Source organism: Catellatospora methionotrophica, from assembly GCF_011297335.1.
Lineage (GTDB): Bacteria > Actinomycetota > Actinomycetes > Mycobacteriales > Micromonosporaceae > Catellatospora > Catellatospora methionotrophica.
Genome location: NZ_JAAOTJ010000001.1, coordinates 628,855 through 684,700, shown reverse-complemented (window position 1 = coordinate 684,700; position 55,846 = coordinate 628,855). Strand labels below are relative to the sequence as shown.

Sequence of the window (55,846 nt, the reverse complement as noted above, 5' to 3'; positions counted from 1 at the left end):
GACCTGGTCCCGGCCGCCGGGCATCGCCGCGGCATACGCGAGGAAGGCCGGCATCCGCTCCTGGCAGGGCACGCAGCCGGGGGAGAAGAAGGACACCAGCGTACGGCCGGACAGCTCGTCGCGCGCCACCGCCGTGCCGTCGGTCGCGACGGCCCGGAACTGCCCCGCGGTGGCACCGGCCCGCAGCATGATCTGGTCACCGCCGTGCTCGCGCAGCTCGGTCAGCTCCGCGGTGTGCTCCCGCAGCCGCTTGACCACCCCGAACGTGAACACGAGATTGAGCATCCCGATGACGCCGACCAGAATGACGGCGGTTGTCAGGTAGACCATGGCAGAACTCCTATTCGCAGAACGGATGCCGGGTGCCCTAGGCGAACAGGTCCGCCAGGTCGTCGAAGCGGATCAGCAGCAGCGCGGCCACCCCGGCGGCGGCCACCGCGAGCAGGACACCGGCCGGTGCGACCGCGCCACCGGAACCCGTGACCGCCACGCCCACCGCCGTCAGTGCCAGCAGCAGCCCGTTGCGCGCCAGGTGACGGCGGCCCAGCGGACTGCCGGCGGCACCGAAGCAGCGGCAGACCACCGTGCGCCGGTGCCGTAGCACGGCCGCGATCGCGACGCAGAACACCGCCAGCAGCAACCCCGCCAGCACGTATCCGAGCAGCACCGTCGGCGGCCACGCCAGCAGCACCGGCACGGCCAGCTCCACGGCCGGCACCGTCACCGCGATCGGGGTCACGGCCCAGCGGGCGAGCAGGCCGACGGCGTACACCGAGTCGGCGAACTCGCGCCGCCGTTCGCGGCTGCGCAGCTTGCCGGCTGCGGCGGCCAGGAACACGACCCCCAGCAGGCACCGCACGGCGATGTCGACGTGCTCCATCGGGCCAGCTTAGGAACGGCGGATACACGGTTCATACACGTGCACGCCAGGCACGGCGGAGATCAGTTAGATCTTTGACAGTTAGAGCTCTAACCATTAGAGTTCTAACCATGGACGCTCCCAGGCTCACCACCATCCTCGATCTGGTCCGCTGGATCGGATGGGCGCAGCGCAAGGCGGGGGAGGACTGGATCCGGTCCCGCGAGATCACCATGGAACAGGGCTTCGCGCTGGGCTACCTGGTCCAGAACCCCGGCGCGATTCAGCGCGACCTCGCCGAGATCACCCGCACCAGCCCTGCCAGCGTCTCCAGCCTCCTGCAGGGCCTGGAACGCCGCGGCCTCGTCGAACGCCGCGCCGACAGCGCCGACGTACGCAGCAAACGCGCCTACGCCACGCCGACCGGCGCCGAACTCATCGCCGGCTTCGAAGCCGCGATGACCGCCGTCGACGACACCATCCTCGCCCCGCTGGACCAGACCGAACGGGCCACCCTGCACGCGCTGCTCACGAAGGTCACCGCCGAGCTGCCGCAGCCCACCCGGTAACCACCCGCGCGGCCCGCCCGCGCCACCCCACCCACCTGCCGCGCCCGGCCCTCGCCCGGCGTGCGCTCCACCGTGCCCGAAAAAGGAACCGCCATGACCACCACGCACCCCGCGACGGCCGACGCCGTCGGCACCAACCGCTGGTACCTGTCCGCCGCCCCGATCTTCCGCGCCCTCGTCCACCTGTGCGTCCCGATGGCCGCCGCCATGGTCGTCGGTGCCGTCTACAACGTCGTCAACGCCGGGTTCATCGGCTCGCTGCACGACACCTCCCTGCTCGCCGCCATCACCTTCGGCACCCCACTGCTCGGCCTGGTCATGGCCGTCGGCGGCGTGTTCGGCGTCGGCGGCGGCGCGCTCATCTCGCGGCTGCTCGGCGCGGCCGAGCACGAACCCGCCAAAGCCGGTCAGATCAAGCACGTCTCCTCGTTCGCGCTCTGGGGCGCGGTCGCCGCCGGTGCCGTGTTCGGCGGCGCTGGACTGCTCCTGCTGCGCCCGCTCGTGTCCGTACTCGGTGCGGACGCCGCCGCCGTGCCCGCCACCACGGCGTACGTCGGCGTGATGCTCGCCTTCGTGCCCGTGCTCGCCGCGGCCTTCTGCCTCGAACAGCTCCTGCGGGCCGAGGGCGCGGCCCGCCAGGTGATGATCGGGCTCATCGTGTCCACCGTCGCCAACGTGGCCTTCGACGTCGTGTTCATCCTCGTCATGCACTGGGGCGTCGCCGGCGCGGCCCTGGCCATGGGCCTGTCCAACCTGGTCGTCGTCGGCTATTTCGCCACCTGGCTGGCCCGGCACAGCGAGTACGTACGCCTCGCGCCGCGCTGGTTCACGCTCTCGCCCGCCGTGCTCAAGCCCGTCTTCGGCGTCGGCGTCGGCGAGCTGCTCCAGTCCGCCTTCCTGATCGTCACCACGCTGGTGCTCAACCATCTGGCGGTCGCCTACGGCGACGGCGCGCTCGCGGCGATGGGCGTCGCGGTCCGCATCGCGCAGGTGCCCGAGTTCCTGGTGATGGGCGTGACGATCGGTGTCCTGCCGCTGCTGGCGTACTCCTACGGCAAGGGCGACCGCGAACGTCTCACCGCGGCGCTGCGCGGTTCCGCCGTCGCCGTCGGCGGCATCGTGCTGGTCTTCTCGACGACCGTGTTCGTGTTCCGTGAGCAGGTGTTCGCCGCGTTCTCCGCGGACCGCTCGGTCCTGGCGACCGGTGTCACGATCCTCACCGCGCAGCTCGTCGCGATGGTCGCCAACGGCTTCGCGGGCCTGCTCACCTCGCTGTTCCAGGCAGCCGGCCGGTCGGTGCCCGCGATCGTCATGTCGGTCGGCCACGGGGTGCTGTTCGTCCCGATCGCGCTGCTCGGCAACCTCTGGTTCGGGCTGCCCGGCATCATCTGGGCGCTGACCGCCACCGAGATCGCGGTGTTCGCGGGCGGTGTCGCGATGTGGCTGGCATCCCGGCAGGCGATCGACCGCGGCCTGGCCGAAGGCAGTCCGGAACGCGCCGAGCAGACGTCAGGCCTGACCGAGGAGAAGTACCACGACGCCCGGGTAGCGGACCCGAGTGCGATCACCACGTTCGGATGAGATTGCGGCCCGGACGGACGCGAGCACGCGCTCACCCGGCCGATAGTGACCTCCATCGCGATTGGCGCGGCCGCGATCGGGTAGGGGAGCTGCACACGGACAGCAGGGGAAGGATCTGTAGACATGGTAGCCAGGACCAATGACTTTCAGGCCGCGGCGAAGGATGCCGCCACCCGCGTCGGCGATGCGGGCGCGACGATCGCCGAGAAGGCGGTGGAGGTCAAGCAGACCTTGGCCGCCACCGGTCAGGACCTCGTCGGCAGGGCGGGTTCCGCCAAGGACGCGACGGTCGAGGCCGCCGGTGCCGTCGCCGGGCGGGCCGGTGCGCTCGCCCACGACGTGGCCGAGCAGCTGCCGCGCACGTCCCAGGAGTGGGAGGCGCTGGGCACGAGCGTGCGGGACCGGATCCGAGCCAACCCGGCACCGTGGGCCATCGGCGCGGGGCTGGTCGTCGCCGTGTGGCTGCTCGGTCGCCGCTCCTCCCGCTGACGCTGCCCTGATCCTCGAGCCACACCGTCCCGGTGCGACAGGTGCCGTGGAGCCGATTCGGCTCCACGGCACCTGTCGCACTTGCGGCGGGGCGCTTCAGCCGGAGACCGCGGTCACCGGCGGGGTGGCGCCGGCAGCCCGGCTGGCCGCACGCTCGCCGAACGCGGCGGCAGCCAGGCTGACGAGCAGCACGACGTCGACGGCCACGGCCAGCCAGGCGATGTTGGCGATCCGGGAGACGGGGAACACCACCGACGCCAGGACCAGCCCTGCCGCGTACGCCCGCGGCACCGACCCGGTGCGCAGCAGGCCCACGCCGAGCAGCAGCAACCCCAGCGGCCAGCACAGCCCCAGCGGCTTGATGATGACCGCCGCACCGGTGGCGTCGACGAGGTCGATGCCGCCGAGCGCGACCTCGATGGTGTTGAAGCCGTAACCGACGACGCCTGCCGAGCCGACGACGCCGACGGCCAGCGCGACAGTGGCCAGGAGCGGGGCACCGTCCAGGTACGTCGCCACGCGCAGGATCATTAGTGGGCCCAGGGCCGCGCCGAGGATGTGCAGCACCGCCCCGGTGCTGTCGTTCCAGCCGCTCAGCGCGTAGCACACCGAGGAGACGGCGGTCAGCGCCAGCGACAGCAGCAGCGAGACGGTCAGCAGCCGGTCCAGCGGCGACCCGATCACAGGTTTCATGCCGCTGAAACTAGGCAGCCGCGACAGGGTCCGGAACGGGGCCGGCCACCCGATCGGCTGCGGCCCGCCACAGTGTCCGGTGCGGTTTTCCACACCCGCCGCGGGCAGCGGCCGCATCGCTTCGGCCGCCGGTGCCGTGCCACCATGACGTGGTGAACGCCCGTGCCGTACGGCTGCTGCTGACCTGCTGGGGTGCGCTCGCCGCGACGGCACTCGCCGCCGGGCTGGTCAGGGCCGACGCCATGGGCAGCGTCGGACCGCAATGGAGTGTGTCGTTCCTGGCGACCTACCTCGTCGGGGTATGGGCGCTGCACCGCGAGCCCGGCAACCACGCCGCGCTGCGGCTGCTGGTGTTCGGCTGCGTCGCGTTGACGTTCCTGGCGGTGTCGGTCGAGCTGCTCGTCGCCGTACGCGGCGGCATCGGCGGCACCGCGTTCGTGTCGGCCAACCTCGTGGCGCAGACGGTCAGCATGCTGTTCGTGTGCTCGCAGGTGGCGACCCTGGTCCGCTACCCGGACGGGGTGCCGCTGCTCAAGGCCGAACGCCTGCTCGTCGGCGGCCTGGCCGTGGTCGCGCTCACCCTGCCCCTGCTGCTGCTGATCACCCTGCCGGACGTCGTGCCCGCCTGGATCGTCCAGTTCAGCGGAGAGTCCGACGGCCTGGCCGTGCCGACGGTGGCCAGCCCATGGCACGTGCCGGAGCTGGGCGCGCTCGGCCCGGCGGCCCGGTTCGTCAACGACGGACTGCTGGCGGTCGGGCCCCTGCTGGGCGTCGCGGTGACCGCGCTGCGCTACCGCCGCCTCGACGCCGTACAGCGCCACCGGATGGCCTGGCCCCTGCAGGCGGCGCTGCTGCTGGTCCTCGGGATCGCGTTCAACGCCGTCGCCGAGGCGGGTGCGGCGCCGCGGCTGCTCGGCGACGCGGTGTCGGTCGCCTGCTACGTCCTGCTTCCGGTCGCGATGGGCATCGGCATCGCCGCGCCGAACATCTTCGACGCCCTGGGCACCGTACGCCGGACCCTGTCGTTCGCCGTGCTCTGCCTGCTGATCATCGGCGGGTACGTCGCCGTCGCGGGCCTGCTCGGCATCACCGTCGGCGGCCAGGACCTCCGGGTCGCCGTCATCGTCGCCGTGCTGGCCGCGCTCGGTCTCGAACCGCTGCGCCGCACCCTGGTCCGGCGCGCCGGACGCATCGCCTTCGGCCACGACGTGCCCCGCGACGAACTGCTCCGGCGGCTCGGCGACGCACTGGAGAACACCATGGACCGCCGCGCGCTCACCGAGTCGATCGCGCGTACGGTGCTGGAGGGCCTGAACGCGCAGTGGGTGCTGCTCCAGCTGACCGCAGCCGACCCGGTGCACGTCGGCCGGGCGGTGCGCCCGGGGGAGAAGCCGGTCCTCACCTCACGGCTGCAGCACGGTCCAGACGACCTCGGCGTCATCTGCTGCGGGCCGTCCGCCGGCGGCGGGGTCACCGCGCGGTCCCGGCTCCAGCTCGACACCCTCGCCCGGCAGATCGGCCTGGCCCTGACCAACGCGCGGCTGGCCGACGAACTCAACGAGCAGCTCACCGCCGTCGACGCCTCCCGCCAGCGGCTGGTGACAGCCGAGGAGACCGCCCGCCGCCGACTCGAACGCGACCTGCACGACGGCGCCCAGCAGGACCTGGCCGCGCTGCTGACCCGCATCGCGCTGGCCCGCAACCAGCTCGGCCGGTCCGACATGGCCAAACTCGACGAGACGCTGACCACGCTGCAGTCCGACGCCGGGCAGACCCTGAAGAACCTGCGCGAACTGGTGTCCGGCATCCACGAGTCGGCACTGGCCGACCAGGGCCTGGTCGCGGCCGTGGAGGGCCGCGTCGCGAAATCGCCGATCCCGGTGGTGGTGACCTGCGGGACGGGCGTGCGCGACGGCCGCCTCGCGGCCACGGTCGAGAGCGCCGCCTACTTCACGGTCTGCGAAGCCCTGGCCAACACCCTCAAACACGGCTCCGCCCAGCAGATCCTCATCGACCTCGCCCTCGACGACGGCTGGCTGCGGGTCCGGATCACCGACGACGGCCGCGGCTTCGACCCCGGCCGGGTAGGCGCGGCCAGCGGCCTGACCGGCCTGCGCGACCGGATCGCCGCCGTCGGCGGGACACTGCAGGTGACCTCGGCACCCGGTGCCGGTGCGACCCTCACCGCCCTGGTCCCGGCGCGGCCATGACGACCGCACCACTGCGCGTCGTGCTCGCCGACGACCACTACCTGCTGCGCGAAGGGCTGCGCGCGCTGCTCGTCGACGGCGGCGAGGTCGACGTCTGCGCGGTCGTGGCGACCGCGCCGGAACTGGTCGAGGCCGTCGACCGGCTGCGCCCCGACGCGGTCATCACCGACATCCGGATGCCGCACGCCACCGAAGGCATCGAGGCCGCGCACCTGATCCGCGCCCGCCATCCCGGCGTCGGCGTGGTGGTCCTGTCGCAGCACGCCGACGGTTCCTACGCCCAGGCCCTGCTCGCCAACGGCACCGAGGGCCTGGCCTACCTGCTCAAAGAGCGGGTAGGCGACGTCGGCGAGCTCATGCGCGCGCTACGCGAGGTGTGCGCCGGACGCACCGCCCTGGACACCCGCATCGTCGACGCGCTGATCTCCCGCCGCCGCAGCACCCGGCCCAGCGGCCTGGACGCGCTGTCCGAACGGGAGCGGCAGGTGCTGCACGAGATGGCACGGGGACTGGCCAACAGCGGCATCGCGCGCACCCTGATGCTGTCGGAATCCGCGATCGAGAAGCACGTCAGCGCGATCTTCGCCAAGCTCGGCCATGACGAACAGCCCAACACCCACCGCCGGGTCGCCGCCGTGCTCGCCTACCTCGGCTCCCCGGGCAGCTGAACAGCAGGCCGGGAACGCGGGCGAGGCGGCCGGCCCCGAATCGCGCGATCGATGCGGGGCCGTCCTTGCCGTGAGCCGCACTGCCAGCCGGCCCGCCTGCGGCGCAGGCGGGCCGGCTCGTCACCGCAGGACGAGCTTGTCCAGTAACGAGAGCACCTTGTGCCCGGCCGCGCAATGCGGTTCGAGGGTCTCGACCAGGCGCTGCCGGCGGGCGTTGTCGGGCTCGGCCAGCGTCCGGTCGGCCAGGGTCGTCTGGCGCAGCAGCTCGGTCAGCCGCCCGTCGAGGATCTCCAGCGCTCGGGCGATGACGTCGTTGGCCCGCGCCGACGCGGCGGCCACGTACATGGCGCGGTACTCCGTGGCCACGTCGTCGAGTTGTCTGATCCGCTGATCACGCAGGATGTCCAGGGTCGTCGCCCGGGCATTGGTGCGGCGGATCGCGCCGTACGCGACCGCTGCACCGAGGGTGAGCACCGCGGGCAGGGCCAGCACGGGGCCGGTGACCAGGCCCGCCGCGACGGCGATGCCCGACACCACCGGCGTGGCCAGCCCGACGACCTTGGACACCTGCTCCAGCACGTCCTGCGCCGACGAGCGGTAGCGCTCCGACGGGGCGACCCTGAGCTGGGTGAGGTTGACCCGGGTCGCCGTCGGATGGAACTGCTCCGACGGATTCGTGTCACCCAGGATCACCCGCACCCGGTCGAGGACCTCGGCCGTGAACAGCTCGGCCTCCTCGGTCCAGACCTCCTCCGGCCCGTGCTGCCTGGCCCACTGCGCCAGCAGCTGCGCGACCTCGCTGTCGATGGTGTGCTGGCCCTTCTCCTTCGTCAGATCGGTCTCCCGGATCCGATCGTCGAGGTGCTCGTGCAGGTAGTTGTCGAGTCCGCGGAACTGCCGCTCCAGCCTGCGGGTGTGCGGCATGAGCGAGGTCTGCAACTGCTCGCGCAGCGTGGACATGGCATCCTGCAGCTGGCGTCGTCGCCGATCCAGGCTGTCGCGCTCGGCGGCGAGCCGCTCCAGCGGCGTGCGGGCCGTGTTGAGCAGTTCGGCGAGCAGCGTGTGCCGGACCGCGACCAGTGAGCGGGCCTCGCGGCTGATCCCGGAGACGTGCTTACGGCCCGTACCGCTGTTGATCAGATCGACGACGGTCTCCCGCAGCCGCCACATCCGGCTCGCGGCGACCATCTTGGCGCCGGACTTCTCCTCACCCTCGGCCTTGCGCCAGTTGCCCTGCGCCTCCCAGGCGGGGGACACGGCGATGAAGCCGTCGGGGCCGAAGAAGGTGTCCAGCTGACCCTGCGACGCCTTGAAGTTGTCCCGCAGGTACCGGTTGTTGTTCTCGACCGTCTCCTGCCAGGCCACCTTGTTGTCGGTCAGGCGGGCGACGTTGGCGCGGTCGATGCCGGTCACCACCCAGATGATGCGCTTGCCCGTGTTGAGGTGGTGCTCGTAGAGCCGGCTGATCACCTCGTGTTCGGCCAGGCCGATGGTCTGGGTGGCCTGCGTGGTGAAGACGAAGCAGTCGGCGTCGGCCCAGGCCCGTGCCGAGATCTGATCGTGCTCGGGCTCCAGCGAACCGTGTCCGGGCAGGTCGTACAGCTTCGCGGGCAGGTCCGCGTCGGCCAGCAGGATCTCCACTTCGGCGACCTTGCGCGAGCGGTGCTGCGCGCTCAGGCGGTTGATGGTGTAGTCGGGGATCTGCGTGGTGTACGCCGCGACCACGGCCGGCGGCGGCGAGTGGCCCACGTCCTCCCATGCGTCGGAGTCGGTGAAACGCACGCGCAGGAAACCACGCTCGGAGCCGTCGAATCCGCTGTCCGCGCCGATGGGAGCCACGGTCGCCGGGCAGGCCGTGGTCTGCTGCGGTGCCGAGAACAGCAGGCCCAGGTACTGGTCGGCGGTGATGTCCTGGGAATCGTCGACGACCTGTTCGTACTCCAGGCGGTTCTGCAGGGCGCCGATCAGGAAGCTCTTGCCGGACGAGAATCCGCCCACGAAGGCTATGTTGATCATTGTGGAGGAGGCGCGGGTCTGGAGCTGACGCAGGGTCAGCAGCGTGTCCCGGGCCCACTTCTCGTCCAGCACATCGTCGTCGACGTCGAGGTTCGAGTCGTCGAACGCCCAGCGGCGCGCGGCCTCGAGCGCGCCCGACAGCTCCCGGCGCAGATCAGCTATCTCGTTCACGCTCCGATATGTACACCAGAACCGGCGCGCGATCGATAGGGTCACCGGATCGAGTCACGTCGCCGTCCCGCTTCCTCGGCCGGCGATCGGCCGCCGGGCGTTGCGCAAAGGATTGTCGGGTCGCGGCCCGGGGACGTGAGATGAACGCCGAACCGCGACGGTCGACGACGTGTGGTCTCGGCCGTCGGGAGCCTTGACTGTGCTCGCCGAGGCGCGATCTCCGCCACGCCCTACGGGCCGACGACGTCGCTGTCGCCGTCGGCGCGGGCCGGGCCGGGCGGCGACGGCTGCGCGCCGGTCATCGCGGAGCCGAGCGGGGTGCGCCAGTAGAGCACCTCGCGACCGGATCGCCGTTTGGCGACCGCACCCGCGTCGAGCAGCACGCGCAGATGGTCGCCGACCGAGCCGATGGACAGACCGGTCAATGCGGCCAGGTGTGACGTGCTCACCGGCGTGGCCAGCCGGCGCAGGATCGCCGCCCGGTTCGGGCCGATCATCCGGTCCAGCCCGTCCGGCACCGGCGAGGTGGTGTCGGCCAGGACGCCCCGGACGGGATAGACCATGCCGAAACGGGTCGGCTGGTCCCAGAGGACCCAGCCGCGCACGGTGTGCGCAGGAACGAAGACCAGCTGCTCGGCGCGGTCGAGCGGCAGCGGAGGCTCGTGCAGGTCGTCGACGAGCAGCCGGCCCTCGCCGAGCCATCGCATCGTGCCGGCCAGGTCGGGCAGGACCCCGGCCCAGCCCTCGGCGCTGAGCACGGCGGTACGCGCCACGACGTCGGCCCGCAGCCGCTGCTCCCGGGCGGGCCACTCGGGACCGACGGTGTGCGTCCAGACCCAGTCGAGCAGGAACACGAGCTCGTCGGTCAGCCCGCCGGCGGCGAGCACGTCGTCGAGCGGCCCCGGCCGGGTCGCCCGCAGATCGGCGCGGATCTGCTCGTCGGGGCGTGCGGCGAGCGCCGCGAGTTCCTCGGCGAACGTCGGAGCCGCCGTCGCGGGCGCCATGGAGAAGAAGTCGGCCATCCAGTGGCGTCCGAAACTCGCCGCCAGCAGAGCCCGCAGCAGTGGACGCCGGGACAGCATCTGCTGGTACGCGGCCAGATGCGGCCGCCGCCAGCTGTGCTGCCACAGGCCGCGCGGACGGTGCAGCGCCCGCCACGCGGCGACCGTGTCGGTCATCGGCGAGAGGGCGAACCGGCTCCGGGCGAGCAGGTCCACCGGCACGTGCCAGACCGACATCGTTTCGCCTCCAGCCGTAACTCTACCGAGCCCGCGACGCGGCACCCGAGCATCATGGACGTGAGAACCTATTCGGAACTGTTCGCCGTCCGCGAGTTCCGCAGCCTGTTCCTGGCCAACTGCGCGGGCATCGCCGCGCACACCACCTCCGCCCTCGCGCTGGGTTCGCTGACCTACGCCGTGACCGGTTCGGCGGCGCTCACCGCGCTGAGCATGTTCGGCGCGCCGCTGGCAGGCGTGGTCGGCAGCCTGACCCTGCTGTCCGCCGCCGACAGCCTGCCGCCGCGCCGGGCACTGACCCTCGCCGCGCTGGTCGCGGCTGCCGGAACAGCGGTGCAGGCCGTGCCGGGGTTGCCGATCTGGCTGCGGTTCGCCGTGATCGCGCTGGTCGCGTACGTCGGCTCGATCACCGGCGGCGCCCGGTGGTCGCTGCTCAACGACATCCTCCCTGCCGGCGGCTACGTGCTGGCCCGGTCGACGATGAACGCGAGCGTCGGCGTGATGCAGATCGCGGGCTTCGGGACCGGCGGGCTCCTGCTCGTATGGTTCGCCCCGGACCAGGTGTTCCTGATCGCGACCGTGCTGCGGGCGCTGGCTGCGGCGATGACGTGGTTCGGCCTGCGGGAGCGCCCCGCCCGGACCGGCGAGCGGGCCACCATGGCGCGGACCATGCGGGTCAACCGGCAGCTGTGGGCCGACCCGCGATGCCGTGGGCTGTACCTCAACCTGTGGCTGCCCAGCGGGATCGTCGTCGGCTGCGAGGCGCTGTTCCTGCCGTACGCCGGAGATCGGGCCGGTTTCCTGTTCGCCGCGGGCGCCGCGGGCATGCTCGCCGGTGACGTGGTGGTGGGCAGGTTCCTGTCACCGGAAACCCGTCGACGCAGCGTGCTCGCACTACGGCTGCTGCTGCCCCTGCCGTACCTGGCCTTCCTGCTGAACCCGGGTCTCGGCCCTGCGATGCTGCTCGCGCTGGCCGCCTCGGTCGGGTTCGCGGCCTCGCTGCCGCTGCAGGAGTGGCTGGTCGAACGCTGCCCGCCGGACGCGCGCGGCCAGGCGCTCGGACTGCAGCAGAACGGGATGATGACCGGGCAGGCGGTCTTCGCCGCGCTCGCGGGGCTGCTCGCCGACGTACTGCCCACCCACTGGGCGGTCGCGCTGCTGGCACTGCTGTCGCTGGTCGTGACGCTGCTGCTCACCAGCAGTCTCCGGCATGCCCGGCCGGTGCCGCCGCCCGCGGCCGTGATCCCGGTGCAGCCGGTCAGCCGATGAGCCGGTCGAGCAGTGGGAAGGTGTCGTACGGCTGGTCGTAGTCCCCGAAGTGCCCGTCGTCGCGGATGATCTGCGTGCCGCCGAGACGTTCGAACATGGCGCGGCCCTGCGCGGCGTCGCACCCGTACGGATCGTGGGTGGCGTTGACGAAGTAGATGTCGCGGACATGCGCCCTGATCGCGGCCCAGTCGTACGTCTCCTGCAGCACCGGCTCGTCGGAGTCGTTGGGCCTGGTCGCGTACCCCGCCACGAGGATCGCCTGCGCGACGGTGACGTCGAGGTTCTCCAGCAGCGCCAGCAGGAACGCGGCGCCGCCGGAGTGGCCGACGAGCACGGTCTGCTCGTCGAAGCGGTGGGCGGCCAGCACCTTCGGCAACAACGTCGCCACCGGCTCGGCGTTCATGCCGGGGTAGTGGGGAATGTCGACGGCGTACCCGCGCTCGCGCAGGCGCGTGCCGAGCCACGGAAACCAGAGGATCTCCGGCGACCCGCCCGTGCCGTGGAAGATGATCGCGTTCTGCTGCATGGGGCAGCACGATACCGCCTGGCCCCGACCAGGGCGGGGCGACAGCCGTCCGGGTTCCGGCGCATGCGTGTGGCGGGCGTTTGCCGGGCGGATTCTGCGGTAGAAGGATGGCATGGACGACATCACCGCGCTGATCCTCGACGACCATGCCGCCTTCCGGCGGGGCTTCGCGCGCCTCGACGACGCCTCGGACACCGGGCAGATGCGTGCCGTGTGGGAGCCGCTGGCGCTGCACCTGGAGATCCACGCCGAGGCCGAGGAGGTCATCCTCTATCCCCATCTGCTGCGGCGCGGCGGCGAGGACGCCGAGGAGGAGAGCCTCGACGCCATCCGTGACCACAACAAGATCCGCGATGCCATCGCCGAGTCGCGCAGGCACGAGGTCGGCAGCGATCCGTGGTGGGCCGCGGTCTGGCAGGCCCGCCGGGAGAACACCGAGCACCTCGGCGAGGAGGAGGACGAGGGGCTGCCCGACTTCCGCCGCCATGCCAGCGTCGAACTGCGGGCCAAGCTCGGTGAGCAGTGGCTGGCCTTCTACGGCGAGCACCCCGACGGCCGGGGGCTGGTCTTCCGCGACAAGGACCCGGAGCGGTACGTGGCCTCCGCCCAGCCGCAGGACCCCCAGGCCCAGCAGTAGCGCCGGCCGGGCCCGGGCCGAGCACGCCGACGTGCGGGCGGAGGCCGTGTTCAGGCTGCTGTTCGCCGGGGGGATCCTGCTGCTGCCCACGGGCGGGGCACTGGCCCCCCGGCGCGATGCTGGGAACTGGGTCAGCACGGTGGCAGCGGCCGGTTTGCAGCTGATCGCGCTGATCATCCCGTACGCGTGGTGACCGCGGGCCGCCCGCGTGATCGGGTGTTCGCCGACAGCGGGACGGAGCCGGTGCCTATACTCGAACTTTGATCGCTTTTGTTGGCCTACGTCTCGGCCCAGGCGTGTTCGTGATGGTTTGTGCATGCCCGGCGTGGGCGTAGAGCCACCATCTCACCGGAAGGCGCGAACCTCATGGCGAAAATTCTGATGGTGCTGAGCGGCGCCCAATACTGGACCATGAAAGACGGTCACCGCCATCCCACGGGGTACTGGGCCGAGGAGTTCGTGGCCCCCTACACCGCGTTCACCGAAGCCGGTTACGAGGTCACCGTCGCCACGCCGGGCGGCGTGATCCCCACCGTCGACGTGATGAGCCTGCGGCCCAGCATGGCGGGCGGCGAGCAGGCCGCACTGCAGGAGGAAGCGGTCATCGAGGCGGCCGAGCAGCTCCGCTACCCGATCGCCGTCAAGGACGCGCGTTTCTCCGACTACGCGACCGTGTTCTACCCGGGCGGCCACGGACCCATGGAGGACCTCGCCTACGACGCCGACTCGGCCAGGCTGCTGCGGGAGGCGCTCGCGTCGGGCAAGCACTTCGGCATCGTCTGCCACGCGCCGTCGGCGATTCTGGCCACCCGTGACGAACACGGCGACACGCCGTTCGCCAACTACAGCCTCACCGGCTTCACCAACGACGAGGAGGCCGGGGTCGGCCTCGCCGACAAGGCCAAGTGGCTGCTGGAGGACGAGCTGAAGAACCTGCCGACCAACTACTCGCGCGGCCCGATGTGGGAGCCGTACCTGGTCACCGACCGTACCCTGCACACCGGCCAGAACCCGGCGTCGGCCGGGCCGCTGGCCAAGGAACTCCTCGCCGTGATCTGACCACCCGCGCTCTGCCGGTAGCGAACGAGGCTGTCCGGCCGGGTCCGGCCGGGTTATAAACGATCCATGCTGAATCCGGCGGAGCGGGCACACGCCCAGGCGCCAGCGCGCCGCGTGCTGTTGCGTACGGCGCTGGGCGAGGCACTGCGCCGCCTGCGCCTCGACCAGGGACGGACGCTGGCCGAGGTGGCGCTGGTGGCGCGGATCTCGATGCCCTACCTGTCCGAGGTCGAGCGCGGTCTCAAGGAGATCTCGTCGGAGGTGCTCGCGGCGTTGTGCGCCGCGCTGGGCATCGAGCTGGCGGACCTGCTCGTCGCCGTCGCCTTCCACATCTCGTCGGCCGACGGGGTGGTCACCGTGGTGCCGGTCCGCCGGACGCCCGTCGGGCGGTACGACGTGGCGTCGCCGACCCGGCGAGCCGGCGACGCCTACGCCCTGGCCGCCTAGTCTCTGGGCGGCACCTTCACGGTGGTGATGACCTGGTCGGCGAGGCCGTACGCGACGGCTTCGCCAGCGCTGAACGTCTTGTGCCGGTCGAGGTCCTGCCGGATCGTCGCCGCGGAGTGGCCGGTGTGGCGGCTGAGGATGTCGTCCATCTCGGCCCGCACCCGTGACACGTCGCGCGCCCGGACCGCGAGATCCGGCAGGGTGCCCTGGGCCACGTCGAAGGAGCCCTCCTCGGTGGACGGCTGGTGCAGCACCACCTTGGCGTGGCGCAGCACCGCCCGCTTACCGGCCGTGCCCGCCGCCAGCAGCACGGCCGCCGCCGAGGACGCCTGCCCGACGCACAGGGTCGCCACGTCCGGGCGGACGTACTGCATCGTGTCGTAGATCGCGGTCAGCGCGCTGTAGGAGCCGCCCCGTGAGTTGATGTAGAACCAGATGTCGAGGTCGGGGCTCTCGGACTGCAGGTGCAGCAACTGCGCGATGATCACGTTGGCGACGTCGTCGGTGATCTCCGTGCCGAGGAAGATGATCCGCTCCGACAGCAGCCGGGAGTAGATGTCGTAGGCCCGTTCGCCGCGCGAGGTCCGCTCGACGACGGTGGGAATCGTGTACTGGCCCATGGCTCAGACCCCCATCCGCTGCTTGACCACGCGCGGGCGGATGTCGTCGACGTGGGCGACTATGTGGTCGACCATCCCGTAGTCGAGCGCCTCCTGCGCGCTGAACCAGCGGTCGCGCTGGCCGTCCTGGATGATCGTGGCCACCGGCCGGCCGGTGTGCTCGGCGGTCAGCTGGCTCATCATGGTGCTGAGCCGCTCCAGCTGACCGGCGTAGATCTCGACGTCGGCGGCGGTGCCGCCCAGCCCCGCCGAACCCTGGTGCATGAGGATCTGCGCGCTTGGCAGGGCGAAGCGCTTGCCGGGCGTCCCGGCGCACAGCAGGAACTGGGCCATGCTGCCCGCCAGCCCCATCGCCACGGTGATCACATCGTTGGGGATGAGCTGCATCATGTCGTACACGGCCAGTCCGGCCAGCACCGAACCGCCCCGTGAGTTCAGGTACAGCGCGACGTCGCGGCGCGGGTCCTCGGCCGACAGCGCCAGCAGTTGGGCGCATATCCGGTTGGCGTTCTCGTCCTCGACGTCGGATCCCAGCACGATGATCCGCTCGTGCAGCAGCCTCTTGTGGAGTTCGTCGTCCAGCGTGGCGGTGACACCCATGTGTGCGCTCCTGTTCCCTCGGGTCGTTCACCTCCACGATCAGGCCCGAGGGGGCCGCCCACCAAGGCGATCTGCTGACAGCGACTTAGCCAGGGGCAGATCGGCGGCGGGAACAGCAGGCGCTCACCTGGCGGCGGCGACGTCCTGCGGGGTCCAGCCCACGAACCGGGCGATGTCCTCGTCGGGCGTGGTCAGCAGGTCGACCCAGTCCTCCAGCGCCGTGGCGAGGCTCTGCGGGATGCCCGGGTTCTCGGGCTCGGCGGACTGGCGGGCGATGTCGTCGATGTGCAGGAACGCCTCGTCGGGGTCCAGCGCGCGCAGGGCCGCGTCGTCGCTGGTGCGGTCGTCGCCGCTGGCGAGGATCTCCCCGGTGTGCCAGTCGGTGTACTGCCAGGTGGTCTGGCCGGTCTGCCCGCCGTCGATGATGCGGTGGCCGCTGGCCTCCAGCTTCTCGATCGCCTCGGCGAGGCTGCGCTCCGCCTCACGCTGCGCGACCAGGTACCGCCGCACGTACTCCTGCACCAGGTCCATGACCAACTCCCAGCTGAGACCTCGGCACGTTCCCGGCCGAGCACCGCTACAGGGTGCCCGGACGACCGCCCGCCGCCAAGCGCACACGCCGCCCGCGTCCGGTATTCCCCCGATCGGCGCACCGTCTCGGTCCGCCGGTGCCGGTTCAGACGACGGTGATGGGCAGGCCGAGCAGTTCGGCGACCGCGCGCAGTTCGGCGACGCGGTGACCGGTGCCCAGCGCCCAGTGGTGGGCGATTCCGCTGGCCGACCAGTCGTCGGTCCACTCGCCCGGGTCGCGGCCGAAGTCGACGCGCGAGGACGTGTTGCCGATGGCCAGCAGCGGACCGGGCACCGCGCGGCCCTGCGAGGCGACCAGCGAGAACCGGCCGTGCCTGTCCTGCGCCAGCCCGCACAGCGTCACCGGGCCGTGGCTGACGTCGCACTCGACCGACACGCCCCAGCCGCGTTTGCCGTGGAAGACGCCCAGCCCGCGCAGCATCGGCCGGCTGGAGCTGATCGCCAGGTGCGCGGGGCCGTCGTGGCCCATCTCGACGACGTTGTCGGTGAAGTTGAGCGCCTGCAGTTCGGTGAACGAGCCGCCCGCGCCGAGGCGGTCCATCAGTAGCATCGCCAGCGACGTGCGCAGCTCGAACTCGCCGCACGCGGGAATGCCGCGCGCGGTGAGCAGCGACGCGCCGAGGATGAGCCCCGCGCCGACGCGTTCGTGGGTCTCGCCGTCCAGGCCGCGGTGGTAGTAGGCCAGTGAGTCCAGCGCGAAGTCCTCGACCAGGCGGTCCATGGCCACCGAGACCGTGGCGGCCCAGCGGAAGTCGTCGTCGGCCACGGTGCCGTCGAGGGAGAAGACCTCGCGGGCCAGGTCCATCCGGGCCAGGGTCTCGTCCTCGGTCACCTTCTCGGTGCGTACCCGCAGATCGTCTATCTCCAGGATCTCGACGTGCCCACCGAGCTGGGCGGTGACCAGCGTGGGGTCGGTCGACACGTCCATCATGCCGGGGTACAGGTGGCCGAGCAGCCCGTGCCGGCCGTGCCGGAACGCCGCGCGCACGCCCGCCGCGGTGACCCACCGTCCGATGCGCAGCCAGGCGGCGTCGGATTCGAGGTAGCCCGACACCGACCGCACGTCGATGCCGCAGCGGCGGAAGGTGTTGGTCATCTCCGGCAGCGGACAGGCGCCGCAGTAGGCCAGCCACGCGCCGGTGTCGAAGGTGGCGTGGTCCATCGCCTCGGTGGGCTGCAGGTTGAGCAGCAGCACGGGGGCACCGGTGCGCTGGGCGACCGGCACGAGCATGTTGGCGGTCATGTAGGTGGTGAGGAAGCCGATGACGAGGTCGCAGTCGGCCCGGCGCAGGGTCTCGGCGGCCGCGGCTCCGTCGTGCGGGTCGGAGATGAACCCGGCGTCGACGACCTCGCAGTCCAGTTGCGACAGCCGCTGCGCGACGCGGCGGGCGGACTCCTGCAGCTGCGGCAGCAGGCCGGGGAACTGGGGCCAGTACGCGCCGAGGCCGCCCGAGACGAGGCCGACGCGGGTCTTGCGGGGAGCGATCCGGGTGATGCCCGGCTGCGGCTCGGTCAGCATGCTGGCTCCTGACGCGACATTGAAATGTTTCAAGTTTGAGCCACGACGCTAGGTCGACGCGGTCGGCCTGTCAAGAACGTCGCTCGGACATCCGCCTGTACGGCCGTCGGCGTATCCCCGTGGCCTTGACCTATTCGCATTCCTGACTTTAGGCTGAGAACATCGAGGCTTGAAACGTTTCAAGAAAAGTGCTCTTCGTGGCCGTCCCACCACATCGAAGGAGTACCCATGCGGCGACTGTCGGCAGTGGCCTGCGCGGTCATGGCCGTGCTCTGGCTCATACCGGGTGCGGCGCACGCCGACACCGTCGTCACCCTGGTCAACAACGACAGCGCCGGACACCAGCTCAGCCGGTTCGACACCGGCGGCAACGCCCTCGACGCGCACGACGGATCCCTGCTACAGGTCGGCGACCTCTACTACCTCTACGGCACCAGCTACAGCTGCGGATACACCTACAACGCCGGTCCCAACGCCAGCGGCTTCTGCGGCTTCAAGGCCTACAGCTCGCCCGACCTGGTGCACTGGACCGACCGCGGCTACATCGTCGCGCCCGGACAGTGCCGGTACTGCTTCCGCCCGCACGTGATCTACAACCAGTCCACCGCCACCTACGTCATGTGGGCGGACATGGGCCTGGGCAACAGCTACGGCGTGTTCACCAGCCCGGCGCCGACCGGCCTGTTCACCCGCCGGGCCAACCCGGCGCTCGCCGTCGGCGGCGCGGTCGACGCGGCCCTGTTCGCCGACAGCGACGGCAGCGCGTACGTCATCCACAACACCACGATCGTCGGCGCCGGGCTGACCGCCGACATGGTCGTGGAGAGACTCACCCCGGACTACCTCAACACCACCGGGCAGTACGTCCGCCTCGGGCTCGGCAACGTCGAGGCGTTCGCGGCGTTCAAGCGCGACGGCGTCTACCACGTGCTCATGTCCGACCCGACCTGCGCCTACTGCGCCGGATCCACCGGCGAGGTCACCGCCACGTCGATGCTCGGACCGTGGTCCGGGATCTGGTACGACCCCAACGGGTTCGACATCAACAACAACCGGCCCCAGCCGCGTAACCGCTCCCGCATCGTCAACGCCGACAACTGCGGCGGCCAGCCCCTGGCCGTCCTGCCGATCACCCGGACCGGCGGCACCGACCACCTCTTCGTCGCCGACCGGTGGGTGGCCAACCTGCCCGCGGGCAGCAACCCCAACCAGTCCCTGGCCAACTTCCACCTCGGCCCGCTGGCCTTCGACGGCGCGGGCACGCTGCAGAGCTTCACCTGCGCCGACACCGCTGCCGTGACACTTCCGGGCACGCCGGTGGGCGGCTACAACGCGTCGCCGGACCGGGACCAGCACAGCGGGTTCGCCGGATTCCGCCACTACTGCGACATCAGCGGCGACGTGTGGCGGCAGCAGAGCTTCACCCCGTCCCGCACCGGCCTGCTGACCAGCGTCGCGGTGACCACGTTCCAGCGCGACCAGCCGACGCTGCCGCTGACCGTCGACATCGTCGACACCGCCACCGGGGCGCTGCTGCAATCGTCGTCGCTCGCCCCGGCCACCGTCGGCTGGGCGCCCTCGGCGCTGGCCGTGCACCCCAACGTCGCCGTCACCGCCGGGCACAGCTACACCGCACGGCTGCACACCGCCTCCACGCAGGGCTGCTACGGCTTCGAGTACAACGACGCGAACCCCTACCCGGGCGGATCGGAGAGCTACAGCACCAACGGCGGCGGCGGCTTCACCGGCGAGACGGCCCGCGACCTCAAGTTCACCACCGACGTGAACACCGCCGGGGCGTACGTGCCCGAAGGACTGCCCGCCGGATACACGTACTGCGCGGGCGAGGGCGGCACATGCGCGTTCACCGGCACCCGCACCGTCGCCTACGGGGCCGGTGCCTACCGGTACGTGACCGCCACGGGCACCACACCGTGCGGAATCGTGGCGTTCGGCGGCGACCCCGCCGTCGGGGTGCTGAAATCCTGCTACCTGGCACCGGCGGGCGGCCCGTCCGGCTATACCTCGTGCGCCGGCGAGGGCGGCACCTGCTCGTTCACGGGCACCCGCACCGTCGCCTACGGGTCCGCGGGCTCCTTCGCGTACCGGGTGGCCAGCGGAGCCACCGCCTGCGGTGTCGCCGCGTTCGGCCGTGACCCGCTGCCCGGCGTGCTGAAATCCTGCTACCTCGCCGGTCCGGGAGCACCCGCGGGCGGCTGGCAGCAGTGCGCCGCCGAGGGCGGAACCTGCGCGGTGAGCGGACCCACCACCGTCATGTACGGCAACCAGGGCAGCTTCCACACCCGCCAGGCGAGCGCACCCGTGCCGTGCACGGCTTCCGGCTTCGGCGGCACCCCACCCGGCGACGGGGCCAGGGCCTGCTACGTGGCGACCGGCGGACCCGCCGGCTACGGCGCGGCCTGCGCCGCCGAGAACGGGACCTGCGCGTTCACCGGATTCCGCACCGTCGCCTACGGCGCGGCCGGGCGCTTCACCTACCGGTCCCTCAGCGCCGGAACCGCCTGCACGAACACGGCCTTCGGCCTCGACCCCGTGTACGGCACCGCCAAGAACTGCTACCTCGCGCCCTAGTTGGAGAGCCGCATGCCAAGAAGCCACCGCACCTGGCTCGCCCGCGCGGGCGCGCTGTCGCTGCTGATCGCCGCCCAGCTGCTCGCCGGGCCCGCCCCGCAGGCCGGTGCCGCCCACACCACCACGATCACCAACTTCGACGCCGCCGGCAACCAGGTCATCCGCTTCGACACGGCCGGCAACGCGGTCGACGCCCACGACGGCGACCTGGCGCTGTTCGGCGGCGCCTACTACCTCTACGGAACCAGCTACGACTGCGGCTACCGCTGGAACGGCGCGGGGTCTCCGTTCTGCGGGTTCAAGGTGTACTCCTCACCCGACCTGGTCCACTGGACCGACCGGGGCCAGCTGTTCGACGCCACCACCGCCACCTGGCAGACCCGCTGCAACGGCAACACCTACGGCTGCTACCGCCCGCACGTCGTCTACAACGCCACCACCGGCAGATACGTGCTGTGGATCAACAGCTACGACAACGTCAGCGGGTTCCACGTCTTCACCAGCACCCAGCCGACCGGCCCGTTCACCCAGGTCGCCGACCCGGCGGTGGCGGTCAACAGCGGGCCGCCCGCCAGCGGCCTGAAGAACGGCGACCACGACACGTTCGTCGACGACGACGGCACGGCCTACCTGGCCTACACGGACTGGGTCAGCGGCGGCGGCATCGTCGTCGAGCGGCTCAACGCCAGCTACCTGTCGGGCACCGGCAGCTTCGTCCGGGTGACGCCGAGCGCCACCGAGGCCCCGGCACTGTTCAAACGCAACGGCAACTACTACCTGACGTACTCCGACCCGAACTGCGGCTACTGCTCCGGCACCGGAACCTCCTACCGCACCGCGACCTCGCCGCTGGGCACCTGGTCCGGGGGCACGAACATCAGCCCGAACTCGTGCGGCGGCCAGCCGTCGTTCGTCACGCCGATCAGCCTGACCAGCGGCACGGCCTACCTCTACGGCAGTGACCTGTGGAACAACGCCGCGCCCAACGAGGCGCTGGCGAACTTCTACTGGGCGCCGCTGACCTTCTCCGGCACCGCGATCAGCCCTATGACCTGCCAGAACACGGTCACACTGCCGCTGACCACCGGCGCGGCCGGAGCCCAGGACCCCATCGCGGATCTCGACCAGCACGACGGGGTGACCGGCTTCCGCCGCTGGGCCGACATCGGCCCGGTATCGCGCATCCAGACGTTCGTGCCCTCCCGCAGCGGCACGCTGACCAGCGCGTCGCTGACGACGTTCCAGACCGGCAGCCCCAACGCCGGGCTGACCTTCGACATCTACCTGGCGAGCGCGTCCTTCCAGCCCACCGGGTCACCGCTCTACACCGTGACCGTGCCCGCCGCGTCGATCGGCTGGTCACCGCGCGCGGTCACCGTCAACCCCGACATCTCCGTGACGGCGGGCACCCGCTACGGCATCGTGGCACGCTCGACCACCACGTCCGGGCTGTACGGGTGGGCGTTCAACGAGAACGCGCCGTATCCGTCGGGCGGCAGCGCGTACAAGAACAGCGGTGGCTCCTGGACGGCCGAGACGAACCGGAGCCTGAAGTTCCAGACCACGGTCAGCGGCAGCGCCTCCGGCTGGACCTACTGCGCCGTGGCCGAGAACGGCACCTGCGCGGTCTCGGGCACGGCCGTGGTCCGGTACGGGGCGGGCAGCTCCTACCTGTACAAGACGGTGACCGGCAGCATCGGCTGCAACCAGACCGCGTTCGGCGGCGACCCGATCTTCGGCACCGTCAAGCACTGCGACAGCTCGCCGCAGCCACCCGGCAACGGCTGGACGTCCTGCGCCGTCGGCGAGACCGGCACCTGCACGTTCACCGGCACCAGGGCGGTCGCGTACGGGGCCAGCGGCGCGTTCCTCTACAAGACCGCGACCGGCGGCATCGGCTGCAACCAGACCGCGTTCGGCGGCGACCCGATCTTCGGCACGGTCAAGTCCTGCTACTACAAGTAGCCGACGACGGGCGGTGAATACCGGGTGGCGCGCCACGCCGCGTGGTCCGCAGAATGTGCGCACGTCATCGTGGACCGGCCGCGGCGGCGCCCATGGGGGAACACGATGGCGATCGGCGCACGACTCAGACGCTGGCTGCTGGAGCCACCACGACCCGTGGTCACCGCACCCGAGCCGGACCACCTGCCGTCGCCCGCCGCACCGGCGCGGCTGGCGCAGGTGTTCGGTGACCCGCACGCCGACCCCGACGGCCTCGCGATCGCCTTCCTCAGCACCGCCCGAGGCGGCGACGACGACCTGCGCGCGACGGCGCTGCGGGCCCTCGCGGCATCGTCGGGCGGCTGGTGGGCACGGTTCGACGACGCGCTACGCGAGACGTCGCAGTGGGTGCCGCGCTGGTCCCAGCAGCTCGCGGTGGCGGTCGGCGACGACACCGCGGACCTGGTCGCCCTCGTCGCGGCGGGCTGCCACCGGGACGGGCGGCTGCGTGAGGCCGCCGCGGTCCGCCTCGCCGGACACGACCATCCCGTCGCGACCGCCGTGCTCGCCCTGCGCTGCGCAGACTGGGCGCACCAGGTGCGCGAGGCCGCCCGTGCCGCGTTCGGCTCCCAGCTCGCCGTCGAGCTGGACACCGCGCGGCTGCTGCTGGTCGCGGACCTAGCCTTCACCCTGCACGCCCGCAAACACGGCGGCTGGCTGATGCGGCAGGTCGAGCAGCTCATACCGCGACTACCCGACCCTGTTCTGGCGACTCTGCTGGCCACGGCGCAGCCGCGACTGCGCCGGGCGGCATACCGCATCGCCGTCGCCGAAGGCCGTGTCGGGGTGGCGCAGCTGCTCGCCGCGGCGTTCACCGACGGTGACCTCGGCGTACGGCGGGTCTGCGCGGACGCGGCGATGGACGCCGACACGGACCTGACCACGCTGCGTACGCTGCGGGCCAGTCGCACCGGCAGCATCCGTGCGGAAGCGATCCGGCGCCTGTCGAGGGCGGGGGAGTTCGACGCGGACGCGGCCCTGTCCGACCCGCACCCGCTGGTGCGCGAGATCGCCCAGGCGGCGATCCGCCGCCGCGACGGCGACCCGGCCCCGTACTACCGCCGACTCGTCGCGACCGACCCGCCGCCGCCGGGAGCCGTCGCCGGGCTAGGGGAGACGGGCACCCCCGCGGACGCTGCCCTGATCACCCCCTGGCTCACCCACCCGGCCACCCGCGGCCGCGTCGCCGCGATACGCGCGCTGCGCCGCCTCGGCACCGGACCGGCGGACGCGCTCGCCGCGCGGCTGGCCGACCCGTCCCCGTCGGTGGTCCGGCACGCGGCGGCCGCGCTCAGCGAACGTGCCACCGAGATCGGCAAGGACGAGCTGGAAGCCCTGCTGCGCCCGGAGAATCCGATCCATGTGCGCGTGGCCGGGCTGCGGATCGGCGTGGCCCGCGACCCGTGGACCCGGCTGGCGGTCTCGCTGCGCCTGCTGCACGACAATGACGAACACCTGCGTGGTACGGCCGAACGCGAGGTGCGGACCTGGCCCGGGTACGGCCGGTTGCGGCCGGTCGATCCGCGGCTGGTGCCGGAGTTGGACACGCTGCTCGCCAGCGCCGTCCCCGTCCTGGGCAAGCCGCTCGTGGACCTGATCCGCTTCCAGGCCCGCCTCGCCTGACCCGCGCGCCGCGTCCGACGCCGGGCGTCACCTTTGCCGGTGGCACTCGTAGATCATGCTCGCGTGCTCGTACGCCTCGGACAGGGCAGCCGCCACCTGGGGCGTGTCGGCCGCGAGGGTCGCCGCTTCCAGCAGTCGAGCCGGGGTGGGACTCGTCATCCACCGTTCGATCGAGCGTGACCAGGCGTCGTCCCGTGCGGAGGTGTACGCCCAGTCGCCGACCAGGTCGGCCAGGTGCTGGGCGTGCGCCTGCCCGGTGGCCTGCTCGAACACGGCAAGGTACGGCGCGGGATCGTCGGCGGCTGCCGAGAGGGCTTCGAGCACGGTGAACGCCGTGTGCGGGGCAGGGTAGCGAGTCAGGGTCACCGCCCACCAGGCGTCCAGCAGGCGCTTGACCACTGCGCTCTCCTCGGCGGACAAGCCGGACACCGTCGTCTTATGGATCAGCCTGTCGGGGCCGCTCAGGTAGTCGAGCTGCCCGGTCACGACCAGGTCGAGCAGCCGTGGCAGGAAGTGCCGGAAGTCTGCCTCGTCGCCCCAGGTGCCCATGGACTTCCAGGCGTAGCGACCCAGGTCGTCGGCGGTGAGCTGCCGTAACGGCACCCGCAGGAGCCGGGCGTTCTCCTCGGGGCTGACGCAGTGGTCGCAGAAGGCGATGCTGCCGGGCCGGGGATGGCCAGCCATGGCCTCATACAGGCGCTCCACGGCGCTGCGCAGGTCCGATGTGGCAGCGTCGCGGTCGGCCATGCGCGCAGACTCTACGCGGTGACCGTGGCCGTCTGATCGGATGGACCGAGGCGCCGCGCCGGGTGGACGGATCGTGCCGATCGGGGCGGGACCGACCGGCACGATCCGGGTGCCGTCCTAGCCGCGCCTGATGCGGCAGAAGAGGAGCCCGGACAGCAGTGCGGCGAGCAGCAGGTACGCCGCCAACTCCAGCCACTGGAAGGTCCATTGACGATCTCTCTGCCCTAAAGGACGGAGATTCCCTCCACGCTGCGCGTGGACCGCGCGGCGTCCGGGTGGATTCCTGCTTCCCGGCGCGGTGCCGACACGGATGCCGGTCTTACCTGCGCTCCACAGGCGTTTGAGTTGTCCCGGCGTCCCCGGGCCAACACGTTGATCGCCGCGTTGACGTCGCGGTCGTGGACCGTCCCACACGGGCAGGTCCACGACCGGACCGACAGCGGTTTGGGTCCGTCGACCCGGCCGCACGCCGAACAGGTCCGCGACGTGGGCGCGAACCGGTCGATCCTGGCGAAGGTGCGCCCGTACCGGGCGGCCTTGTACTCCAGCATGCCGGTGAAGCCGGCCCATCCCGCGTCGTGGACGCTCTTGGCCAGCCGGGTCCGGCCGAGACCGACAACGCACAGGTCCTCGACGTACACCGCTTGGTTGTCGCGGATGATCGTCGTGGACAGCTTGTGCTGCCAGTCCCGCCGGGTGTCGGCCACCCGCGCGTGAGCGACCGCGACCTTCACCACGGCCTTGCGGCGATTGGCCGAGCCCTTCTGCTTGCGGGACAGTGCCTGTTGCAGCCTTCTGAGCTTGCGGGCGGCCCGCCGTAGGAACTTCGGCGCGGTGACCTTCGTGCCGTCGGACAGGACGGCGAAGTGGGTCAGGCCCAGATCGATGCCGACCTCGCAGGCGACCGGCGGCAGGGTCTGGTCTGCGCCTGCGGTCACGACGAACGAGGCGAAGTACCGGCCCGCCGCGTCGCGGATGACCGTCACCGACGACGGGTCGCACGGCAGGCTTCTTGACCAGCGCACCCGCAGGTCGCCTATCTTCGGCAGGCGCAGGCGGCCGTTGTCGCAGACCCTGAACCGGGAGTTCTTGGTGAACCGGATGGCCTGCCGGTTGTCCTTGCGCGATCGGAACCTCGGCGGCCCGACCTTGCGACCCTTGCGCCTGCCGGTGACCGAGGAGAAGAAGTTACGGTATGCGGTGTTCAGGTCCGCCAGGGCCTGCTGCAACACCACGGCCGACACCTGTGCGAGCCACGCCCGCGCCTCGGTCTGCTTGGCCTCGGTGATCACACGGCGTGACAGCTCCGCGTCTGTCATGTATGTCTCGCCCTGCTCGCGGGCCTGCTGACGCAGCCGCAGCCCGTCGTTGAACACCACCCGCGCACACCCGAACGCCTTCGCCAGCTCGATCTGCTGGCCGGGCGTCGGGTAGACACGGAAGTTGTAACGCAGCTGCACGAACACCAAACTATCATGTTGGTCTATGGCTGATCTCGAAGGCATCCGTACCGGCAGGCACTGCGTGTTCGCGATGCATGTGCACTTGGTTTTCGTGACCAAGTTCAGGCACCAGGTGTTCGCCACCCGGCACCTGTCCAGGATGGAACAGATCATGCGCGACGTCTGCGCCGACTTCGAAGCCGAGCTGATCGAGTTCAACGGCGACATCAACCACGTGCATCTACTGGTCAACCACCCACCCAAGGTCGCCGTGGCCCGGCTGGTCAACAGCCTCAAAGGCGTCTCCTCCCGCCGCCTACGCCAAGAATTCCCCGACCTCGCACGGCACTACTACCGGGCGAACAAGCTCTGGTCTGGCTCATACTTCGCAGGGTCGGTCGGTGGGGCACCGATCAGCGTCCTACGGCAGTACATCGAGCAGCAGAACCGGCCGGCCTGATCCAGGCAGACGCCGGTCCGCCTCGACGGCGAATCGGCTGTTCCTGTCCCGCTACGCGGGCAAGTCCGCTTCACCCCCGGCCTGAAGGCCGGAGCACTGCGGACAACATTGGTAGCGGCTGCCCGGCTGGTACGTCACCGTGAAGTGGAAGTTCTTCTCGGCCAGGCAGGCGAGGTCCTTCTCCCGGTCGCCGTTCATGCACGGTGCGATCTGGTCCCGGGTGACCTGCTTGCCGGCCGCGTCGAGCAGCGCCGCCTCGCCGGACAGGCTCCAGCAGCCGCCAGCGCAAGGAGGACGCGCGACCTGATCAGGTAAGGCGATCGGGTCAGGGACGCAGCCCGCGGTCGAGCAGCGACCAGGCCGCCTCGGCGGTCGTCCGCCGCTCGGTCTCGGGCACCTTCGCCACCAGCGAAGCGATCATGCCCACGGCCAGCATCACGTCGTCGACGTCCACCGCCGGGCGGAGCACCTGCTCCTGACGGGCCCGGTCGACGGCCCCCACCAGCGCCGTACGCACCCGGTCGTGGATCGCCTCCAGCCGGGGATCGCGGTCGGCGCTGGTCACCAGGTCGACGAACGCCACCGAGTCGATCATCTGCCGGGTCAGCGCGGCGCACAGGTCGTCGACGCCGCAGCCGGGCTCGGCCGCCAGCGCCTCGATCTCGGCGACGTTCGTGCCGAACGCCGCCAGCGCCAGACTCACCCGGTCGGGGAAGTGCCGGTACAGCACCCCCTGCCCGACCCCGGCGCGCTTGGCCACGGCGTTGAGCGGCGCGTCGATGCCCTGCTCCGCGAACACCTCGGCAGCCGCGGCGACCAGGGCGAGACGGTTCTCCACGGCCGCGCCCGGCCCGCGGTTGGCCGGGCGGCGCGTGGTCATCGGCGCTGGTCCAGGGTCAGGCCACCACGGTACGTGCCAGGCCGGAGACGGCTTGCCGGGCGAAGGCGCACCGGTGTGCGGGGCGCATCTGTCAGGGGCGGCCGAGACCGGCCTCGCGGGCGCGGCGGGCCGCGGCGTGACGGTCGGCGACGTGCAGCTTGGTGAAGATGTTCGACACGTGGTTGCGTACCGTCTTCGGGCTCAGGAACAGCCGCGCGGCGATGGTCGCGTTCGCCTCGCCGTCGGCGAGGTGGGCCAGGATCTCCCGTTCCCGGTCGGTGAGCTCCGGCAGCGCCGCCACGGCCGGAGCCACGGGCGGGCGCGCCGCGAAGTACTCGACCAGGCGCGCGGCGATGCTCGGCCCGAACACCGCCCCGCCGGACGCCACCGACCGGATCGCCGCCACGACCTCGTCCGGTGTCGCGCCCTTGAGCAGGTAGCCGCGGGCACCGGCGCGCAGCGCCGCGAACACCGACTCGTCGTCGCCGTGCATCGTCAGCATCAGCACCCCGACGTCGGGCGCCTGCTCCGCGATCGCGCGGACGACCTCCACTCCCGACAGATCGGGCATGTCCAGGTCCAGCACGGCCACATCCGGACGCCGCACCACCACCTGCCGCACCGCGTCGGACCCCGACGTCACCGCCGCGACGCAGGTCAGTCCCGGGTAGACCTCCAGCAGTTGCCGCATCCCGGCGAGGAAGATCGGGTGGTCGTCGGCGACCAGCACGCCCAGGGGCGGTACGGCCGGATCCTGCTCCTGCAAGGTACCCTCCTGGTCGGCACTGGGGGACCTGCACCACCATGCGTTCACCGCCGTCCCGGCGTCAATGGGTCGGCCGTCCCGGGACAGCACCTGCATGGAGACCGATGACAGCCGTGGTCGCGCCCCCCGCCAGCCGCGCCTGGATCACGCGCCTGGTCCTCGCGGTCCTGTTCGCACTGCTGGCCCTCGGCTGGCTGTGGGCCGCCCGTGCCGGGCACCCCTCCGACGGCACCTCCACCAACACCGACTCCCGGGCCTGGCACACCGACGGCATCGTGCTGACCGTCGCCGCCGGTGCCGGCACCTCCCTGCGGGCGGGCGACGTCGTCGTGGCCGTCGGCGGCCGCCCGCTGGCCGCCGGGTCCCTGGCCGACCGGCCACCGTCCATCGGCGACACCGTCGTCTACACCGTCGAGCGCGGCGGGCACCGCGTCGACGTGCCCGTCACCCTCACCGACTACCCGCTCGCGCGGCTCGCCGCCGGCAACGCCGAGACCCTGCCCTACATCGTGTTCCTGGCCCTGCTGTCCGCGCTCGTACTGGCCAGACGCCCCCGCGACCCGGCCGCGATCACCCTCTACCTCGTCGCGGTGACCCAGTTCGCCGGGTACGCCTCGCATCTGTACGGCACCCAGGCCATCGAGATCGCCACCGGCCGGCTCTGGGTCACCACCGTGGCCGAGATGGTCAACTGCGTCCTGTGGGCGTGCCTGCTCCACTTCGCCATCTCGTTCCCGCAGACCTGGCCGCTGCTGCGCCGCAGGCCGTGGCTGTTCGCCCTCGGCTACGCGTTGCCCTTCGCCGCGTACGGCGTCGTCCTGGCCGTGCGGCTGCCCACCGAGCAGGGGCTGCGCCACACCTGGACCCTCATCGGCGTATCCGTGCCCGCCGCCGCGCTGTTCCCCGTCCTCGTGCTCGCCGCCGTCGTCACCAGCTACCTGCTCGCCCCGGACGCGCAGGCCCGGCAGCGGATGCGCCTGGTCAGCTACGGCCTCGGCATCCTCGCCGGGGGCTACCTCCTGTTCGGCAAGATCCCCGAACAGCTGCTCGGGCACCCCGCGATCCCGTGGGAGTACCTGACCATCGTCTGGCTGCCCGCCCTGCTGCTGCTCGCCGCCGCCGTGCTGCGCTACCGGCTCTGGGACATCCAGCTCATCCTGCGCCGCTCGCTGGTCCACGGGCTGGTCACGGTCACCCTCATCGGCGCGTACCTCGGTGCCGCCGCCCTGCTCGGCCACGCCTTCGACACCCGGCTCGAACCGGTGCCCGTGCTGCTGGTCGTGGTCGTCGCGCTGTCCTTCACCGCCGCGCGGTCCGGGCTGCGCCGCGTCGTCAGCCGCCTCGTCTACGGCCAGCGCGAGGACCCGTACGAGGTGCTGCGCCAGCTCGGGCAGCGGCTGGAGTCGGCGCACTCCGCCGAGACGGCACTGCACCAGCTCGTCGCGACCCTGGTGCACGCCCTGCGCCTGACCCACGCCGCCATCGAGGTGCCCGGACTCGCGCTGCCCTCCAGCAGCCACGGCGTGGCCGGGCCCACCGCCACCCGGCTCGACCTCGTCCACGACGGCGAACCCATCGGCCGCCTCGTGCTCGACCCGGGGCCCGACCGGGAGCCCTTCGGGTCCGCCGACCGCAGACTGCTCAGCGGCCTCGCCCGCCAGGCCGGTGCGACCGCCTACAGCCTGCTGCTGGCAGCCCGCCTCCAGCGGGCGCTGGAGGGCACCGTGACCGTTCTGGAAGAGGAGCGCCGCCGCCTGCGCCGGGAGATCCACGACGGACTCGGCCCGACGCTCGCGTCCGCCTCGATGCGCCTGGAACTGAGCCGCTCACTCATCGGCACCGACCCGGCCGCCGCCGAGCGCATCCTCGCCGACCTCGCCGACATCCACCGCGCCGCCGTCGGCGACATCCGGCAGATCATCGACGGTCTGCGCCCCACCGTGCTGGACCACCTCGGGCTGCCCGCCGCCCTGCGCGAACTCGTCGACCGGCTCGGCGGCGGCGTGCGTACCCGCCTCGACTGCGCGATCGGGACCGACGCGATCCCGGCGGCGGTGGAGGTCGCCGCCTACCGGATCGTGTCCGAGGCGCTCACCAACGTCGTCCGGCACGCCGCCGCCGACAACTGCGCGGTGCGGGTGTGGCGCGACGGTGACCTGCACATCGAGGTCACCGACGACGGGCGCGGCATGGCCCCGGACTACCGGCCTGGCGTGGGTGTGACGAGCATCCGCGAGCGCTGCCTCGAACTCGGCGGCCGGGCCGTCTTCGCCGCCGCCACACCGCACGGCACCGTGGTGCGCTGCCGGCTGCCCATCGCCGCTCCCGCCGGGTCGCCGGAGTCCGGTCCAGTCCGGTCCGGTTTCCGGACTCGCCAGACACCGGTCACCACCGCCGACGCCTGAGCGATCCGGAAGGGGTCGGCGAAGCCCCGGTGCACCGTGTCACGGCGGCACGCTGTCCGTGCCAGCCGCCCCACCGGGGCCGGCGAACACGGGGCACGGGGAGTAGTGATGTCGAAGTCGTGGCGATGGATCGCGTCAGCCGCCGCAGTGGTCGCCCTCGGGGGCATCGTCGCGGTCACCTCGCAGGGCGCGGCCGCACCCCGCCCGCAGAGCGTAGTGCCGGGCGACCAGGCCGAGTTGCTGCACGCCGCCGAGCAGATCCTGATCGGTCAGTGCCTGGACGACCGCGGTTTCTCGTACTGGCCCCAACCGCGCAACCCGGTGCCCGAACTGCGCGACTTCCCGTACGTCCTGGACGACGTCGACTGGGCCCGGCGGCACGGCTTCGGCAGCGAACTCCAGCGCCGCTTCGACGAGCCGCAACCGGGCGACCCGTACAGCGGCTACCTGCGCGGGCTGTCACCGGCGCGGCGTTCGGCGTTCCTGATGGCGCTCAACGGCAAGCCGGGCGGCTCCGGCGACCTGGTCGCCACGTTGCCCAACGGCATGGAGGTCAAGCGCAGCGACACCAGTTGCGTATCGCTGGCCGAGCAGCGCCTATACGGCGATGTGCGGGCCTGGTACCAGGCCAAACGGGTCACCGACGGGCTCGGCGGGGCGCGCGTCGGCCTGGTGACGGCCGACCCGGCGTACACCGTCGCCCTGCACGCCTGGAGCGCCTGCATGCGCGGTCGCGGATTCGCGTACGCGACACCGGACGACGCGCGGGCCGCGGTCCCCGACAGCACCACGCCCGGCGCGTTCGCCCGCGAGGTCGAGATCGCCGTGGCCGAGGCGACCTGCGCCGTCGACTCCGGCATGGCGGCGTCCGTCGCCTCGCTCGACCGGCACTACGCCGAGGTCGTCACGCGCGAGCAGCAGTCCGCGGTGGACACCAGGGCGCGGCTGGCGACGGCGGCGCTGCCCCGGGCCCGCGAGATCGTCCGAGCCGGCTGACCTGAACCGCCGGCGGCGGGCGGCACCTGGATTCCGCGGCGAACGGACCGCGGTGCACCACACACGAGGGAGAACAGCATGCGTCTGCTCCACAAGGGGCTGCTCGCGACCGGGGCCATGGTCGCGGCACTCCTGGCCAGCCCCGTGGCCGCCCAGGCCACCGGGACCCCGGTCTGCCCGTCGTCGGACGGCACGGGCTGCCTGTACGCCTGGACCTGGTACAACAACGAGGGCTACCAGTGCTCCTGGTTCAACTCCGACGGCAACTGGGGCGACGACTGCCCCGAGGGCCTGAGCGGCGGGTTCCGCAACCAGGCCTCGTCGCTGGAGAACCAGTCCTCGCACGGCAACTACGCGAGGTTGTACTTCCACCCCAGCTACACCGGCGCGTGGGCGTGTGTCGGCCCCGGCGAGTACTGGAACGACCTGTCCGTGAAGCGGTTCAACCGCGGCTCCGGGCGCGACGGCTACAACTACGTGATCGACAACGAGATCGCCGGCTTCAAGTGGTCGACGTCCTGCGGCTGATCCGACCGTGCTGGTGGTGGCGTCGTGGGTGGACGCCACCACCCCTCATTCACCGGGCTCGGCGACACATCAAGGAGAGCAACATGCGCAAGATGTACCGAGGGCTGCTCGCGACCGGCGTCATGGTCGTGGCACTCATGCTGAACCCGGCGGCCGCGCAGGCGGGCAGCGGGCACCCGTGGTGCACGTCGGCCGACCTGAAGGGCTGCCTGTGGGCCTGGGACGGGGCCTACGCCTACAACTACAGCGTGAGCTGCGCCTGGTTCAACTCCGACTCCAACTGGAGCGACGACTGCGTCTTCGAGGAGACCCCGGGCGGCATGCGCAACCGGGCTTCGTCGCTGGTCAACGAGTCCACGCACGGCAACTACGCCCGGCTGTACTACCACACCGGTTACACCGGCGCGTGGGCCTGCATCGGTCCCGGCGAGTACTGGGACAACCTGTACAACTGGTGGTTCAACCACGGCGCGGGGCTCGGCGGCTACCAGACGCGCATCGACAACGAGATCGCCGGCTTCAAGTGGTCGACGTCCTGCGGCTGATCCGGTGAGCGGTGGCGGCAGCCCGGTCCGGGCGCCGCCACCTGCCGGTGCTTCAGTTGCGGGAGGCGTGCAGGTACACGGTGACGGAGTCGGGATCGTCAAGGCCGAACATGACCCGCCGGTAGGTGCCGTCGCCGGTGGGCGTCTCCTCCTCGATACCGGAGACGGTCTTGGCGGTCTCCGGGTCCCAGAGGTTGCCGCCGCCGACGTCGTGCTGCTTGTCGATGGCGCGCAGGCCCGGCGTCGGGGCCGCGCTGAACTGCGCCGCGGTGACGAAGGCGGCCAGGGCGGCGCGGGGCAGCCGGAACTTCGCCGAGAGCCTGGTCTCCAGGCCGTTGCTGTACACGGCGCTGAGCAGCACCGTGCCGGGCGGCAGGGTGACATGGGCGACCGCCTCCACCTGTGACCCGGTGGCCGGCTGCGGTGCGGACTGCAGGGGCAGCGGGTCGAACCCGTCCTTGCCCACGACGTACCCGGCCGCGCCGCAGGCGAGCAGCGACAGCACCAGGCTCAGTGCGGCCATGACGACTGCGGCGGTGCCGCGCCTGTTGCGGGGAGGGGGTGGGGCGTCAGTTTCGGCCATGGCCGACACCGTACGGTGTCCGGTCCGGTCGGTGGGGTCGCACCGAAGTCACCGGGACAGCAGGGTGCGGCGCTCAAGCATGACGCGCTGGAGATGGCAGCCGCGCCGCGAGCGGCGGCCGTCATCGACCCGTTCGTGATCGAAATGTGGCGCAACGGACCTGCGCCCGCCCAGCGGGGTAGGCAAGGCTGAGGCGTTCATCCGATCATGAAATGGAGCACGTCACCTATGCGCCGCCTCGTCCTGCCGTTGCTGTTCACCGCCGTTCTCGCCACCGCTGCCGCGTGCGCCGGGTCCTCGCCCGACGCCACCGCCCTTCCGTCGCCCGGCGCTTCGGTGACCTCGGCCGCACCGTCGCCGAGCCCGTCACCGGACAGCGCCCGCGACGAGGTGTTCTGCGAGGGGCGCAAGGTGCCGCAGATGGAGATCTTCAAGGCGGTGGCGCTGTACGCGGGCTTCGCCAACGGCAACTACCAGGGCGGCGCCCCGGCGATGAAGAAGGTGCTGGGCGAGCTGAGGACGGCGGTCGGCGGCTACCGGGCGTACCTGGCGACGGCGCTCAAGACCAGCACGGACACGAAGCTCGCCGAGGCGCTCACGGCGGATGTGGACCGGCTGGACGCGTGGAGCAAGAAGCTCGCCGCGCCGGGCACCGACTACGACGGCAAGGTCTTCGCCACGATCAGCGACGGCTGGACGGCGTTCTCTGAGGCCAGCGCCGTCAGCGCGCTCTGCTCGGCCTGACCCCGCGCAGCGAGCCACGCTGCCGACGCGAGAACCCGGTGACCGGCGTTCCCTGCCACCGGGTTCTTGCGTGCCGTGATACCTAGAACTACTATGCATCACGCTTCTATGTATCGGACGAAGGGCGGGTGGCCGATGGCCGACGACGGCATCGCTGTCAACGGGCTGACCAAGCTGTACAAGAACGTGCGCGCGGTCGACGACCTGTCGTTCACCGTCAGCCCCGGCCGGGTCACCGGCTTCCTGGGGCCGAACGGCGCGGGCAAGACCACCACCCTGCGCATGGTGCTCAACCTGGTCCGGCCCACGGCGGGCACCACGACCATCGGCGGGCAGCGCTACGCCGACCTCGCCGACCCGATCCGCAAGGTCGGCGCGCTGCTGGAGGCCTCCGGCGCGCACCGGGGCCGCACCGGCCGCAACCACCTGCGCATCCTGTGCGACGCGGCCGGGATCCCCATCAGCCGGGCCGACGACGTGCTGGACACCGTCGGGCTGTCCCCGGCCGCGGACCGCAAGTTCAAGGGCTACTCCCTGGGTATGCGCCAGCGCCTGGGCATCGCCGCCGCGCTGCTCGGCGACCCGGACGTGCTCATCCTGGACGAACCCGCCAACGGGCTGGACCCCGAGGGCATCCGGTGGATGCGCGACCTGCTCAAGTCGCTCGCCGACGAGGGCCGCACGGTGCTGGTGTCGAGCCACCTCATGTCCGAGATGGAACTCCTCGCCGACGACGTCGTGATCATCGCGGCGGGCAGGCTGATCCAGCAGGGCCCGCTGGCCCAGGTCATCGACTCGGCGGGCAGCGCGCAGATGCTGGTGCGCACGCCCCGTCCCGAGGCGCTGGTCGCCGAGCTGGGCGACGCCGTCACCGTCACCCCCGCCGGGGGCGGCGCGCTGCGGATCGTGGGGGCGGACGGGCCGGCGATCGGCGCGGCCGCGCTGCGGGTGGGCGCGGAGATCCATGAGCTGACCGTCGAGCGCCGCGACCTCGAGAACGTGTTCCTCCAGCTGACGGCCGGAAAGGCAGCCATTCGATGACCGCGACACTCCAGGCGCCCCCGGCCGCGCACCGCCCCGAGATCGCCCACGTCGGCGTGCCCGGACTCCGGCTCGTCCGCAGCGAGCTCCGCAAGATCACCACGACCAACGCGTGGTGGCTGTTCGGCATCGCGTCACTGGTCTTCACCGGTCTCGCGCTGTTCATCAACATGTCCGAGGCGGCCCAGCACATCGCCCGAGCCCGCGACACCGCGGCGGTGTTCAAGCCGGGCCGCGGCATGGGCGCCGCCGAGGTCGCCGCGGCCAGGGCGGAGTTCGCCCAGCTGCACGACCTGCACCTGCAGGCCGTCAACGCGGCCGGCAACATCTTCACCAGCGGCCAGTTCTTCGGCCTGCTGCTGGTGATGCTGCTGGGCGCGCTCGTCATCACCAACGAGTTCCAGTATCAGACGGCGACCGCGACGTTCCTGACCACGCCTCAGCGCACCCGCGTGGTGCTCGGCAAGCTGCTGGCCGTGCTCGGGCTCGGGTTCGTGTTCTGGCTCGTGTCGCGGGCCGTGTCGCTGGCCGCCGGGCTGGTGTTCTTCGACAACCTCGGGCTGACGAACTCCCTGGGCGAGTGGCCGGTCCAGCGGGCCGTCATCTTCAACCTCGTCGCGTACCTGCTGTGGGCGCTGCTCGGCTTCGGCCTGGGCACCCTCATCCACAGCCAGATCGGTGCGGTCGTCACGGCGATGGTCGTCTACCTCGGGGGATTCGTCGGCGGGATGGGCGTGTTCAACCTCATCCGGGCCTACCTCATCCACGGCGACTGGGTGCTGACGTCGGCGGTCGTCATGCCGTCCATCGCGTCACAGGTCATGGTCTCGCCGGAGAAGCTGTATCCGCAGGCCGCGTCGTGGTGGGTCGGCGTGCTGGTGCTGACCGGCTGGGCGCTGGTGGCCGGTGCCATCGGTGTCGTGCTCAACCGCCGCCGCGACATCGCGTGACGCGGCAGCCGGACGGCGCACGGGCCGTGCGCCGTCCGGCCGAGGTCACAGGGTGCGGGACAGGCGGTCGGCCAGCCGCCGGGTGAACCCGGCCGGGTCGTCGAGCTCGCCGCCTTCGGCCAGCACCGCCATCGCGTGCAGGAACTCGGCGGTCTCGGCCAGCCCGTCGTCGTCGCCGCGCTCGCCGTGGGCCGCGCGCAGCTTGTCCACCAGCGGGTGCTGCGCGTTCAGTTCCAGGATGCGCTTGGCCGCCGGCAGGTCCTGCCCCATCGCCCGGTAGAGCTTCTCCAGCGCCGGGGACGCGTCGAGCGTGTCGGTCACCAGGCACGCCGCCGAGGTGGTCAGCCGCGAGCTCAGCCGCACCTCCTTGACCCGGTCGGCCAGCCGGCCGCCCATCCAGCTCAGCAGCTCGGCGTACTCCTCCACGGCGGGCGGCTGCTCGTGCTCGGCCTTGAGGTCGACCTCGCCGCGGCTGGCCGAGGTGAACGGCTTGCCGTCGAAGTCGCCGACCATGTCGACCCACATCGCGTCGACCGGGTCGTGCAGCAGCAGCACCTCGACGCCGTTGGCCGCGAACGCCTCCAGGTGCGGCGAGTTCTCCAGGGTGCCCCGCTGCTCGCCGACGAGGTGGAAGATCTCGGTCTGGCCGGGCTTCATCCGCTCCACGTACGCGCGCAGGGTGGTCGGCTGGTCCAGGTCGTGGGTGGACGCCAGCTGGACGACGTCGAGGATCGCCGCGCGGTTGTCCGGGTCGTTGACCAGCCCCTCCTTGACCGCCTGGCCGAACTCGCGCCAGAACGCCGCATACCGCTGCGGGTCCTTGGCCAGCATGTCCTTGAGCGTGCCGAGGACCTTCTTGACCAGGCGGCGGCGGATCGTCTGGATCTGCCGGTCCTGCTGCAGGATCTCCCGGGAGACGTTGAGCGACAGGTCGGCCGAGTCCACGACGCCCTTGACGAAGCGCAGGTACTCCGGCAGCAGCGCCTCGCAGTCGTCCATGATGAACACGCGCTTGATGTAGAGCTGGACCCCGCGCCGGGCGCCGCGCATGTGCAGGTCGTACGGCGCGCTCGCGGGTAGGAACAGCAGCGCGTCGAACTCCAGCGCCCCCTCGGCGCGCAGGTGGATCGTCTCCAGCGGGTCGGTCCAGTCGTGGCTGACGTGCCGGTAGAACTCGGTGTACTCCTCCGGCTTGATCTCGGCGGCGGACCGGGACCACAGGGCTTTCATCGAGTTCAGGGTCTCGGACTGCGCGGCCTCGGGGGCGGCCATCCGGATCGGCCAGGCGATGAAGTCCGAGTAACGCTTGACGATGCGGCGCAGCACCGCCGGGTCGGCGTAGTCGAACAGGTGGTTGTCCTCGTCGGCCGGCTTGAGGTGCAGCGTCACCGCGGTGCCGGGGGCGGCGTCGGGCACGGTGGACAGCTGGTACGTGTCCGAGCCGGTCGACTCCCATCGGGTGCCCTCGCTCTGGCCCGCGCGGCGGGTCACCAGCACGACCCGGTCGGCGACCATGAAGCTGGAGTAGAACCCGATGCCGAACTTGCCGATGAGCTCGGCGGTGCCGTCGTGCTTGGCCTGCCGCCACCGGTCGACGAATTCGGCGGTGCCGGACCGGGCGATCGTGCCGATCAGCTCGATCACCTGTTCGCGCGTCATGCCGATGCCGTTGTCGCGCACGGTGAGGGTGTGCTGGTCCCGGTCGGCCACCAGCTCGACGTGCAGGTCGCTGGTGTCGGCGTCGAGCTCCTTGTCGACCAGGGACTCCAGCCGCAGCTTGTCGAGGGCGTCGGAGGCGTTGGAGACCAGCTCGCGGAGGAAGACGTCCTTGTTCGAGTAGATGGAGTGGATCATCAGCTGGAGCAGCTGTTGCGCTTCCGCCTGAAACTCGAACGTCTCGACCTGACTCACCGGCGATGCTCCTCTCCGCTGGCACTCACCGTGTCGGAGTGCCAACGCAGATTTAACATCAGCGGAGCCGGTCCGCAAGTCTCGCGCCCGGCGGCGAGCCGGATCCGCGCCCACCCGATCGACGCGGGACTAGGGTGGTGGCTGTGGAGCAGCCGGCGTGCCGGCCCGCATGGGCGGTGCTGCTGGGCACCGCGGCGTTCAGCCTGGCCGCCGCGGTGGCGGTGGTGTTCGGCCCGCACGCGCGGCTGGTGATGTACGTCGCACTGTGCGTGCTCTGGGCGGTGTACACGACAGGTGCGCTACGTCAGGCCCGAAACCACGACCTACAGCCGCGTACCCGCGCGTTCTGGGGTTGGGCGGCGGCGGGCGGGGTGTGCCTGGTGACCGGTGCGGTGGTGCAGTTGTGCGCCGCGTTCGGCCTGTGGCCGGGGGCGATGGGCCCGATGCTGGCCACCAAGACCTTCGCGGTGGCGGGCGTCGCCGCCATCACCTGGCCCATGCTGACCTGGCCGCTGGACGTGCCCGGCCGCCGGCGCCTGCGGGTCGCGCTGGACGCGGCCACCGTGATGTGCGGCGTGGCCGTGTTCACCTGGGCGCTGGCGCACGCCCGCGGCGCGATGCCGGTCGACGCGGTCGACCTCGTGCTGACCCTGCTGGCCAGCGGCGTGGTCGTGGTGTCGGCGTTCGCGATGGTGCGGCTGGTCCTCGGCGGGTCCGCGCCGTTCGGACCGGCGGCCGGGGCGACCGGGACCTCGGCGCTGCTGCTGCTGGCCATCGGCATCGCCACCGACGGGCTCACCGGCCCGCAGCCCGACGCGCGGCTGCTGTTCACCACGAAGTTGATCTCCGGGGCGCTGCTGGCGGTCACCCCGCAGGTCGAGCGCATCACGCACCCCGCCGGTGCGCCCGTGCCCCCGCCGCGGCGGCTCGGCGGTGCGCTGCCGTACCTGGCCGTGGCCGCCGCCCAGGTGCTGCTGATCGTGCAGCTGTGGCGACACGGACTCGACGTCACGACCTGGGGTGTCGTCGTGGGGATGGCGGTGATCACCGCGCTGGTGACCGTACGCCAGAAGGTCACCGCGACCGACAACGAGCGGCTGATCGACGAGCTCGACGCGACCATGGCCTCGCTCAGCGCCCAGGAACGGCGATTCCGCTCGCTGGTGCAGAACACCTCGGACGTCACCCTGGTCGTCGACCGTGCCGGTGACGTCGTCTACGCGAGCCCGTCCCTGCACAGCGTGCTGGGCGTGTCACCGCAGGAGGCCGTGGGCCGGCCCGCATGCGGGGTGCTGCGGGCCCACCTGCCCGGCGATGGCGGCCACGGCTGGCCGACGCACCTGTCCAGCCGCCCCGCGCACCGTGAGGAGCTGTGCGTACGCCAGCCCGACGGTACCGTCAAGTACCTCGAACTGGTCTCCAGGAACCTGCTGGACGACCCCTCGGTGCACGGCGTCGTGATCAATCTGCGGGACGTCACCGAGGCCAAGGACCTGCAGCGGCGGCTGCGGCACCAGGCGACCCACGACAGCCTCACCGGCCTGGCCAACCGCACCCTGCTCAACGAGCAGCTCTCCGCCCAGGACCGGATCCGGGGGAGCAGCGCGGTGCTGCTGCTCGACCTCGACGGCTTCAAGGAGGTCAACGACCGGTTCGGGCACCACGTCGGCGACGAGCTGCTGGTGGTGGTCGCCGAGCGGCTGCGGAAGATGGTGCGCCCCGACGACCTCGTCGCCCGGCTGGGCGGCGACGAGTTCGTCGTGCTGCTGCGTGACAGCACCGCGCAGGCCGCCGTGTCGACGGCCGAGCGCATCCTGTCCGGGCTGGCCGCCGTGGCGAGTCTCGACGGCAGGAGCGTGCGGGTGCGCGGCAGCGTCGGCGTCGCGGCCGGCACCGACACCGAGTTCGACACCCTGCTCCGCCGGGCGGACGAGGCGATGTACCAGGCCAAGCGGAGCGGTGCCGGGGTGGCCGTGTTCGGCTCGCACACCGCGAGCGCGAGGGCGTGACCGGGTCCCGCCTCGGCCCGGCGGTCGCCCGGCACGCGGTGAACGGGCCCACGTCGGTGCGGCCTGCGAATCGCCGCGCGACTGTCGCTGAATAGCGTGTCTGCGGTCGGCGGCGACACGGTGCCGCAGGTGGGAGGCGGGGCGAGGATGAGTTTCAGCGAACGGGTGCGGGCGGCCTTCCGGCGCGGCGAGACCGGCGCCGTGGTGCGGATGAGCCTGGCCGAGATCGACAGGGCGCAGGCGGCCGGGGACACGGCCGGTGTCGTGGAGGCCCGCTACGCACTGGCCCGGGTGGCCATCCGGGGCGGGGATCTGCGCGGCGGCGAAGCCCGCGCCCAGGAGGCGCTGGAGGTCGCGGTGCGCTCCGGTGACCGGGCGCTGGAGGAACGGCCCCGGCACGTGCTGGCGGCCGTGGCCCGGATGTCGGGCGACCTCGCGCGGGCCCGCGAGCTGTACCGGGCGAGCATCGCGCTCAACGAGGCCCTGGACCAGCCGAAGACCGTCAACTCCGAGTATCACAACCTCGCGTTCTGCGAACTCGGGCTCGGCAACGTCGAGCAGGCGCGGGCGCTGTTCGCGGCCGGCCGAGAGCGGGTCTTCGCGCACGGCTGGGACGACTTCGTGCCGTACGTCTGCGTCGCGGGGGCCGCGCTCGCCTCGGCCGAGGGCGACCACGGCCGGGCGGCCCGGATGGTCGGCACGGCCGACAGCGCGTTCGCGGAGCTGGGCCAGGTGCCCGACCCGGACGACGCCGCCGACCTCGACGCGGTGCGGGTCGCCGCGATCGAGGCGCTGGGCGCGGCGGACTTCGCCGCTCGATACGCGCACGGCAGGGAACTCGACGCGCGTACGGCGTTCGCCGCCGAAGCCTGACGCCAGCGGGCATGCGGTGGTGACCCCATCACGTGACGGGTTGACCGCTCGCACCGCGCGCGGGTGCCCGGCGGCCGCAGACCGGCGGCCGGGCACCCGTTCAATGGGTCAGGCGACGGTCAGTGACGTGTCGTCGACGACGAAGGACGTCTGCAGTGAGGAGTCCTCCACCCCGGTGAACTTGATCGTGACGGTCTGGCCCGCGAAGGCCGACAGGCTGAACGTGCGCAGCGTGTATCCGCTGACGTTGAGGTTGGAGTACACCTGCAGTGTGGTGCTGTTGGCCTGCACGGTGAGCTTGTCGTACTGGATCGTGGACGTCGTCTCCGCCGTGGTGATCTTCAGGTAGAACGACAGCGTGTAGCTGCTGCACCCCGACGGCAGCGTCACCGTCTGGGACAGGGTCTCGGTGCTCGTGGAGCCGTTGCCGAGCAGCCAGGCCGACCGGGTGCCGGTGCGCGGAGCGCCGGTGCCGGTGTGCGCGGCGATGACCCCGGAGGAGGCGGTCCACGGTGTCGTCCCGGATTCGAACCCGGCGTTGCCCAGCTTCTGTCCGGCCCCGGTGCAGCCGCCGGTGCCGTTGACGGTCAGCGTGTAGGTCGCGCTGTGGGTCACCGAGCCGGTGCCGGTCACCGTGATCGTGTACGTGCCGGGCACGGCGGACGCGGTCGTCGAGACGGTCATGGTCGACGAGCCGCCGGAGGTCACCGAGGAGGGGCTGAAGCCGACCGAGACGCCGCTGGGCGCGCCGGACGCGGACAGGCTCACCGACTGGGCGCTGCCGGAGACGGTGGCGGTGTTCACGGTCGCCGTCACGGCCGAGCCCGGGTTGACCGAACCCGCGGTGGGGCTCAGCGACACCGAGAAGTCGTTGGCGGGGGCGGTGCCGGTCGTCAGGTTCCACACCGCGTACGCGATGGCGTTGGCGTAGCGTCCCAGCGACGTGGTGTTGACGTTGCTGGGGTACGTGTCGCAGGCCCGGTGGTAGCAGGGGTCGAAAGCGGACCCGGCGGTGCCGCCCCACTTGGTGGCCTGGGAGCTGGTCTTGGTGTAGCTCGCGCCGGTGGAGCTGAGCGAGGACGGGATACCGGCGTTGCGGAACGAGCCGTCGTCGCTGCAGCACTCGGTGGACGTCTCGGTCGGCACGCTGATCGACGAGAAGTACTCCCGCAGCTTCACCGAGATCGCGTCGGTGCCGGTGATGAAGTAACCGCCGTTGGTGGAGGAGATCATGTCGAAGGTCCCGTACGCCTTGATGGCGGTGCGCTGCGCCGAGGTCAGCGAGTTGACGTAGAACTTCGAGCCGATCAGGCCCTGCTCCTCGCCCGCCCACCAGCCGAACCGCACGTGCTTGGCCATCGCCGGGTTGGTCGCCGCGAGCTGCAGCGCCACCTCCAGCAGCGCCGAGGTGCCCGAGCCGTCGTCGTTGATGCCGGGTCCGGCCGAGACGCCGTCGAGGTGCCCGCCGAACATGTACGTGTTGTTCGTGTCGCCGCCCGGCCAGTCGGCGATGACGTTCTTCGCCGAGCCGTTGCAGGTGGTGCAGGTCTGCAGGGTCACGGTGAAGCCCGCGGCCTGCAGTTTCTGCTGCACGTACGCCACCGAGGCGGTGTGCCCGGCGGTGCCGGTGGCTCGGTTGCCGCCGTTGCCGCTGGCGATGGTCTGCAGCTGCTGCAGGTGGGCCTTGACGTTGTTGACGTCGATGGCGGGCGGGGCGAGCAGGGTGGCGGTGCTGGTCGGGGCATGGGTCAGCGCCGCGACGGGCTGGGCCGCTGCGGGCTGGGCGCTCAGCGTGATCAACGCTGCGGCGAAGACAGCTAGGGCAGGTCCTGCCGTCACTGTTCTGGCTCTCATGGGGGCTCCTCTGGTCGACGCCGATTCGACGGCTCGCCGTAGCCAAACAGAACCGTCCACTCCGCACAAGACATCGGAGTCTATAAATTTACTGCTGTCCGCGACCCGGCGCGGACGGCGCGGTTTGTACGATGCGCCGATGACCGCCCAGACCATCCGGCTCCGCTTCTCCTACTGCGAGCACGACTGGATCACCGAGGACGTCGACAGCCCGGCGGCGGCCGAGCCGATCCTGCTGCGGGTCGCGTCCGAAGGCGACTGGTGCGAGGTCGACGACGAACCCGAGGAGTACGACACCCTCGACGCCCTGGTCGAGCGGGCCGAGCAGGTCGTCGTCGGCGAGTGGGGGATGCCCGCGGCGGCCGTCCAGGCGCCCGTGGGCAAACTGCGCGCGATCATCGCGGAGGGCGGCTGGACCTTCGCGGCCGGTGACTTCTCGGAGTTCGTGGGCAACAACCAGGACACCGAGCTGCTGGTGAAACTCGTCCGGGACTGACACGTCGGACCGCCGGCCCGACGCGGCGGCCGAAACCGGGCCCCGGAACCGGCGGCTCCTGAGGCTTTCGCCTCAGGACGCGACTCACGGCCGTAACTACGTTGAAAAGATCTCGCTCTTTTCGAACGTGGGAGGTCGCACATGACAAAGGACTGGATCAGAGGGCGGGTACGGGCGGTGTCGCTCACCGCCGGTGCAGCGGCGACGGTACTCGCGGTGGCCGTCGTCGCGCTGACGCCGTCGGCGGGTGCCGCCGCCGACCTGATGGTGCAGGCCGAGGCGTACGCGGCGCAGTCCGGTGCCGTCGTCGAGCCGACCGTCGACACCGGCGGCGGCGCGGCGGTGGGCTACCTGGCCCGGGGCGACTGGCTGCGCTACGACGGCGTGGACCTGGGCGCCGCGGGCACGATGTCCGTGTCCCTGCGCGTGGCGTCCGCCGTCGGCGGCTCGGGGGCCGTCGAGCTGCGTACGGCGTCGCTGACCGGACCGGTGCTGGCCCGGTTCACCATCACGGCGACCGGCGGCTGGCAGGCGTGGGCCACCCAGACGGTGAACCTCACCAGCCACCCGGCCGGGGTCCAGCAGGTGTACGCCGTCATGGTCAACACCGGCAGCGGCGCCGACTTCGTCAACCTGAACTGGCTGTCGTTCGGCACCGGTAGCACCGGCGGCGGCACCGGCTGGGTCAACGTCGACCCGGTCAGGTGGAACGCGCAACTGGCCGCCTTCCGGGCGATGACCATGGCACCGGCCCCCGCCAACGCCGTACGGGTCCCGGAGTTCAACGCCACCTGCACCTACAGCCACTCGTACAAGGACGACCCGATCGTGTTCCCCGGCCTGCCGGGCGCGTCGCACATGCACAGCTTCTTCGGCAACCGCAGCACCAACGCCGCGTCCACCCTGGACAGCCTGCGCGCCAACACCACCACGACCTGCACCCCCGCCCCCGCCGACCTGTCGGCGTACTGGGTGCCGACCCTGTACCACCGCGGCGTCGCGGTCGAGCCCAAGGGCGTCGTGGTGTACTACGGCTCGCGGCTGGCCGACCCGAGCCAGACCGTGCCGTTCCCGCTGGGCTTCGAGATGATCGCGGGCAGCGCGAGCCGCCAGGTGCCCACGCCCGCCGGGGCGGTCAACCAGTTCTACTGCGTCGGCGGCACCACCGGCGGCGAGATCGGCCGCAGCGCCGACGGCAACTGGCCGATCTGCTCACCCGGCGGCACGCTCATGTTCCAGCTCGTCTTCCCCGACTGCTGGGACGGCGTACACCTGGACAGCCCCGACCACAAGTCGCACGTGGCGTTCACCCCGAACGGCACCTGCCCGAGCGGATTCCCGGTGGCGATCCCGTCGGTCTCGTTCGTCATCGCGTACCCGGCCGTCGGCAGCGCCGACGGGTTCACCCTGGCCTCGGGCATGGCCTCGTCCATGCACGGCGGCTTCGTCAACGTCTGGGACAACGACGCGCTCGGGCACCGGGTGAAGAACTGCATCGTCCAGTCCGCCAAGTGCAACAGCGCCGGGCAGTTCTGACGGCCACCCGGGCGGGCGGCGTGCGAGACGCCCGCCCGGGGCACGCCCGGCACCGCGTCAGCCGACCGTGATCGTGTTGATGTCGGGGGCCGAACCGGTGTCGTTGAAGAACCTGATCCAGCACGCGCCCTTCGGCAGCCGCAGCCGCAGCGACGTGCGCACCGGGATCAGCCAGCTCCCCGCCCCGGCCAGCGCCAGCTCACGGACCGGGCCGCCGTCGACGGCGATCTTGAGCGTACGCGGCTGCTCGGTCTCGTAGACGACGGACAGCGTCCACTCACCGGCCCGTGGCACACCCGTGACCCGTACCGCCAGGGTGTTCGGGCCGCCGATGTAACCGACCCGGCTGCCGTCCACACAGGTCGGACACGCGATGACGCGAGCGCCGACCCGGAGGTTCGCCGGGTCGGCGGCATGCACCGTGACCGGCTTGAACGCCGCCGGAGCGGTGGCCCTCGGCGGCAGGACGGCGTGGGAACGCGCCGCCGGCGGCACGGACGGACGAGGGGGCGCCGAGGTCCGCGGCGTCACGGCCGGTGTCGGCGAGCCCGTCGGCAGGCCCGAGGGCCCTGCGGCTGACGGCGGCCGGTCCGGCTGCGGACCGGGCATGATCAGCGGTGGTACGACGGCGATCGTCGCCGCGACGGCAAGCGCCAGGGCCGTCCAGCCCAGCACCCGCGCGGACACGAAGGACACCGCGCTACCGCTGCCCGGTCCACACGACGACCGCCTCGGTGCGGCTGGCCACGCCCAGCTTGGCGAAGATCTGCTGCAGATGGTTCTTGACGGTCTTCTCGGCCAGCAGCAGCCGGTGCGCGATCGCGGCGTTCGACAGGCCCAGCGCCAGCTGCGCCAGCACCTCCTGCTCGCGGCGCGTCAACCCGAACCGGGACCTCGCCAGCCGCCGCCGCTCGGCCAGCTCACGCCCGGTCCGCTCGTGTTCGGCCTGCTCGCGTACGGCCGCCGCGGCGACGGCGGCCGCCACCGGCGACAACCAGCCCTGCCCGGCCACCACCGCCAGCACCGCCCGGTGCAGCTCGGGCGGATCGAACGCGCCGTGAACCAGGTAGCCGCGCGCGCCGCCGCGCAGCATGCCCGCGATGAGCTGCGGACTGGCGTCGCTGGTGAGCACCAGCACGCGAGTGTGGGCGACCAGCTCCGCGAGCACCGACAGCCCGTCCGCCACCGGCATCCGGTGGTCGAGCAGGGTCACCATGGGCCGGTCCCGGCGGGCCAGGGCGACGGCCTCGCGCCCGTCGGCGGCCTCGGCCGACACGCGCACCCCCGGGCACAGCCCGAGATAGCCGGACAGGGCGGCGCGGACAATGGGATTGTCGTCCACGACCATCACCGAGATCATGACGGCGCTCCGGCGGCGGCCGTCAGCGCGACGTCCACGACGACGGTCGTGCCCGCGCCCGGCCCGGACTCCACCCGCAGGGTGCCGCGCACCGCGGCGGCCCGCTCCGCCATCCCGGTCAGGCCGTGGCAGCCGCTCCACTCGGCGGGCACGCGAAACCCGGTTCCGTCGTCGGCGACCCGCAACCGCACCCCGCCACGGGTGTACGCCAGCTCCACGGTCACCAGGCCCGCCCCGGCGTGCCGGGCGATGTTCTCCAGGGACTCGTGCAGGATCTGCGCCAGCTCGTAGCGCAGTTCCAGCGGCAGGTCCCCGCCCGCGACGGCGCTGCGCACCGGGATGCCTTCACGTGCGGCCCACCGGCGGCAGATCCGGTCCACCGTGACGCCGAACTCCCGATCCGGGTCGTCGAGACGGAGTCCGTCCAGGACATCCTGCGCCTGGCGCACCGCCGCGCTGGCCCCGGCCGACACCGTCGCCGCCAGCTGCTCGGCCAGCGCGGGCTGCCGCCGCAGCGACGTCGGCAGGGCCAGCGCCGCGAACGACACCCCGCGCAGCGTCTTGCTGACCGAATCGTGCAGCTCGCGGGCCAGCCGGGCGCGTTCGGCGGCAGCGGCCGTACGCTGCGCCGACGCCACCAGGTTGACCGACAGCGCGACGTGGGCGGCCAGTGCGGCGGTCGCCACGGCCGCCCCGGCGGCGACCAGCACGTTGACGATGGGGAAGGCCAGCACGAAACCGGCCAGGCTCGCCGCGTCCGGCACCGCGCCCAGCACCTGTCCGGCCACCAGGTAGCCGAGCCCGGCGTAGCACGCGGCCGGGACCAGCGCCCAGAACCCGGCGAGCACTCCGGCCAGCGCGCTGGCTCCCACGGCACAGCTGAAGAACGCCACGTCGCCACCGGCGAGCCCGAGTACGGCCAGGACGGTCGCGGCGTCCGCCACCAGCACCGGCAGGCGATGGGCGACGACGTGCGGATGGCGGGACAGGACGATCAGCGCGACGGCGGTGGTCAGCAGGACGAGCGCCAGCACGGCGACCAGCGGTGCGGGCTGTGCGCTCAGGCGCAGCCCGCCGCCCACGACGGTGAGGGTCGCCGCGGCCCGTCCGAGCAGCACCGCCCGCGCCACGGCGGCCCGCGCCACGGCACGGTCGGGGTGTCCAGCTGTCGTCGTCACGAGTCCTGCCCCGGGCGTGGGCGATATTTATGATCTTCGAGGGAGCGCTCTCTCGAGAATCGGCCAACCGGTCCGCCCTTGTCAAGAGCGCGGCCCAGCCCGTGCGGCCCGCCTCCACGGCGGTGTCCGCGCCGCCCGGCACCCGGCGTGCCGCCGAAGTCGCTCAGGCGCCGCTGGTCGCCGTGTTCACGATGCGGCGGAGTTCGCTCAGGCGCAGCAGTTTGGCCAGCACGAGATATCCGGCGGCACCGACCGGTCCCGCCCCGAGCGCGGTCGCCAGCGCGCCGCCCCACCCCGCCCCGGCGATCGGAGCCAGCAGGCGCACGGTCGCGAACGCCCCGGCCGCGCCGGCTGCCGCGGCGACCAGGATGCGCAGGTGCGTACGGGCCAGCCGGCGGCCGTCGATGCGGCCCAGCCGCCGCCGCAGGATCACCGCCGTGGCCAGCAGCCCCACCGTGTACGCGGCGGCATAGGCCAGCGGAATGCCGATCACGACACCGGACGGGGGCAGCAGTGCCACCGCGGCCAGGCACCCGGCCACGCCGCAACCCGAGACGGCCATGGTGACCAGGGCAGGGGTCCTGGTGTCCTGCAACGCGTAGAAGCCCCGCTGCAGGATCGTGTAGCCGGTGAACGGGACCAGGGCGACGCCGAACGCCGCCACCACCATGCCCAGCAGCTGCACCGCCTGGGTGGCGCTGCGGCCGTGGCCGAACAGCAGCGTGGCGATCTGCGGTCCGAGCACCAGCATGGCCACCGCGATCGGCGCGACGACGACCGAGGCCGCCCGCACCGCCAGCGACAGGTCGCCGATGACCCGCTCGTGGTCGCGCCGGGCGGCGTTGCGACTGAGCCGGGGCAGCATCGCGGTCATCACCGACAGCCCGATCACGGCGAACGGGACCTGGAAGACCGCGTACGCGTTCTGGTACGCGCTGACACCGCCGGGACCGCTCAGTGACGCGGTCCGGGTGGCCACGGCGAGCAGCAGCTGGGCGGCCACGACGGACAGCAGCACCCACGCGCCGAGCCGCGCGATCCGGCGTACGCCGACACCCCGCAGGCCGAGCCGCAGCCGCAGGGGGAAACCGCTGCGGGCCAGCGCCCACACCACCAGCGCCGCCTGCGCGACGACACCCGCGCTCGTGCCGAGCGCCAGCAGGAGCAACTGTCCACGGGTCAGCGACGCGAGGCTGGTCGTGCCCGCCACGGCGAGATAGGTCAGCCCGACGGCGATCACCACGGCGCTGTTGCACAACGGTGCCCACATCGGAGCCGCGAACCGCCCACGGATGTTGAGCACCGCGCCCGCGCAGGCGCTCAGGCCGTAGAACAGGATCTGCGGCAGGAAGAAGCGGCTGAACACGATGGCCGCCGCGCGCTGGCCGGCGGTGAAGCCGGGGGCGTAGACGTCGACGAGCCACGGCGCGACGGCCAGGGCGACCAGGGTGATCGCGCCCAGGCCGTAGACGACGAGCGACAGCAGCCGCTGGGTGTACGCGACGCCCTGGTCGGGTTCGGTCAGCGCGGCCCTGCTCAGCAGAGGAATCAGCACACTGGCCAGCAGCCCGCCGACCATGAGCTCGAAAACCGCGTTGGGCAGCGTGTTAGCCACGTTGTAGCCGTCGAGCAGGCGGGTGCCCAGGCCCAGGGCGGCGGTCAGCACCACGATTCGCAGAAAGCCGGCCGCCCGCGACACCAGCGTCGCGACCGCCATACTCCTACCCGCCCGCCCCACCGAAGACCCATCAACCACCCGCCCTTCCTAGCGCAACCACCCGCGCCCCGCTGCCCCACACCATCGCCCCCACCCGACCACCCCACCCCCCACCTGCCGCAACTCTTTAAGACTTGCGGCCTCCGCCCCGCCCTGAGGCCGCAAGTCTTAAAGAGTTGCGGCATGGAGGGCGGGCGGCCTGGAGGGCGGGCGGCCTGGCGGCTCGGCGGGCGGGGGGCCTGGAGGGCGTGGCGGTCAGGAGGGCGTGGCGGTCAGGAGGGCGGGTGGGACGCCGTTAGGCGGCGTCGGGGCGGAACGGGCGGGTCATCGCGGTGAGGAGGGTGTGTTCGTCGTCGTCTCCGGCGAGATGCCAGGTGAAAGCGCCGCGCAGACCGCGTTGCGCCGCGAAGGCGGCCCGCTCCTCGATGGACGCGGCGTCCTCGTAGCTCACGAACGTCCGGGTGCCGGGGTGGTAGAGCCAGGGCGAGCGGGCCACCGGGTGGCGGTGGCGCTGCCAGGCCGGGTCGGACAGCAGGTCACGTTGAATGTCACGCCAGTCGCTGACGTCGGTCGTGCCGACCTGCGGTTGGTACAGCCCGGCCTGGTCACCGGCGGACGCGACCTGGAAGCCGCGGCCGTAGAACGGCACGCCCAGCACGAGTTTGTCCCGGGGTACGCCGTGGTGCTCGTAGTAGTCGACCGCGCCGGTGACGTTGTTCCACCGGCGCAGACTCTCCTCCATCGGATCCTGTGCCACCTCGTCCAGCGGCGCGTTGAAGGTGGCGATGGGGGAGAAGCCGGTGCCGAAGTCGTAGGTCATCAGGTTGGCGAAGTCCAGCACGTCGGCGAACGCCGCGAGGTCGTAGCTGTCGGCGGGGTCGTACGGGCCCGCCGACTGCAACCGGCCCGCGGGCAGTGCGGCGACCAGCAGCCGGGACGGTCCTAGGCCCTGCCGCAGCTGCCGGGCCAGCAGCGTGGCGTGGTGCCGGTCTTCGGGCCGGTGGACCAGTTCGGCGGGCCCGCCCGCGACGGGGAACTCCCAGTCGAGGTCGATGCCGTCGAAGCCGTCGGCCAGTGCCAGGCACTGCTCGGTGAACGCCGCCCGCGACCGGGCCGTGCGGGCCGCGTCGGAGAAGCCGCCCGCGCCCCAGCCGCCGACCGACAGCACGATCCGCAGGCCGGGGTCGGCCCGCTTGCGCGCGGCGAGGGCCGCGAGGTGCGCGGGCGCGTGCTCGGGCAGCACCAGGCGTCCGTCCTCGATCGTGGCGAACGCGTAGAAGACATGGGTCAGCAGGCCGGTGGGCAGTGCGTCCATCGCTTCGGTGTGCTCGTCACCGCCGTGGTAGTAGGCGCCCAGCACCGTCGTGATCATCCAGGAACGGTATCAGCCGTGCGGAAGCTCCACTTCGCATCGCCCGCCGCAGGTCACAGGCGCTAAAGGGGGCTGGGCCGGGGGTTGGCGCGAACTTTTTCCACAAGCGACGGTCGAGGCGCTTGACTTCCCGAGCACGTTTGAATAATCTCAAGCGTAGTTAAGAACATGAACGTGAAACACAGCTACAGCGACGAGCCGGGCCACGGTCCGGGCGAAGCGCCGAAGGAGGTGCACACAATGGCCGACACATCGACCACCTGGGATCTGATCCCCGAGTACGACATCGCGTTCGACATGGATGACCTCGACCTGGGACCGCTGACGGTCACGGCGATGCGGGACTCCATGGCGCTCCCGGAGACCGGGGCCTCGTGGATCAACACGAGCGGCAACGCGTCCTGCTCCTGCTGCTACGTCACGTGATCTGAGCTTCCCGCCGCCTCCTCCTCTCCAGCGGCGGGGTGTCCACGACCGTCCGACCATCGAAATGAGGTGAATACAAATGTCGAACGAAGACTTCAACGTCGACGAGCTCGAGCTGGACGACCTGTCCGTGACCTCGATCCGCGACTCGGCCGCCCTGCCGGAGACCGGTGCCTCCTCGGGCAGCTCCAGCAGCAGCGCGTCGTCGTGCTGCGGCAGCTCCTCGTGCTGCTCCTCCTGTGGGGACAACCCGGAGGTGGCCGCCTGAGCCGCTACCAGCGGAACCGGAACGGCAGCGTCAGGGACTGCCGGCACTCCGGGCAAACCGGGGTCTGAACCACCCCGCAGCACCGATCCGAGGGGGCACGAGTCATCGTGCCCCCTCTTTCCATCACCGGGAGAACCCGTGGAAGTCATAGCCCGACTGGAACACGTCACCAAGACATACGGCAAAGTGGTCGCGCTCGACGCCGTGTCGCTCACGGTGTCGCGAGGAGTGACCGCCGTGCTCGGCCCCAACGGAGCCGGCAAGTCCACCATGATCGAACTTCTGTCCGGCCTGCGCCGCCCCACCGGCGGCCGCGTCGAGGTGCTCGGGGGAGACCCGGGCGACCTCGCCGTGAAGGCCCGTATCGGCATCACCCCCCAGCGCACCGCGCTGCCGTGGCGGCTCACCGTCGCCGAGACCCTCGACCTGCTCGCCGCGCACTACCCCAAGCCGCTGACCCGCGACGAGGTCGTGCAGCGGCTCGACCTGGGGGAGTTCCTCCACAAGCGCAACGGCACGCTGTCCGGCGGCCAGCGCCGCCGCGTCGCCCTGGGCGCCGCCCTCATCGGCAACCCGGAGCTGCTCTTCCTCGACGAGCCCACCAGCGGGCTCGACGCCGACAGCCGCGACCGGCTGTGGGCCGCCATCGCCGAGGTGTCGGCCGGCGGCCGAGGCGTCCTGCTCACCACGCACGACATGGCCGAGGCCGAGCACCTGGCCGGGCGCATCGTCGTCATCGCCGGCGGCAAGGTCGCCCGCGACGGTTCCCTCGACGACGTCATCGTCGAGGTCGGCCTGCACCTGGTCGACATCGAGGTCCCCGACGGGACGTCGCCGCTGACCTTCACCACCATCCCCGCCGAGCGCGTCGAGCAGCTCGGCAACCGCACCAGGATCTACACCGCCGATCCTGACGCGACCGTACGCGCCCTCGTGCTGGACCGGGTGCCGTTCCGTGGCATCCGCGTCGAGCGCGTCGGCCTGGAGGAGGCGATCCGGGCGATCACCGCCGGTGACGGCGACTCCGTCATCCCGGTCAGCCCCGCGGTCCCGCAGCTCGCCGAGAGGGTGTCCTGACATGCGCCACGTTCTCCTGCACGCCCGCGCGCACCTGCGCGACACCAGCCGGATGCCGGTCTACTGGGTGCCCGCGCTGCTGTTCCCGCTGGTCTTCTTCGGGCTGTTCGGCTACACCAACGCCGCCAGCCTGGCCAAGATCGGCCTGGGCAGCGAGTACGTCATCACGCCGTTCCTGCTGTTCACCACGCTCAACGTGACCATCGTCAGCCTGTCGGCCGGCGTCGCCGCGGATCGCGAGAACCCCTGGGAGCAGCGCCTGCGACTGCTGCCCCTGCCGGCGCTGTCCCGCTTCGCCGGGCGGCTGCTGTACGTGCTCGGGTTCAACCTGGTCAGCTGGATTCCCCTGCTGACGCTCGCCGTGTTCACCACCGACCTCAAACTGCCGCTCGCGCAGTGGCCGGTCTGGCTCGGCGCGGTGCTGCTCGGCGCGATCCCGTTCGGCCTGCTCGGCATGGCCATCGGCTACCGCTTCCCGCCGCAGGGCGCGATGACCGTGGCCAACATCCTGTTCATGCTGCTGGCGTTCCTCGGCGGGCTGTTCGTGCCGGTCAGCCAGCTGCCGGCGGCGATCCGCGACGTCGTGGTCTACCTGCCCACCCATGAGTACCAGCACCTGGTGCTGGCCATCATCGGCCGGGCCGACCGGATCGCCGCACCTCTGTGGACCATCGGCGTGCTCGCCGCGTGGACCCTGCTCTTCGCGTGGCTCGCCCGTACGGCGTTCCGGCGCGACGAGGGGGTGCGGTACGGATGACCGAGCTCGCCATCGCCGACGCCACCGCCCGGACCGGGCGGCCCGACGACCGGAAGGCCGTCGAGCTGGCGCCGTACGCCCTCGTGCGGCTGGCCGCGCTGCCCTATCCCGCCGTGCCCGAGGGCGGTGCGGAGTTCCGCGACTGCCTGGCCCGGCTCGTACGGCTGCGCGTCCGGCTGACCGAGACGGCCGGTGACCTGGCCGACGCCCTCTACGCCAGCGCCGCAGGGCACGACGCGGACTACCACCGCAAGGTCGTGCTGCCCCTGCGGCGGGACGTCCACAACGGACGCCTGCCCCGGCCGGCGATCCTCGACGTGCTCGGCGACCTGCCGGACCGGGTCCCGCTGCTGCGGGAATGGCTGGACGCGATGGCGGAGGTGACCGCGATCCGCGCGGCGCTGACCGCCGCGGCCCCCTCGGCGCTGGCCGCCGAGCGGGCCGCGCTCGCGGCGACCTGCGCCGCGGACCCGCTGCGTAAGGCGGTCACCCTCACCGGCGCCGACCTGCTGCGCGGCATCGACCGCGCGGCCGCGGGCGGCGCCAACCCCGACTCGCGGGCCCGCAAGGGCGAGCACAACGCCCTGCGGTACGCGCTGCGCGTCAACTCCAAGACCAGCCCGCTGTCCTGGTTCACCTATGTCGCCTGGGGCGAGTGGGCCGGTCCCGGCGAGCCCGAGCAGCTGTCCGGTGAACCGGTCGCGGTCGCCCGCGCCAACCGCACGCTGCTGGTCAGGGTCGTCACCGCGGCCCTGGCCCGGCTGCGCGACCAGGTGCCCTACCGGCTGGCGCCCAACATCCGGGTGGTGGACGGGAAGGTCAACTACCGCCGCGACACCCCGCTGGGCTACGGCGACCGGATCGTCGCCGCCCGGGAGGAGGACGTCAGCCTCGCCTACGGCGCACCGGTCGCGCTGGTGCTCAGCCTGGTCCGCGCGGCGGGCCCGGCCGGGGTGACACCCGCCGAGCTGGTCGCGGCCATCGCCGACCGGCTCCCGGGCGACCGTGCCCGCGCCGCCGAGGTCGGCCGCCGCTACCTGCGGCAGATCATCGACGGCGGGCTGCTGGTCGCGATCCACCCCGCCGACCCGCAGGACGTCGACGCGGTGGCCACCGTCGCCGCCTGGCTCGACGGGCACGGCCAGACCGAACTCGCCGCGCTGCTGCGTGACATCGACGCGCGTACGGCCGCGTTCCCGGAGCTGCCGGTGGCCGAGCGGGTCGGGGCGCTGGCGTCGCTGCGCGAGACGTGGCTCGCCGCGTTCGCCGCGTCCGGGGCCGAGTGGCTGGAGTCGCCGGTGCTGGCCGAGGACGTCAACCTGCGTACCACGCTGCGGCTGGGTGCGGCGCACGGCCGTGACGCCGCCGAGGGGCTAGCCGCGATCGGCCCGGTCGTCGAGCTGTTCGACCAGTACCTGGTCTTCCGGCGGCTCAGCCGGGACCGTTTCGTGCAGCTGTACGGGCCGGGCGGACGCTGTGCCGACCTGGCCGGGTTCGCCCACGAGATGGGGCTGATCTGGCAGGCCGGCGGGCTGCTGTCGCTCGGTGGCACGGTCAGCGACAACCCGCGGTTCGCCGAGCTCGTCTCGCCGCAGCTGATCGAGCTGGGGCAGGCGCGGGCCGCGGTCATGCGGATCATCGACGCCGACAACGCCGGGGATCCGGCCGAGCGGATCCTCAGTGACGAAGCCGTCCGCGCGGCCGCCGAGGCGCTGCCGGGCTGGGTGCGGGCACGGCCCGCGTCGTACAGCTTCTTCGTGCAGCCGGTCGCCGCGGCCGGGCGCACCGAACTGGTGCTCAACCACATCTACGGCGGTTGGGGCAGGTTCACCAGCCGGTTCCTCGACCTGATCGCCCCGCAGGCGCGGGCCAAGGTCGCCGCCCAGGTGCAACGCGGGTTCGGGCCCGGCGCGCGGGTGGCCCAGTGGCGGCCCGTCAGCGGCTTCAACGCCAACCTGCACCCGCTGGTCGCCGACGACGAGATCGCCGAGGACCCGGCCTGGTGCTCGATCGCCGTGGACCAGCTGGAGATCTGCCACGACCCGGCCACCGACCAGGTGCGCCTGCGCCACGCGCCCAGCGGTGACACCCTCGACGTGCTCTACCTGGGTTTCCTGGTGCCGTTCATCCTGCCGGACCGGTTCGTGCCGCTGTACCTGGACCTGTCCAGCGGCCTGGCGTCGCTGAACCACCTGGCCCCCACGCACAAGGTCGGCGACGTGCGGGTCCGGCCCCGGCTGCGCCACCGCGACATCGTCCTGGCGCGCCGGTCGTGGCGGGTGCCTGCCGACGACGTCGAGGCGTTCAAGGCGGCGATGGCCGCCGAGGGCGACGTGCCCGCCGAGGCCGCCGCCGCCTGGCTGGCCCGGCACGGGCTGCCCGCCGAGCTGTTCCTCGGCCCGGAGGGCGGCGACATGAAGAGCGCCGACGACTTCCAGCGCTACATGGGCCAGCACAAACCGCAGTACGTCGACTTCGGCAACGCGCTGCACCTGCGCAACCTGCCGAAGCTGCTGGTACGGCACGACCGTGGCGTCCGCGTCGAGGAGGCGCTGCCCGTGCCCGGCGTGGGCAACCCCGACGGACGGGTCGTCGAGCTCGTCACCGAGGTCTACCGGAAGGGAAGTACACGATGACCACGCACGATGGCCTGGACGTCATCTGCCACTACTACGACGCGGTCAAGGCGCCGCTGCTGCGCGACGCGGTGCTGCCCGCGCTGGCGGAGACCTCCGGTGTCGCCGCGCACCTGGAACGGCACTGGCTGCACGGCCCGCACGTGCGGATCTGCCTGCGCGGCGAGCCCGGCGCCGTCGCCGACGCGGCCGCGCTGGTCGCCGACCGGCTGCGCACGCACCTGGTCTCCCGGGGCTCGCGGGCCGTGACCAGCGACGCCGAGCTGCTGCACCGGGCCGCGATAGCCGGCCGGGTCGAACTGATCCCG

Annotated in this window: 52 protein-coding genes and 1 pseudogene (2 of these 53 running past the window's edge); 31 read left to right on the top strand and 22 right to left on the bottom strand. The window is 71.9% G+C overall.

Annotated elements, in window-relative coordinates; genetic code table 11:
- Positions 1 to 330, bottom strand: partial view of a TlpA family protein disulfide reductase gene (locus tag HAV40_RS03075; protein WP_166378735.1) — the 5' portion only. It extends 213 nt beyond the left edge of the window; 330 of the gene's 543 nt are visible here — the first part of the coding sequence; its start codon is at positions 328 to 330; its stop codon lies off the left edge, out of view.
- 37 nt (positions 331 to 367) lie between these two features.
- Positions 368 to 880: a MauE/DoxX family redox-associated membrane protein gene (locus HAV40_RS03070; protein ID WP_166378733.1), complete on the bottom strand. Its 513-nt coding sequence runs from the start codon at positions 878 to 880 to the stop codon at positions 368 to 370.
- A 110-nt stretch (positions 881 to 990) separates the two neighbouring features.
- On the opposite strand from HAV40_RS03070, the gene HAV40_RS03065 reads away from it, so the two are divergent.
- The 3 genes from HAV40_RS03065 to HAV40_RS03055 all read left to right on the top strand — a co-directional run bounded on the left by HAV40_RS03065 (position 991) and on the right by HAV40_RS03055 (position 3,498).
- Positions 991 to 1,428, top strand: coding sequence for a MarR family winged helix-turn-helix transcriptional regulator (locus HAV40_RS03065; RefSeq protein WP_166378731.1), 438 nt, complete (start codon positions 991 to 993; stop codon positions 1,426 to 1,428).
- A 93-nt stretch (positions 1,429 to 1,521) separates the two neighbouring features.
- Positions 1,522 to 3,009, top strand: a complete 1,488-nt coding sequence (locus HAV40_RS03060) for an MATE family efflux transporter (RefSeq protein ID WP_166378729.1) — start codon at positions 1,522 to 1,524, stop codon at positions 3,007 to 3,009.
- 123 nt (positions 3,010 to 3,132) lie between these two features.
- Positions 3,133 to 3,498: a hypothetical protein gene (locus HAV40_RS03055; RefSeq protein WP_166378727.1), complete on the top strand. Its 366-nt coding sequence runs from the start codon at positions 3,133 to 3,135 to the stop codon at positions 3,496 to 3,498.
- Positions 3,499 to 3,594: 96 nt separating this feature from the next.
- Here the strand turns inward: HAV40_RS03055 and HAV40_RS03050 are convergent, their stop codons facing one another.
- Positions 3,595 to 4,191 carry a hypothetical protein gene (locus HAV40_RS03050; protein ID WP_166378725.1) on the bottom strand — a complete coding sequence of 199 codons (597 nt, stop codon included), beginning with the start codon at positions 4,189 to 4,191 and terminating at the stop codon, positions 3,595 to 3,597.
- Between the two features lie 152 nt (positions 4,192 to 4,343).
- Between HAV40_RS03050 and HAV40_RS03045 the strand changes: the two genes are divergently transcribed.
- Positions 4,344 to 6,401 (top strand): sensor histidine kinase, encoded by a 2,058-nt coding sequence (locus HAV40_RS03045; protein WP_166378723.1) that lies wholly within the window; start codon positions 4,344 to 4,346, stop codon positions 6,399 to 6,401.
- Positions 6,398 to 7,069, top strand: a complete 672-nt coding sequence (locus HAV40_RS03040) for a response regulator transcription factor (protein WP_166378721.1) — start codon at positions 6,398 to 6,400, stop codon at positions 7,067 to 7,069. The genes HAV40_RS03045 and HAV40_RS03040 overlap by 4 nt, the downstream gene beginning before the upstream one ends.
- A gap of 120 nt (positions 7,070 to 7,189) precedes the next feature.
- On the opposite strand, the gene HAV40_RS03035 is transcribed toward HAV40_RS03040, so the two are convergent.
- Both HAV40_RS03035 and HAV40_RS03030 read right to left on the bottom strand, forming a co-directional pair.
- Complete coding sequence (locus tag HAV40_RS03035) at positions 7,190 to 9,256, bottom strand: GTPase domain-containing protein (RefSeq protein ID WP_166378719.1); 2,067 nt, start codon at positions 9,254 to 9,256, stop codon at positions 7,190 to 7,192.
- A 230-nt stretch (positions 9,257 to 9,486) separates the two neighbouring features.
- Positions 9,487 to 10,494 carry an ArsR/SmtB family transcription factor gene (locus HAV40_RS03030; RefSeq protein WP_166378717.1) on the bottom strand — a complete coding sequence of 336 codons (1,008 nt, stop codon included), beginning with the start codon at positions 10,492 to 10,494 and terminating at the stop codon, positions 9,487 to 9,489.
- A 60-nt stretch (positions 10,495 to 10,554) separates the two neighbouring features.
- Here HAV40_RS03030 and HAV40_RS03025 point away from each other — a divergent pair, with 60 nt between their 5' ends.
- Positions 10,555 to 11,763 carry an MFS transporter gene (locus tag HAV40_RS03025; RefSeq protein WP_203671614.1) on the top strand — a complete coding sequence of 403 codons (1,209 nt, stop codon included), beginning with the start codon at positions 10,555 to 10,557 and terminating at the stop codon, positions 11,761 to 11,763.
- Here HAV40_RS03025 and HAV40_RS03020 read toward each other — a convergent pair.
- Positions 11,753 to 12,289, bottom strand: coding sequence for an RBBP9/YdeN family alpha/beta hydrolase (locus HAV40_RS03020; protein WP_166378715.1), 537 nt, complete (start codon positions 12,287 to 12,289; stop codon positions 11,753 to 11,755). The genes HAV40_RS03025 and HAV40_RS03020 overlap by 11 nt on opposite strands.
- A 112-nt stretch (positions 12,290 to 12,401) precedes the next feature.
- Between HAV40_RS03020 and HAV40_RS03015 the strand changes: the two genes are divergently transcribed.
- The 4 genes and pseudogenes from HAV40_RS03015 to HAV40_RS38275 all read left to right on the top strand — a co-directional run.
- A complete protein-coding gene (locus HAV40_RS03015; protein WP_166378713.1) occupies positions 12,402 to 12,926 on the top strand; it encodes a hemerythrin domain-containing protein in 525 nt (174 codons plus the stop codon).
- A gap of 46 nt (positions 12,927 to 12,972) precedes the next feature.
- On the top strand, positions 12,973 to 13,119 hold the full coding sequence (locus tag HAV40_RS03010) for a hypothetical protein (RefSeq protein ID WP_166378711.1): 147 nt from the start codon (positions 12,973 to 12,975) through the stop codon (positions 13,117 to 13,119).
- A gap of 173 nt (positions 13,120 to 13,292) precedes the next feature.
- Positions 13,293 to 13,985, top strand: a complete 693-nt coding sequence (locus HAV40_RS03005) for a type 1 glutamine amidotransferase domain-containing protein (RefSeq protein WP_166378709.1) — start codon at positions 13,293 to 13,295, stop codon at positions 13,983 to 13,985.
- A 66-nt stretch (positions 13,986 to 14,051) separates the two neighbouring features.
- Positions 14,052 to 14,297, top strand: a pseudogene (locus HAV40_RS38275) (helix-turn-helix domain-containing protein); the annotation flags it as partial.
- Between the two features lie 131 nt (positions 14,298 to 14,428).
- On the opposite strand, the gene HAV40_RS02995 reads toward HAV40_RS38275, so the two are convergent.
- From HAV40_RS02995 to HAV40_RS02980, 4 genes are all read right to left on the bottom strand, one after another.
- Positions 14,429 to 15,052: an ATP-dependent Clp protease proteolytic subunit gene (locus HAV40_RS02995; protein ID WP_166378705.1), complete on the bottom strand. Its 624-nt coding sequence runs from the start codon at positions 15,050 to 15,052 to the stop codon at positions 14,429 to 14,431.
- 3 nt (positions 15,053 to 15,055) lie between these two features.
- Positions 15,056 to 15,652, bottom strand: a complete 597-nt coding sequence (locus tag HAV40_RS02990; protein WP_166378703.1) for a ClpP family protease — start codon at positions 15,650 to 15,652, stop codon at positions 15,056 to 15,058.
- A 123-nt stretch (positions 15,653 to 15,775) separates the two neighbouring features.
- The gene (locus HAV40_RS02985) at positions 15,776 to 16,183 is read right to left on the bottom strand and encodes a hypothetical protein (protein WP_166378701.1); all 408 of its coding nucleotides are present in this window, start codon (positions 16,181 to 16,183) and stop codon (positions 15,776 to 15,778) included.
- A 145-nt stretch (positions 16,184 to 16,328) separates the two neighbouring features.
- Positions 16,329 to 17,762, bottom strand: a complete 1,434-nt coding sequence (locus HAV40_RS02980) for an L-fucose/L-arabinose isomerase family protein (protein WP_166378699.1) — start codon at positions 17,760 to 17,762, stop codon at positions 16,329 to 16,331.
- Positions 17,763 to 17,990: 228 nt separating this feature from the next.
- Between HAV40_RS02980 and HAV40_RS02975 the strand changes: the two genes are divergently transcribed.
- The 3 genes from HAV40_RS02975 (at position 17,991) to HAV40_RS02965 (ending at position 23,981) form a co-directional block, all read left to right on the top strand.
- Positions 17,991 to 20,354: a family 43 glycosylhydrolase gene (locus HAV40_RS02975; RefSeq protein ID WP_166378697.1), complete on the top strand. Its 2,364-nt coding sequence runs from the start codon at positions 17,991 to 17,993 to the stop codon at positions 20,352 to 20,354.
- Between the two features lie 12 nt (positions 20,355 to 20,366).
- Entirely contained in the window at positions 20,367 to 22,319 is a 1,953-nt protein-coding gene (locus tag HAV40_RS02970) for a family 43 glycosylhydrolase (protein ID WP_203671610.1), read from the top strand.
- A 105-nt stretch (positions 22,320 to 22,424) separates the two neighbouring features.
- Positions 22,425 to 23,981: a HEAT repeat domain-containing protein gene (locus HAV40_RS02965; RefSeq protein WP_166378695.1), complete on the top strand. Its 1,557-nt coding sequence runs from the start codon at positions 22,425 to 22,427 to the stop codon at positions 23,979 to 23,981.
- A 27-nt stretch (positions 23,982 to 24,008) separates the two neighbouring features.
- Here the strand turns inward: HAV40_RS02965 and HAV40_RS02960 are convergent, their stop codons facing one another.
- Complete coding sequence (locus tag HAV40_RS02960; protein WP_166378693.1) at positions 24,009 to 24,728, bottom strand: hypothetical protein; 720 nt, start codon at positions 24,726 to 24,728, stop codon at positions 24,009 to 24,011.
- 224 nt (positions 24,729 to 24,952) lie between these two features.
- The gene (locus tag HAV40_RS02955; RefSeq protein ID WP_240935344.1) at positions 24,953 to 26,314 is read right to left on the bottom strand and encodes an RNA-guided endonuclease InsQ/TnpB family protein; all 1,362 of its coding nucleotides are present in this window, start codon (positions 26,312 to 26,314) and stop codon (positions 24,953 to 24,955) included.
- On the opposite strand from HAV40_RS02955, the gene tnpA reads away from it, so the two are divergent.
- On the top strand, positions 26,214 to 26,630 hold the full coding sequence (gene tnpA / locus HAV40_RS02950; RefSeq protein WP_166378692.1) for an IS200/IS605 family transposase: 417 nt from the start codon (positions 26,214 to 26,216) through the stop codon (positions 26,628 to 26,630). The genes HAV40_RS02955 and tnpA overlap by 101 nt on opposite strands.
- A 325-nt stretch (positions 26,631 to 26,955) precedes the next feature.
- Here tnpA and HAV40_RS02945 read toward each other — a convergent pair whose 3' ends face one another.
- Both HAV40_RS02945 and HAV40_RS02940 read right to left on the bottom strand, forming a co-directional pair.
- Entirely contained in the window at positions 26,956 to 27,510 is a 555-nt protein-coding gene (locus HAV40_RS02945) for a TetR/AcrR family transcriptional regulator (RefSeq protein ID WP_166378690.1), read from the bottom strand.
- Positions 27,511 to 27,601: 91 nt separating this feature from the next.
- Positions 27,602 to 28,276: a response regulator gene (locus HAV40_RS02940; RefSeq protein WP_239086306.1), complete on the bottom strand. Its 675-nt coding sequence runs from the start codon at positions 28,274 to 28,276 to the stop codon at positions 27,602 to 27,604.
- 104 nt (positions 28,277 to 28,380) lie between these two features.
- On the opposite strand from HAV40_RS02940, the gene HAV40_RS38785 reads away from it, so the two are divergent.
- The 4 genes from HAV40_RS38785 to HAV40_RS02920 all read left to right on the top strand — a co-directional run bounded on the left by HAV40_RS38785 (position 28,381) and on the right by HAV40_RS02920 (position 32,750).
- Complete coding sequence (locus HAV40_RS38785) at positions 28,381 to 30,681, top strand: sensor histidine kinase (RefSeq protein ID WP_166378686.1); 2,301 nt, start codon at positions 28,381 to 28,383, stop codon at positions 30,679 to 30,681.
- A 108-nt stretch (positions 30,682 to 30,789) separates the two neighbouring features.
- Positions 30,790 to 31,677, top strand: a complete 888-nt coding sequence (locus tag HAV40_RS02930; protein WP_166378684.1) for a hypothetical protein — start codon at positions 30,790 to 30,792, stop codon at positions 31,675 to 31,677.
- A 78-nt stretch (positions 31,678 to 31,755) separates the two neighbouring features.
- Positions 31,756 to 32,205, top strand: a complete 450-nt coding sequence (locus HAV40_RS02925) for a glycoside hydrolase family 12 protein (protein ID WP_166378682.1) — start codon at positions 31,756 to 31,758, stop codon at positions 32,203 to 32,205.
- Positions 32,206 to 32,288: 83 nt separating this feature from the next.
- The gene (locus tag HAV40_RS02920) at positions 32,289 to 32,750 is read left to right on the top strand and encodes a hypothetical protein (protein WP_166378680.1); all 462 of its coding nucleotides are present in this window, start codon (positions 32,289 to 32,291) and stop codon (positions 32,748 to 32,750) included.
- Between the two features lie 52 nt (positions 32,751 to 32,802).
- Here HAV40_RS02920 and HAV40_RS02915 read toward each other — a convergent pair whose 3' ends face one another.
- A complete protein-coding gene (locus HAV40_RS02915) occupies positions 32,803 to 33,333 on the bottom strand; it encodes a hypothetical protein (RefSeq protein ID WP_166378678.1) in 531 nt (176 codons plus the stop codon).
- Between the two features lie 228 nt (positions 33,334 to 33,561).
- Between HAV40_RS02915 and HAV40_RS02910 the strand changes: the two genes are divergently transcribed.
- The 3 genes from HAV40_RS02910 (at position 33,562) to HAV40_RS02900 (ending at position 36,068) form a co-directional block, all read left to right on the top strand.
- Positions 33,562 to 34,077: a hypothetical protein gene (locus HAV40_RS02910; protein WP_166378676.1), complete on the top strand. Its 516-nt coding sequence runs from the start codon at positions 33,562 to 33,564 to the stop codon at positions 34,075 to 34,077.
- 108 nt (positions 34,078 to 34,185) lie between these two features.
- A complete protein-coding gene (locus HAV40_RS02905; protein WP_239086305.1) occupies positions 34,186 to 35,118 on the top strand; it encodes an ABC transporter ATP-binding protein in 933 nt (310 codons plus the stop codon).
- Positions 35,115 to 36,068 carry a glycosyltransferase family protein gene (locus HAV40_RS02900; protein WP_166378674.1) on the top strand — a complete coding sequence of 318 codons (954 nt, stop codon included), beginning with the start codon at positions 35,115 to 35,117 and terminating at the stop codon, positions 36,066 to 36,068. The genes HAV40_RS02905 and HAV40_RS02900 overlap by 4 nt, the downstream gene beginning before the upstream one ends.
- A gap of 45 nt (positions 36,069 to 36,113) precedes the next feature.
- On the opposite strand, the gene htpG is transcribed toward HAV40_RS02900, so the two are convergent.
- Positions 36,114 to 37,979, bottom strand: coding sequence for a molecular chaperone HtpG (gene htpG / locus HAV40_RS02895; protein ID WP_275413481.1), 1,866 nt, complete (start codon positions 37,977 to 37,979; stop codon positions 36,114 to 36,116).
- Positions 37,980 to 38,122: 143 nt separating this feature from the next.
- Between htpG and HAV40_RS02890 the strand changes: the two genes are divergently transcribed.
- Entirely contained in the window at positions 38,123 to 39,988 is a 1,866-nt protein-coding gene (locus HAV40_RS02890; RefSeq protein WP_166378672.1) for a sensor domain-containing diguanylate cyclase, read from the top strand.
- 147 nt (positions 39,989 to 40,135) lie between these two features.
- A complete protein-coding gene (locus HAV40_RS02885; protein WP_166377682.1) occupies positions 40,136 to 40,861 on the top strand; it encodes a tetratricopeptide repeat protein in 726 nt (241 codons plus the stop codon).
- A 108-nt stretch (positions 40,862 to 40,969) separates the two neighbouring features.
- Here the strand turns inward: HAV40_RS02885 and HAV40_RS02880 are convergent, their stop codons facing one another.
- A complete protein-coding gene (locus tag HAV40_RS02880; RefSeq protein WP_166378670.1) occupies positions 40,970 to 42,715 on the bottom strand; it encodes a M28 family peptidase in 1,746 nt (581 codons plus the stop codon).
- Positions 42,716 to 42,854: 139 nt separating this feature from the next.
- Between HAV40_RS02880 and HAV40_RS02875 the strand changes: the two genes are divergently transcribed.
- Together HAV40_RS02875 and HAV40_RS02870 are read left to right on the top strand one after the other, a co-directional pair.
- A complete protein-coding gene (locus HAV40_RS02875) occupies positions 42,855 to 43,211 on the top strand; it encodes a hypothetical protein (protein WP_166378668.1) in 357 nt (118 codons plus the stop codon).
- A gap of 141 nt (positions 43,212 to 43,352) precedes the next feature.
- Positions 43,353 to 44,747 (top strand): DUF1996 domain-containing protein, encoded by a 1,395-nt coding sequence (locus HAV40_RS02870; RefSeq protein WP_166378666.1) that lies wholly within the window; start codon positions 43,353 to 43,355, stop codon positions 44,745 to 44,747.
- 57 nt (positions 44,748 to 44,804) lie between these two features.
- Here HAV40_RS02870 and HAV40_RS02865 read toward each other — a convergent pair whose 3' ends face one another.
- The 5 genes from HAV40_RS02865 to HAV40_RS02845 form a co-directional block, all read right to left on the bottom strand.
- A complete protein-coding gene (locus HAV40_RS02865; protein ID WP_166378664.1) occupies positions 44,805 to 45,443 on the bottom strand; it encodes a carbohydrate-binding protein in 639 nt (212 codons plus the stop codon).
- Positions 45,444 to 45,447: 4 nt separating this feature from the next.
- Complete coding sequence (locus HAV40_RS02860; RefSeq protein ID WP_166378662.1) at positions 45,448 to 46,107, bottom strand: LuxR C-terminal-related transcriptional regulator; 660 nt, start codon at positions 46,105 to 46,107, stop codon at positions 45,448 to 45,450.
- Positions 46,104 to 47,285, bottom strand: a complete 1,182-nt coding sequence (locus tag HAV40_RS02855) for a sensor histidine kinase (protein WP_166378661.1) — start codon at positions 47,283 to 47,285, stop codon at positions 46,104 to 46,106. The genes HAV40_RS02860 and HAV40_RS02855 overlap by 4 nt, the downstream gene beginning before the upstream one ends.
- A gap of 163 nt (positions 47,286 to 47,448) precedes the next feature.
- A complete protein-coding gene (gene murJ, locus HAV40_RS02850) occupies positions 47,449 to 49,002 on the bottom strand; it encodes a murein biosynthesis integral membrane protein MurJ (RefSeq protein WP_166378659.1) in 1,554 nt (517 codons plus the stop codon).
- 295 nt (positions 49,003 to 49,297) lie between these two features.
- Positions 49,298 to 50,374 (bottom strand): glycoside hydrolase family 18 protein, encoded by a 1,077-nt coding sequence (locus tag HAV40_RS02845; RefSeq protein ID WP_166378657.1) that lies wholly within the window; start codon positions 50,372 to 50,374, stop codon positions 49,298 to 49,300.
- 240 nt (positions 50,375 to 50,614) lie between these two features.
- Between HAV40_RS02845 and HAV40_RS02840 the strand changes: the two genes are divergently transcribed.
- From HAV40_RS02840 to HAV40_RS02815, 6 genes are all read left to right on the top strand, one after another.
- Complete coding sequence (locus HAV40_RS02840) at positions 50,615 to 50,800, top strand: thiazolylpeptide-type bacteriocin (RefSeq protein ID WP_166378655.1); 186 nt, start codon at positions 50,615 to 50,617, stop codon at positions 50,798 to 50,800.
- Between the two features lie 79 nt (positions 50,801 to 50,879).
- Positions 50,880 to 51,068, top strand: a complete 189-nt coding sequence (locus HAV40_RS02835; protein ID WP_166378654.1) for a thiazolylpeptide-type bacteriocin — start codon at positions 50,880 to 50,882, stop codon at positions 51,066 to 51,068.
- Between the two features lie 138 nt (positions 51,069 to 51,206).
- Complete coding sequence (locus HAV40_RS02830) at positions 51,207 to 52,145, top strand: ABC transporter ATP-binding protein (RefSeq protein ID WP_166378652.1); 939 nt, start codon at positions 51,207 to 51,209, stop codon at positions 52,143 to 52,145.
- A gap of 1 nt (position 52,146) precedes the next feature.
- Positions 52,147 to 52,902, top strand: a complete 756-nt coding sequence (locus HAV40_RS02825) for an ABC transporter permease (RefSeq protein WP_166378650.1) — start codon at positions 52,147 to 52,149, stop codon at positions 52,900 to 52,902.
- A complete protein-coding gene (locus HAV40_RS02820) occupies positions 52,899 to 55,538 on the top strand; it encodes a lantibiotic dehydratase (RefSeq protein WP_166378648.1) in 2,640 nt (879 codons plus the stop codon). Before HAV40_RS02825 ends, HAV40_RS02820 begins: the two co-directional genes overlap by 4 nt.
- Positions 55,535 to 55,846 carry the beginning of a lantibiotic dehydratase C-terminal domain-containing protein gene (locus tag HAV40_RS02815; protein WP_166378646.1) on the top strand. Its footprint extends 867 nt past the window's final position, so 312 of the gene's 1,179 nt are visible here — the first part of the coding sequence; its start codon is at positions 55,535 to 55,537; its stop codon lies off the right edge, out of view. Before HAV40_RS02820 ends, HAV40_RS02815 begins: the two co-directional genes overlap by 4 nt.

Excerpts from the sequence above, each read along its gene's own strand:
- HAV40_RS03070 (WP_166378733.1), bottom strand. The coding sequence starts at position 880 with ATGGAGCACGTCGACATCGCCGTGCGGTGCCTGCTGGGGGTCGTGTTC.
- HAV40_RS03065 (WP_166378731.1), top strand. The coding sequence starts at position 991 with ATGGACGCTCCCAGGCTCACCACCATCCTCGATCTGGTCCGCTGGATC.
- HAV40_RS03060 (WP_166378729.1), top strand. The coding sequence starts at position 1,522 with ATGACCACCACGCACCCCGCGACGGCCGACGCCGTCGGCACCAACCGC.
- HAV40_RS03055 (WP_166378727.1), top strand. The coding sequence starts at position 3,133 with ATGGTAGCCAGGACCAATGACTTTCAGGCCGCGGCGAAGGATGCCGCC.
- HAV40_RS03050 (WP_166378725.1), bottom strand. The coding sequence starts at position 4,191 with ATGAAACCTGTGATCGGGTCGCCGCTGGACCGGCTGCTGACCGTCTCG.
- HAV40_RS03040 (WP_166378721.1), top strand. The coding sequence starts at position 6,398 with ATGACGACCGCACCACTGCGCGTCGTGCTCGCCGACGACCACTACCTG.
- HAV40_RS03030 (WP_166378717.1), bottom strand. The coding sequence starts at position 10,494 with ATGTCGGTCTGGCACGTGCCGGTGGACCTGCTCGCCCGGAGCCGGTTC.
- HAV40_RS03020 (WP_166378715.1), bottom strand. The coding sequence starts at position 12,289 with ATGCAGCAGAACGCGATCATCTTCCACGGCACGGGCGGGTCGCCGGAG.
- HAV40_RS03015 (WP_166378713.1), top strand. The coding sequence starts at position 12,402 with ATGGACGACATCACCGCGCTGATCCTCGACGACCATGCCGCCTTCCGG.
- HAV40_RS03005 (WP_166378709.1), top strand. The coding sequence starts at position 13,293 with ATGGCGAAAATTCTGATGGTGCTGAGCGGCGCCCAATACTGGACCATG.
- HAV40_RS02995 (WP_166378705.1), bottom strand. The coding sequence starts at position 15,052 with ATGGGCCAGTACACGATTCCCACCGTCGTCGAGCGGACCTCGCGCGGC.
- HAV40_RS02990 (WP_166378703.1), bottom strand. The coding sequence starts at position 15,652 with ATGGGTGTCACCGCCACGCTGGACGACGAACTCCACAAGAGGCTGCTG.
- HAV40_RS02985 (WP_166378701.1), bottom strand. The coding sequence starts at position 16,183 with ATGGACCTGGTGCAGGAGTACGTGCGGCGGTACCTGGTCGCGCAGCGT.
- HAV40_RS02980 (WP_166378699.1), bottom strand. The coding sequence starts at position 17,762 with ATGCTGACCGAGCCGCAGCCGGGCATCACCCGGATCGCTCCCCGCAAG.
- HAV40_RS02975 (WP_166378697.1), top strand. The coding sequence starts at position 17,991 with ATGCGGCGACTGTCGGCAGTGGCCTGCGCGGTCATGGCCGTGCTCTGG.
- HAV40_RS02970 (WP_203671610.1), top strand. The coding sequence starts at position 20,367 with ATGCCAAGAAGCCACCGCACCTGGCTCGCCCGCGCGGGCGCGCTGTCG.
- HAV40_RS02965 (WP_166378695.1), top strand. The coding sequence starts at position 22,425 with ATGGCGATCGGCGCACGACTCAGACGCTGGCTGCTGGAGCCACCACGA.
- HAV40_RS02960 (WP_166378693.1), bottom strand. The coding sequence starts at position 24,728 with ATGGCCGACCGCGACGCTGCCACATCGGACCTGCGCAGCGCCGTGGAG.
- tnpA (WP_166378692.1), top strand. The coding sequence starts at position 26,214 with ATGGCTGATCTCGAAGGCATCCGTACCGGCAGGCACTGCGTGTTCGCG.
- HAV40_RS02945 (WP_166378690.1), bottom strand. The coding sequence starts at position 27,510 with ATGACCACGCGCCGCCCGGCCAACCGCGGGCCGGGCGCGGCCGTGGAG.
- HAV40_RS38785 (WP_166378686.1), top strand. The coding sequence starts at position 28,381 with ATGACAGCCGTGGTCGCGCCCCCCGCCAGCCGCGCCTGGATCACGCGC.
- HAV40_RS02930 (WP_166378684.1), top strand. The coding sequence starts at position 30,790 with ATGTCGAAGTCGTGGCGATGGATCGCGTCAGCCGCCGCAGTGGTCGCC.
- HAV40_RS02925 (WP_166378682.1), top strand. The coding sequence starts at position 31,756 with ATGCGTCTGCTCCACAAGGGGCTGCTCGCGACCGGGGCCATGGTCGCG.
- HAV40_RS02920 (WP_166378680.1), top strand. The coding sequence starts at position 32,289 with ATGCGCAAGATGTACCGAGGGCTGCTCGCGACCGGCGTCATGGTCGTG.
- HAV40_RS02915 (WP_166378678.1), bottom strand. The coding sequence starts at position 33,333 with ATGGCCGAAACTGACGCCCCACCCCCTCCCCGCAACAGGCGCGGCACC.
- HAV40_RS02910 (WP_166378676.1), top strand. The coding sequence starts at position 33,562 with ATGCGCCGCCTCGTCCTGCCGTTGCTGTTCACCGCCGTTCTCGCCACC.
- HAV40_RS02905 (WP_239086305.1), top strand. The coding sequence starts at position 34,186 with ATGTATCGGACGAAGGGCGGGTGGCCGATGGCCGACGACGGCATCGCT.
- HAV40_RS02900 (WP_166378674.1), top strand. The coding sequence starts at position 35,115 with ATGACCGCGACACTCCAGGCGCCCCCGGCCGCGCACCGCCCCGAGATC.
- HAV40_RS02885 (WP_166377682.1), top strand. The coding sequence starts at position 40,136 with ATGAGTTTCAGCGAACGGGTGCGGGCGGCCTTCCGGCGCGGCGAGACC.
- HAV40_RS02880 (WP_166378670.1), bottom strand. The coding sequence starts at position 42,715 with ATGAGAGCCAGAACAGTGACGGCAGGACCTGCCCTAGCTGTCTTCGCC.
- HAV40_RS02875 (WP_166378668.1), top strand. The coding sequence starts at position 42,855 with ATGACCGCCCAGACCATCCGGCTCCGCTTCTCCTACTGCGAGCACGAC.
- HAV40_RS02870 (WP_166378666.1), top strand. The coding sequence starts at position 43,353 with ATGACAAAGGACTGGATCAGAGGGCGGGTACGGGCGGTGTCGCTCACC.
- HAV40_RS02860 (WP_166378662.1), bottom strand. The coding sequence starts at position 46,107 with ATGATCTCGGTGATGGTCGTGGACGACAATCCCATTGTCCGCGCCGCC.
- murJ (WP_166378659.1), bottom strand. The coding sequence starts at position 49,002 with ATGGCGGTCGCGACGCTGGTGTCGCGGGCGGCCGGCTTTCTGCGAATC.
- HAV40_RS02845 (WP_166378657.1), bottom strand. The coding sequence starts at position 50,374 with ATGATCACGACGGTGCTGGGCGCCTACTACCACGGCGGTGACGAGCAC.
- HAV40_RS02840 (WP_166378655.1), top strand. The coding sequence starts at position 50,615 with ATGGCCGACACATCGACCACCTGGGATCTGATCCCCGAGTACGACATC.
- HAV40_RS02835 (WP_166378654.1), top strand. The coding sequence starts at position 50,880 with ATGTCGAACGAAGACTTCAACGTCGACGAGCTCGAGCTGGACGACCTG.
- HAV40_RS02825 (WP_166378650.1), top strand. The coding sequence starts at position 52,147 with ATGCGCCACGTTCTCCTGCACGCCCGCGCGCACCTGCGCGACACCAGC.
- HAV40_RS02820 (WP_166378648.1), top strand. The coding sequence starts at position 52,899 with ATGACCGAGCTCGCCATCGCCGACGCCACCGCCCGGACCGGGCGGCCC.